43 protein-coding genes (1 of these 43 running past the window's edge) are annotated in these 57,671 nt (G+C 45.5%); 21 read left to right on the forward strand and 22 right to left on the reverse strand.

Going from position 1 to position 57,671, the window contains the following annotated elements:
* The first annotated feature begins 595 nt into the window (after positions 1–595).
* On the forward strand, positions 596–1,264 hold the full coding sequence (locus ACO0K1_RS07435; protein WP_423024277.1) for a response regulator: 669 nt from the start codon (positions 596–598) through the stop codon (positions 1,262–1,264).
* Complete coding sequence (locus ACO0K1_RS07440; protein ID WP_423024279.1) at positions 1,261–2,589, forward strand: ATP-binding protein; 1,329 nt, start codon at positions 1,261–1,263, stop codon at positions 2,587–2,589. Before ACO0K1_RS07435 ends, ACO0K1_RS07440 begins: the two co-directional genes overlap by 4 nt.
* Positions 2,590–2,771: 182 nt before the next feature.
* Here ACO0K1_RS07440 and ACO0K1_RS07445 read toward each other — a convergent pair whose 3' ends face one another.
* The 3 genes from ACO0K1_RS07445 to ACO0K1_RS07455 form a co-directional block, all read right to left on the reverse strand.
* Complete coding sequence (locus ACO0K1_RS07445; protein WP_423024281.1) at positions 2,772–3,317, reverse strand: GNAT family N-acetyltransferase; 546 nt, start codon at positions 3,315–3,317, stop codon at positions 2,772–2,774.
* Positions 3,318–3,559: 242 nt separating this feature from the next.
* Entirely contained in the window at positions 3,560–4,591 is a 1,032-nt protein-coding gene (locus ACO0K1_RS07450; protein ID WP_423024283.1) for a Leu/Phe/Val dehydrogenase, read from the reverse strand.
* 317 nt (positions 4,592–4,908) lie between these two features.
* Positions 4,909–5,532: a hypothetical protein gene (locus ACO0K1_RS07455; protein ID WP_423024285.1), complete on the reverse strand. Its 624-nt coding sequence runs from the start codon at positions 5,530–5,532 to the stop codon at positions 4,909–4,911.
* Positions 5,533–5,875: 343 nt separating this feature from the next.
* On the opposite strand from ACO0K1_RS07455, the gene ACO0K1_RS07460 reads away from it, so the two are divergent.
* The 6 genes from ACO0K1_RS07460 to ACO0K1_RS07485 all read left to right on the forward strand — a co-directional run bounded on the left by ACO0K1_RS07460 (position 5,876) and on the right by ACO0K1_RS07485 (position 16,347).
* Positions 5,876–7,060, forward strand: a complete 1,185-nt coding sequence (locus ACO0K1_RS07460) for an efflux RND transporter periplasmic adaptor subunit (RefSeq protein ID WP_423024287.1) — start codon at positions 5,876–5,878, stop codon at positions 7,058–7,060.
* Positions 7,061–7,063: 3 nt separating this feature from the next.
* The gene (locus ACO0K1_RS07465; protein WP_423024289.1) at positions 7,064–10,258 is read left to right on the forward strand and encodes an efflux RND transporter permease subunit; all 3,195 of its coding nucleotides are present in this window, start codon (positions 7,064–7,066) and stop codon (positions 10,256–10,258) included.
* A gap of 242 nt (positions 10,259–10,500) precedes the next feature.
* Positions 10,501–12,057, forward strand: a complete 1,557-nt coding sequence (locus tag ACO0K1_RS07470; protein ID WP_423024291.1) for an oligopeptide:H+ symporter — start codon at positions 10,501–10,503, stop codon at positions 12,055–12,057.
* A 411-nt stretch (positions 12,058–12,468) separates the two neighbouring features.
* A complete protein-coding gene (locus ACO0K1_RS07475; RefSeq protein WP_423024293.1) occupies positions 12,469–14,214 on the forward strand; it encodes a methyl-accepting chemotaxis protein in 1,746 nt (581 codons plus the stop codon).
* 616 nt (positions 14,215–14,830) lie between these two features.
* Positions 14,831–15,460, forward strand: a complete 630-nt coding sequence (locus ACO0K1_RS07480; RefSeq protein WP_423024295.1) for an MCP four helix bundle domain-containing protein — start codon at positions 14,831–14,833, stop codon at positions 15,458–15,460.
* A 509-nt stretch (positions 15,461–15,969) separates the two neighbouring features.
* A complete protein-coding gene (locus ACO0K1_RS07485; protein WP_423024297.1) occupies positions 15,970–16,347 on the forward strand; it encodes a TraR/DksA family transcriptional regulator in 378 nt (125 codons plus the stop codon).
* A 160-nt stretch (positions 16,348–16,507) separates the two neighbouring features.
* Here the strand turns inward: ACO0K1_RS07485 and ACO0K1_RS07490 are convergent, their stop codons facing one another.
* From ACO0K1_RS07490 to ACO0K1_RS07510, 5 genes are all read right to left on the reverse strand, one after another.
* Positions 16,508–17,659, reverse strand: a complete 1,152-nt coding sequence (locus ACO0K1_RS07490; RefSeq protein ID WP_423024299.1) for a DUF3667 domain-containing protein — start codon at positions 17,657–17,659, stop codon at positions 16,508–16,510.
* A 125-nt stretch (positions 17,660–17,784) separates the two neighbouring features.
* Entirely contained in the window at positions 17,785–19,206 is a 1,422-nt protein-coding gene (locus tag ACO0K1_RS07495) for a DHA2 family efflux MFS transporter permease subunit (protein WP_423024301.1), read from the reverse strand.
* Positions 19,207–19,358: 152 nt separating this feature from the next.
* Positions 19,359–22,190: an ATP-binding protein gene (locus ACO0K1_RS07500; protein WP_423024303.1), complete on the reverse strand. Its 2,832-nt coding sequence runs from the start codon at positions 22,188–22,190 to the stop codon at positions 19,359–19,361.
* Between the two features lie 54 nt (positions 22,191–22,244).
* Positions 22,245–22,943, reverse strand: coding sequence for a hypothetical protein (locus tag ACO0K1_RS07505; RefSeq protein ID WP_423024305.1), 699 nt, complete (start codon positions 22,941–22,943; stop codon positions 22,245–22,247).
* Complete coding sequence (locus ACO0K1_RS07510) at positions 22,940–24,292, reverse strand: hypothetical protein (protein WP_423024307.1); 1,353 nt, start codon at positions 24,290–24,292, stop codon at positions 22,940–22,942. Before ACO0K1_RS07510 ends, ACO0K1_RS07505 begins: the two co-directional genes overlap by 4 nt.
* A gap of 652 nt (positions 24,293–24,944) precedes the next feature.
* On the opposite strand from ACO0K1_RS07510, the gene ACO0K1_RS07515 reads away from it, so the two are divergent.
* Positions 24,945–25,670, forward strand: a complete 726-nt coding sequence (locus ACO0K1_RS07515; protein WP_423024309.1) for a hypothetical protein — start codon at positions 24,945–24,947, stop codon at positions 25,668–25,670.
* Between the two features lie 83 nt (positions 25,671–25,753).
* Here the strand turns inward: ACO0K1_RS07515 and ACO0K1_RS07520 are convergent, their stop codons facing one another.
* The 4 genes from ACO0K1_RS07520 to ACO0K1_RS07535 all read right to left on the reverse strand — a co-directional run bounded on the left by ACO0K1_RS07520 (position 25,754) and on the right by ACO0K1_RS07535 (position 28,996).
* Positions 25,754–26,203 carry a hypothetical protein gene (locus ACO0K1_RS07520; RefSeq protein WP_423024311.1) on the reverse strand — a complete coding sequence of 150 codons (450 nt, stop codon included), beginning with the start codon at positions 26,201–26,203 and terminating at the stop codon, positions 25,754–25,756.
* Positions 26,204–26,356: 153 nt separating this feature from the next.
* Positions 26,357–27,496: an MGDG synthase family glycosyltransferase gene (locus ACO0K1_RS07525; RefSeq protein WP_423024313.1), complete on the reverse strand. Its 1,140-nt coding sequence runs from the start codon at positions 27,494–27,496 to the stop codon at positions 26,357–26,359.
* Positions 27,497–27,703: 207 nt separating this feature from the next.
* Entirely contained in the window at positions 27,704–28,339 is a 636-nt protein-coding gene (gene pdxH, locus ACO0K1_RS07530) for a pyridoxamine 5'-phosphate oxidase (RefSeq protein ID WP_423024315.1), read from the reverse strand.
* Positions 28,340–28,462: 123 nt separating this feature from the next.
* A complete protein-coding gene (locus ACO0K1_RS07535) occupies positions 28,463–28,996 on the reverse strand; it encodes a hemerythrin domain-containing protein (RefSeq protein WP_423024317.1) in 534 nt (177 codons plus the stop codon).
* Between the two features lie 113 nt (positions 28,997–29,109).
* On the opposite strand from ACO0K1_RS07535, the gene ACO0K1_RS07540 reads away from it, so the two are divergent.
* Positions 29,110–29,961, forward strand: a complete 852-nt coding sequence (locus ACO0K1_RS07540) for a tRNA threonylcarbamoyladenosine dehydratase (RefSeq protein ID WP_423024319.1) — start codon at positions 29,110–29,112, stop codon at positions 29,959–29,961.
* Between the two features lie 227 nt (positions 29,962–30,188).
* Positions 30,189–30,695 carry a chemotaxis protein CheW gene (locus ACO0K1_RS07545; RefSeq protein WP_423024321.1) on the forward strand — a complete coding sequence of 169 codons (507 nt, stop codon included), beginning with the start codon at positions 30,189–30,191 and terminating at the stop codon, positions 30,693–30,695.
* A gap of 225 nt (positions 30,696–30,920) precedes the next feature.
* Here the strand turns inward: ACO0K1_RS07545 and ACO0K1_RS07550 are convergent, their stop codons facing one another.
* The 4 genes from ACO0K1_RS07550 to ACO0K1_RS07565 form a co-directional block, all read right to left on the reverse strand.
* Positions 30,921–31,721: a TonB family protein gene (locus tag ACO0K1_RS07550; RefSeq protein ID WP_423024323.1), complete on the reverse strand. Its 801-nt coding sequence runs from the start codon at positions 31,719–31,721 to the stop codon at positions 30,921–30,923.
* Between the two features lie 397 nt (positions 31,722–32,118).
* Entirely contained in the window at positions 32,119–33,159 is a 1,041-nt protein-coding gene (locus tag ACO0K1_RS07555; protein ID WP_423024325.1) for a GMP reductase, read from the reverse strand.
* Between the two features lie 397 nt (positions 33,160–33,556).
* Positions 33,557–34,492 carry a metallophosphoesterase family protein gene (locus ACO0K1_RS07560; protein ID WP_423024327.1) on the reverse strand — a complete coding sequence of 312 codons (936 nt, stop codon included), beginning with the start codon at positions 34,490–34,492 and terminating at the stop codon, positions 33,557–33,559.
* A 239-nt stretch (positions 34,493–34,731) separates the two neighbouring features.
* Positions 34,732–37,344 (reverse strand): heavy metal translocating P-type ATPase, encoded by a 2,613-nt coding sequence (locus tag ACO0K1_RS07565; protein WP_423024329.1) that lies wholly within the window; start codon positions 37,342–37,344, stop codon positions 34,732–34,734.
* Positions 37,345–37,412: 68 nt separating this feature from the next.
* On the opposite strand from ACO0K1_RS07565, the gene ACO0K1_RS07570 reads away from it, so the two are divergent.
* Positions 37,413–37,844, forward strand: a complete 432-nt coding sequence (locus ACO0K1_RS07570) for a MerR family transcriptional regulator (protein ID WP_423024331.1) — start codon at positions 37,413–37,415, stop codon at positions 37,842–37,844.
* Positions 37,845–38,026: 182 nt separating this feature from the next.
* Here the strand turns inward: ACO0K1_RS07570 and ACO0K1_RS07575 are convergent, their stop codons facing one another.
* Both ACO0K1_RS07575 and ACO0K1_RS07580 read right to left on the reverse strand, forming a co-directional pair.
* Positions 38,027–39,133 carry an alkene reductase gene (locus tag ACO0K1_RS07575; RefSeq protein ID WP_423024333.1) on the reverse strand — a complete coding sequence of 369 codons (1,107 nt, stop codon included), beginning with the start codon at positions 39,131–39,133 and terminating at the stop codon, positions 38,027–38,029.
* Positions 39,134–39,343: 210 nt separating this feature from the next.
* A complete protein-coding gene (locus ACO0K1_RS07580; protein ID WP_423024335.1) occupies positions 39,344–39,946 on the reverse strand; it encodes a TetR/AcrR family transcriptional regulator in 603 nt (200 codons plus the stop codon).
* Between the two features lie 251 nt (positions 39,947–40,197).
* On the opposite strand from ACO0K1_RS07580, the gene ACO0K1_RS07585 reads away from it, so the two are divergent.
* From ACO0K1_RS07585 to ACO0K1_RS07605, 5 genes are all read left to right on the forward strand, one after another.
* Entirely contained in the window at positions 40,198–42,495 is a 2,298-nt protein-coding gene (locus tag ACO0K1_RS07585; RefSeq protein ID WP_423024337.1) for a putative bifunctional diguanylate cyclase/phosphodiesterase, read from the forward strand.
* Positions 42,496–42,871: 376 nt separating this feature from the next.
* Entirely contained in the window at positions 42,872–44,794 is a 1,923-nt protein-coding gene (locus ACO0K1_RS07590) for a PrkA family serine protein kinase (protein WP_423024339.1), read from the forward strand.
* A 170-nt stretch (positions 44,795–44,964) separates the two neighbouring features.
* Entirely contained in the window at positions 44,965–46,236 is a 1,272-nt protein-coding gene (locus ACO0K1_RS07595; protein WP_423024433.1) for a YeaH/YhbH family protein, read from the forward strand.
* Between the two features lie 8 nt (positions 46,237–46,244).
* Positions 46,245–47,783 (forward strand): SpoVR family protein, encoded by a 1,539-nt coding sequence (locus ACO0K1_RS07600; protein ID WP_423024341.1) that lies wholly within the window; start codon positions 46,245–46,247, stop codon positions 47,781–47,783.
* Between the two features lie 49 nt (positions 47,784–47,832).
* A complete protein-coding gene (locus tag ACO0K1_RS07605; protein WP_423024343.1) occupies positions 47,833–48,153 on the forward strand; it encodes a hypothetical protein in 321 nt (106 codons plus the stop codon).
* On the opposite strand, the gene ACO0K1_RS07610 is transcribed toward ACO0K1_RS07605, so the two are convergent.
* Positions 48,123–50,603, reverse strand: coding sequence for a heavy metal translocating P-type ATPase (locus tag ACO0K1_RS07610; protein ID WP_423024345.1), 2,481 nt, complete (start codon positions 50,601–50,603; stop codon positions 48,123–48,125). The genes ACO0K1_RS07605 and ACO0K1_RS07610 overlap by 31 nt on opposite strands.
* A 239-nt stretch (positions 50,604–50,842) precedes the next feature.
* On the opposite strand from ACO0K1_RS07610, the gene cadR reads away from it, so the two are divergent.
* The gene (cadR, locus tag ACO0K1_RS07615; protein ID WP_423024435.1) at positions 50,843–51,274 is read left to right on the forward strand and encodes a Cd(II)/Pb(II)-responsive transcriptional regulator; all 432 of its coding nucleotides are present in this window, start codon (positions 50,843–50,845) and stop codon (positions 51,272–51,274) included.
* Between the two features lie 8 nt (positions 51,275–51,282).
* Here cadR and ACO0K1_RS07620 read toward each other — a convergent pair whose 3' ends face one another.
* Positions 51,283–51,966: a MarC family protein gene (locus tag ACO0K1_RS07620; protein ID WP_423024347.1), complete on the reverse strand. Its 684-nt coding sequence runs from the start codon at positions 51,964–51,966 to the stop codon at positions 51,283–51,285.
* Between the two features lie 75 nt (positions 51,967–52,041).
* On the opposite strand from ACO0K1_RS07620, the gene ACO0K1_RS07625 reads away from it, so the two are divergent.
* Both ACO0K1_RS07625 and ACO0K1_RS07630 read left to right on the forward strand, forming a co-directional pair.
* A complete protein-coding gene (locus ACO0K1_RS07625; RefSeq protein ID WP_423024349.1) occupies positions 52,042–52,596 on the forward strand; it encodes a GNAT family N-acetyltransferase in 555 nt (184 codons plus the stop codon).
* 169 nt (positions 52,597–52,765) lie between these two features.
* The gene (locus ACO0K1_RS07630; protein WP_423024351.1) at positions 52,766–53,848 is read left to right on the forward strand and encodes a calcium:proton antiporter; all 1,083 of its coding nucleotides are present in this window, start codon (positions 52,766–52,768) and stop codon (positions 53,846–53,848) included.
* A 113-nt stretch (positions 53,849–53,961) separates the two neighbouring features.
* On the opposite strand, the gene ACO0K1_RS07635 is transcribed toward ACO0K1_RS07630, so the two are convergent.
* A complete protein-coding gene (locus ACO0K1_RS07635) occupies positions 53,962–54,552 on the reverse strand; it encodes a response regulator transcription factor (protein ID WP_423024353.1) in 591 nt (196 codons plus the stop codon).
* A gap of 147 nt (positions 54,553–54,699) precedes the next feature.
* Positions 54,700–56,688 (reverse strand): ATP-binding protein, encoded by a 1,989-nt coding sequence (locus tag ACO0K1_RS07640; RefSeq protein WP_423024355.1) that lies wholly within the window; start codon positions 56,686–56,688, stop codon positions 54,700–54,702.
* A 152-nt stretch (positions 56,689–56,840) separates the two neighbouring features.
* On the opposite strand from ACO0K1_RS07640, the gene ACO0K1_RS07645 reads away from it, so the two are divergent.
* On the forward strand, positions 56,841–57,671 hold the 5' portion of the coding sequence (locus ACO0K1_RS07645) for a TRAP transporter substrate-binding protein (protein ID WP_423024357.1). Its footprint extends 183 nt past the window's final position; only the first 831 of its 1,014 coding nucleotides appear in the window; it begins with the start codon at positions 56,841–56,843; the stop codon falls past the right edge of the window.

Consider the following 57,671-nt stretch of genomic DNA (forward strand, 5'->3'; position numbering starts at 1 on the left):
AGAAACGGACAGTGCGTGGCTTAAATAGCGCTTAGGAAATGGAATTGCGTTAGACATAAATAATCCTGGGGTTGAAATAGATGAAAATGTAATAGCTGCAACAACAAATAAAAAATCGCCGGAGCGAGAAAAATGACGAAACTTAAAATCACATTCACCAAATTTAAAAATGGTTGATGTTCAATGGTTGATGTTCAATGGTTGATGTTCAATGTGACTTCCACATATGCACCAAACTCAAATAATCTGAAGTCGATGAATTAAGTTTTTAAATGATTTTTTTTCTTACGATGGCTCGCATCCTAAGAAAGATTTGTGACAAGAAAAAGACATTGAGAAATGGGGAATTTTCTTGTTGTATTTGGCTTTAATTAAGTTAATTTTAATTTTCGAGATAAAAAAATATGCCTCAATCGCGATGTAAAGTTTTTAAGCATTCTTTAAGTATTTCTTAATTTCTCTTTAAATATCATCAGAAAAATTTCTTAAAAGAAATTATTTTGCAATTGCGGCGAACTCTGAGATGATGGCAATCGACGTTTATAAATTTCTTGCTTAAAAAAACGACTATCTGAGAAAGAAAGAATCGAAGTACATGAAATTATTAGTGATTGAAGATGACTTAATGATCGGTGAGAGTCTGGTTGAGGGCTTGCAAAAAGAAGGATACCAAGTCAACTGGGTGACTGATGGACTGGCCGCAGAGGCGACGTTGGCAAATACAGATTATCAATTGGTACTGCTTGATCTTGGCTTGCCTAAGAAACAAGGCCTGGATGTATTGAGTAGATACCGACAAAACAAAGGTAGCGCTGCAATATTAATTATTACCGCGAGAGATGCTACTTTTGACCGCATAAAGGGTCTCGATACTGGCGCTGATGATTATCTGGTAAAACCGTTTGATCTCGATGAGTTGTACGCGAGAATACGAGCTTTGTTGAGGCGCTGCCATTTGTTACAAGAGACAGTGCTTAGTCACTGTGGATTAAGTTTGAATACGTCGACTCATGAAGCATTTTTTCAAGGGAATGAAATTCATTTATCACTCAACGAGTTTAATCTTATGTTGGCTTTATTAGATACACCGGGAAAGGTGATTTCGAAGGCAAAGTTAGAGCAGAAAATTTACGGATGGGATGAAGATATTGAGAGCAACACGATCGAAGTCTATATTCACATGTTGAGAAAAAAATTGGGCGCAGAATTTATTAAAAATGTTCGTGGCGTTGGATATAAATTAATGAATGACCTGGGAAAATGAGAACCATACGCCAGCAACTGTTGCTCGGACTAATGTCCGGAATGGTGATTACTATTATCGTCGTTTGCATCTGCAGTTATCTCAAAGTCAGACATGAAACCAATGAGTTATTTGATTATCAGCTAAAGCAAATTGTTCGCTCATTTCCCGCCAATATGAGTTTGCAGCAAAGTGAGACAACAGACAAACATCCAGGCAAGAAAATTGTCGTTCAAGTTTGGAATAAAGACCGCGTCATGGTGTTTACATCAAATCCTGCAAAAAATTTACCGTGCTATGAAAAAACTGGCTTTTTCGAGGTGATAGCAGGTGGTAATGCCTGGAGAATTTATAGTGAAGAAAGTAACCAGCAAGTAGTTCAGGTTGGTCAATTGATTTTGGACAGAGAAAAAATTGAGCTTAGTCTTGCATTGCGTTCTTTAATTCCCTTTCTGATATTGATACCGGTTTTGGCTTCGTTGATATGGTTTGTTGTTGGCCGTAGCTTGCAGCCGCTGACTAAATTGGCCAATGCATTAGGTGAGCGTTCCGCAGATTCATTGCAGGCGCTTGAAACGCAAGCTTATACGCCAGAAATGATGCCGATTGTGAATGCAATTAATGCCTTATTTTTACGCGTCGACAGTTCTATTCAATTACAAAAAATGTTTGTTGCAGATGCTGCACATGAACTGCGGACCCCCTTGGCAGCACTTAAACTGCAATTGCAGTTAGTGGAGCGCATGACTGATGAGGAAGAGCTTAAATCGGGAATAAAAAAATTACATGAGCGCTTGAATCGCGCTACCCATTTAGTTCAGCAATTACTCATTTTGGCGCGTCAAAGTGATGCGGATGAGCAAAAGATAGATCGGAAAATATCGTTGCCAAAATTAGCACGACAAGTTGTTGGCGATTTTTCTTTATTGGCTGAAAATAAAAATATCGATCTCGGTGTTGACGTCAGTGAGGAAGATATTTTTATCCAGGGCAATATTGATTCGTTACGCGTCATGTTAGGAAATGTTGTTGATAATGCGATTCGCTACACCGCGAACAATGGACGTGTTGACGTTAGTGTAAAAAATGATGGGAACAGGTTTTCAATTATCGTTAGTGATAACGGTATGGGAATCCCTGTCACCGATCGAGAGCGCATTTTTGATCGGTTTTATCGCGTTGAAGGTAGTGGTGAGTCAGGTAGCGGGTTGGGGCTGGCTATTGTTAAGAATGTCGCTGAGTTGCATGGTGCAACAATTCTTTTGTCTGATGCGCCGGGTGGTACAGGGTTAGTATTTACAATTTCATTTGAATTTTCCGATTTCAACAATGTTGAACAATGTTGAACAATGTTGAAAAAAGCGTAAATCTAAGACTCTATATCAGCAACCTCAGCAACCTCAGCGAGATGCACTCTTGCGTCAGTTGTTTCGCGTCTGCTGGCGGTGGTGGACGAACATATTGTTTTTAGCACCGACATGCGCCACACGTAGTGGGCGGCATTGGAAACTTATCCTATATGCCAATATCACTGGATAGAATTAGATGCGTTGAACGTATCGAACCATGTGGATTTTGTCATGGAGTAGACAGCGGTTTCTTCGTTGTACCAATGTTCTAAACCTTTATACGTCATGCCAAGTTTGATCATCACAATTGATGAATCAGTATTTTCTGGCATACAAACCGCGCAAAGTGTCTCTGCTTGTAGCTCCTCGAAAGCAAACCTTGCCATGCTTCTGGCTGCCTCGGATGCGTAGCCCTGATGCCATTTGTCAGGACGTAATCTCCATCCTATTTCAAGTGGGTTAGCGCGGTCACGTCCCAAGTGTTGGATGCAACCAGCGCCGATAATTTCATTGTTTTCAATGTCAATAAAACTCCACCAAGAGTAACCAAATTCCGCCCAACGTTCCTGCACACGCGAAATCATTGCTATCGTCTCTTCTCTGGTCTCGGCCTTACCGGAAATAAATCGCATCACTAATGGATCGCTGTTTAATTTGCACAGCCCTTCAAGATGGCTTTCATTGATAGGTTCTAGACGAAGGCGTTTTGTTATGAGTGTCGTCATCGCGGATGCCTTAGATTTTCTTGATAAATAAGAAAGTGATAGTAGCGTTGACGGCAAAATTCTTCAAGAGAAATGATGCCAAATAATGCCTGCAACGATGAATAAATAAGTGGGAGTATATTATTTTTCGTTTCTGGTTTGATGTAGATGTATTGGATTTTATGTTTCAAAAAATAAAAAAACCACCTGTATTGCACAGGTGGCTTCGTCTGATAAGTAAACCCGGTGAGATTGGTTTTAACTTAACGTTTGAATTTTAGCTCAGCGATGCGATCAGCGACGATACTGGTCGCCAGGCCTTCCGCGTCAGCACGGGCGAACACTTCTGCTAAAGTGTCGCCGATGCGGCGTACGTGAGCATCCATGCCGTCTTCAGGTGTGTTCAGGTATTCATAGCAAACCTTGATAATGCCACCAGCGTTGATGACAAAATCTGGCGCGTACAAAATTCCTTTTTGACGGCACGCGTCGCCGATTTCTGGCGAGGCTAACTGATTATTGGCGGCACCAGCGACAATGGTCGCTTTCAGACGCGATAAAGTGTCAGTGTTCAAGGTTGCACCCAACGCACAAGGTGCATAGATATCCGCTTGAACATCATAGATGGCGTCGATACCAACTACTTCGGCATTTAACTCTTCTTGTGCGCGCTTCAGCGCAGCCTGATCGATGTCAGCAACGATCAATTTCGCACCGGCTTCTTTCAAGCGACGTGCATAGTCGTAACCCACATGGCCCAGCCCTTGCAACGCAACGGTCAAACCTTCCATGGTGTCACGCTTCAACTGATGCTTGACAGCCGCTTGCGCGCCGACGAAGCAACCTAATGCTGTATAAGGTGATGGATCGCCACGATCACCAAGACCGGCCACAAATTTAGTTTTACTGGCAACACTTGCCATGTCAGAAGGGCTAGTGCCAACATCTTCTGCCGTAACATAGCGACCACCCAGGCGTTCTAAGGCTTCACCAAGTGCTTCAAACAAAGCAGGTGTTTTGTCAGTTTTCGGGTTGCCGATAATGACACTTTTACCGCCGCCGATAGGCAGTCCGGCAACCGCATTTTTATAGGTCATACCGCGGGACAGGCGCAATACATCGCGTACGGCTTCAGCTTCGCTTGCATAGTTCCACATCCGGCAACCACCCATTGCTGGGCCAAGGTTGGTGTTGTGAACGGCGATAATGGCTTTGAGTCCGGATTTAGCTTCAGAGGCAAAAACGACTTGTTCGTGATTGTCAAAATTGATTTCGTTAAATACAAAAGCGGTCATGCTTATGGCTCCGCGCGGAAGGGAGATTCTTTGTGCCGGATATGGCTGAATCATTTTCCGCAAAAAATGTGAATAAAATGATAAAAATAAGTAAAAAACTGACGAACGTGCGATTGCTTACGGGTTGTTGTAATCAATGCAACTAGCTGGTGATTGTGTCACGCGCGCCGAAGTATAAAGGAGGAGTGGGTATTAACTCAAATTAAATTGCTTTTTAGGCAATTTAAGGATTGAGATTCTCTCGCGATGTTTCTTGACGATACGGATGAGTTTTGCTGACAAAAGTCTGCTGATACGTGAAAGTGAGCAATGTGTTTTTATGCTGCTTCCTTATCAGCGTTTGCATGGATTAGTGCGATGATCTCCGCTAAGTAACGCGTTTGAGATTTAACACAGCTGCCACGCGAATAGGAATTCATAAACCCGTGCTTCGTACCTTTTGCCATTTCAGCTGACTGACCATGGCGATTCAAATCATCGACCAAAGCAGAGGGATCAAATGCTGCTTCTTCCTCAGCAAAAATGAGACGCATCGGACAAACTGGCTTAATTTCCCGAAAATCCCGAATGCGAGAGCCATAAAATAAAACCGCGTGTTCGACGGATTTCATACACTCCTGGGCACTATTGATCCACAGAGCACTGGCGCCAGCACTAAATCCGATAACAAATCGCAATGCCGATTGGTCCTGCAGAATACCAAGCAGCTTATTCGTATAACGTGCTATACCTCCTTCAACAATAAAGGCTTGGTAAGCGTCGTGTTCGGTACGGAACTCTGTTTCATTATCGTCCCAAGGGCTGACAACGAGGGCATTGATACCAAGTTGGCGTACTAAACCGGATACTGCGGGTGTATGTCCAAATACATCAGTTGCAATTAAAACTGTCGCAGGTGGTCGGGGCGTGGTGGAGGGGGTGCTGGAAACGATGACTGACACAAAGAATGAGGGAAAAGCAAAGGAGGCCGGAGACTACCGGAGTTGTAGTGAAATTGCAAGGAAAAAAGCCGTGGAATGGCGCGCGATTAGCTGCTCGGTGAGCGCAAATAACGACGTAAATAGCAAGAAATGCATTTTATATTTGAATATCTCAATGCCTGATTGACAAGAACTTTAACTCTCATAGATACTGCTTAGCTAACAAGAAATACGCGAAGAATTTATCCTGAAACAAGCGATACCAGCTGGCAGCAAATGCGTCAAAAACGATATTAGTCGCCCTGGGTCTGAATCAGAAAATACCCTACTCGCGTTTACCACTTCTGAAATCCGGAGACTCACCATGTTACGACCTCATCTATTCGTGTTGGCTATCACTCTCGCATTGGCAGGTTGTAGTAAAGAAAAACCCGACGATAAAAAAGTGAGTGCTTCAGCAACGGTTTCTGATCAGACTTTAAAGGTCACGCAGGAAGATCTGCTACTCATCCACAGCAATGCCTTATCCTCGGGGCCGGTCATTACAGGTTCGGTTCAGCCAGAGCGCAAAGCAGATTTGCGGGCAGAAATTTCCTCCGTCGTTTTGCAAGTGCTCAAAGAAAACGGTGAAACAGTCAAGCGTGGAGATTTATTAGTGCGCCTGGACGATACATCGATTAAAGACGGTCTGCATTCCGCTGAAGAGGCAGAACGGGCTGCGGTTCAGACTTTTGATCAGGCTGAACGCCAATTCCAACGTTTGAAAACACTGCGCGCATCAGGCATGACCTCAACGCAACAGTTAGAAGATGCAGAGATTCGTCGCAATAATACCCAAAGTGACCTGGTCGCCGCCAAAGCACGGACTGTGCAAGCGCGACAACAGTTACAGCGCACGGAAGTACGAGCTCCATTTGATGGCGTTGTCAGCGAACGCAAAGTGTCGTCGGGCGATACGGCACAGTTGGGTAAAGAGTTAGTAAAAGTCATCGATCCTACCAGTCTGAGATTTGAAGGCTTAGTTTCCGCGGACAAAGTGAATCAGCTAAAGGTCGGCCAATCGGTGAGTTTTCACATCAATGGCTATGGTGATCAGGAGTTTAACGGAAAGATCAAACGTATTGATCTGGCTGCAAATCCGACCACCCGCCAGGTAGAGGTGTTGGTGACATTTAATGACAGCGTACAACCGCGTGTTTCCGGTTTATATGCAGAGGGTGTCGTCGAGGCAAGCGCAACGCAATCATTGACGTTGCCGAGCTCTGCAATTGTACGTGAAGGAGACAAAGCTTTTGCGTGGGTGCTCAAAGATGGAAAGATCCATAAGACTGCTTTAACTATGGGAGAGCGCGACGCTCGCCATGGTGACTATGCGATACAAGTAGGATTGAAAGACGGAGATCGCGTCATCCGCAACCCAATTTCCATCTTAAAAGATGGGCAACCAGTCCAGCTGGTCGCTTCCGCCACCACGCAACTGCCCCTTGCTTTGCCCGGTTCAGTTACCACGCCGGCAGGCCAGTCAGCCGCTAATTCGTCGGGGAAATAAGCCATGTTTTTATCCGATTTCAGTATCAAACGCCCAATAGCGATGATTGTTATCATCATCGCTTTAATGGCGCTCGGCTTGTTGGCACTTAAAAAGCTGAAGGTCAATCAAATTCCAGATGTACAACAGCCTGTGTTAGTCGTCAGTATTCCCTATCCAGGGGCGTCACCGGATACAGTGGAGCGCGAGATCATTAATCGTGTCGAAAAGGCGATGCAAAGTATTACCGGTGTCTATCAATTGCGTTCAACAGCGAACGAAGGTTCGGCGACGATCGTTTTGATTTTCAATTTTGGTAAAAACATGGTGGAAGCCTCGGATGAAGTGCGTAATTCGATTGCTTCTGTTCGTTATAAATTGCCGGTAGAAATGCGCGAGCCCGTTTTGGAAAGGCGAGATCCATCCGCCGAGCCCATTATGCAATTGGCGTTGTCATCGGATAGTCTGAGTCACGCCGAAATTTCGCGCAAGGCGGAAGACGAATTGGCGGATAAGTTTCGTGCTATCGATGGTGTCGCCACTGTCAATGTCGATGGTGCATTGAGACGCGAACTAAGCGTGTTGCTTCACGCACAAAAGTTACGTGAATATAATGTGTCCGTTTCGGAAGTCGTCACTGCACTGAGGAATCAGAATACAACGGCCCCTGTGGGTAAAGTGACCGGGCATTTGACCGAGCAAAGTATCCGCTTGATTGGTCGTATTGAGTCTCCACAAGACTTTCAGGCCATTGTTGTTAAACACCGCGGCAACGAAGTAATACGGCTGGCGCAGGTTGCAGAGATTAAAGACGGTTTCGCGGAACTCAATGGTCTTAGTATGCATAACGGCCATCCGAACGTGGGGTTGTCAATTACACGCTCGCGAGATGCCAGCACGGTGTCTGTAGCGAATCGGGTTCGTGAATTGGTCACGGAAATTAATAAGTCACTGCCTAAGGGGACATTACTGGAAATCACCCAGGATGGTGGTAAAGATGCCGAGAGCAGTTTGGACAATGTGATTGAATCACTGATGTTTGGCGCCGTCTTGACCATCTTTGTGGTCTATGTATTTTTGAATTCCTGGCGTTCAACATTAATTACAGCCTTGAGTTTGCCAACCTCTGTGATTGCTGCTTTCATCGCTATCTGGCTCTGTGGATTTACGCTCAATTTCATGACCCTACTGGGATTGTCATTAGCTATTGGCGTCTTGATTGATGATGCCATTGTGGTGCGCGAAAATATTGTTCGCCACATGGAGATGGGAGTAGACCGACGTACCGCTGCGAGCAACGGCACGAAAGAAATTGGCTTAGCGGTAGCATCAACAACGTTTTCGATTATCGCCGTATTTATTCCAGTCGCATTTATGCCGGGCATTTCAGGTGAATGGTTTCGCCCGTTTGCATTGACGGTCGCCAGTTCAGTGCTGGTCAGTTTGTTTATTTCATTTACCCTTGATCCCATGTTATCAGCGTATTGGGGTGATCCGGTCGGCCATCACCTGGCGCCCAAGAAAGGGATCAGTCTTGTCCTCGCACGGTTTAATGATTGGTTTGATCACCAGGCTGATCGTTACGGTCATGTGATTGCCTGGGCCTTACATCATCGGGCATGGATGGCAGTGATTGCCGGTGCGTCATTTGTTGGTGCAATTGCCTTACATGTGACCTTTGGCGGTTCCAGTTTTTTACCAAGTGCTGATAATGGCACGATTTTCATTGATATCCGTACCCCATCGAGCTCCAGTCTTGAATATTCGCGCCTCAAAGTGGAGCAGGCTGCAGGCCTGGCGCGCAGTATGAAAGTCACTAAAGCCACCAATAGTACGGTTAATAGTGGTGGTGGAAGGGTTTATGTCGATATTGGTAAAAGTACCGAACGTCAACAATCCGCCGCGGAGGTCGCAGGCGATTTACGTAAGTTGCTGGTTCAAATCATTGGCGCTGAATATGTGGTGCAGGATGATCTTGGAAATGGCGGCGGCAAACCGGTACAGATTAATTTCTCAGGTCCGGATGCTCGTAAGTTATTGATTATTGCCAATGAGTTTATGGATCAGCTGCGCAAGGTCAAAGGCGCAGTGGATGTCGGTTTGTCGCAGCAAGATCCGAAAGATGAATTGCAGATAGAGCTCAATCGGGGGTTGGCAAATTCATTAGGAATTTCCGTTAATGATGCCGCGCAAGCATTACGAGTTGCCTTTGCCGGTGTCGAGGTGGGTGATTGGGTCGATCCGACAGGTGAAGCACGCGATGTCGCTGTGCGACTACATCCGGACGACAGGATCAACGCCGAAAACATCGAACGCCTGCCTATCGCCGTCAATAATAGTGACACCATGGTACCGCTAGAGCAGATCGCCAAAATTACAATGGGTAAAGGACCATCACAAATTAAGCACACCGATGGTCGGCGCATGATGGCGGTATCTGCCAATACGCAAGGCAGATCACCGGGCGAAGTGACTGCTGATGCATTGAAAATCGCTAAGGCAATGAGTTTCCCGCCGGGATACACGCTTGACCTTGGCGGTGCTGCGCGAGATCAGAAGGAATTATTCACTGAAATGACCATTGCGCTCGTCATGGGTATCGGTTTGATGTATCTGATCCTGGTAATGCAGTTTGGTTCGTTTACTGCACCGATTCCTGTCATGTTGTCATTACCGCTGAGTTTGATTGGCGTCGTGCTGGCTTTACTGCTGACAAACGGCACATTGAATCTGATGAGTTTCATTGGCATCATTATGCTGATGGGGCTAGTGGCGAAAAACGCGATTCTGTTGCTCGACTGCGCCCGGACCCGTGAGCAAGAGGGTTTCGATCGTGAAGAAGCCTTAATGTATGCCGGACGCAAACGCTTACGCCCGATTTTAATGACGACGTTTGCCTTGATTGCAGGTATGTTGCCAGTAGCAATTGGCTTGGGCGAGGGAGGAGAATTTTATCGTCCACTGGCAATTGCAATTATTGGTGGCACCATTACGTCGACATTGCTGACACTATTGGTTGTGCCGACCTTTTACGACAGCATAGAAATTAATCGTGATCTCATGATGACGAAATATCGTTCTCGTGCTGAGCGTTGGAATCCATTGTTTGCAGTGGTGATGACAATATTGGAAGTGCTTTTGACGGTGTTCTTGATTGGTTTTATTGTCCGTCTTCCTATGCGGACTTTCAGGAAAGTGAAGCCAGCAAATATTATTTAAAGACGTTAAAGCCATGCGAAAGAAGAAGAGTATTTCCTGATTCAGGTGCTGAAAATAGGCTAAAAATTGACCAAATTTTGGCTTGACTTGCTGCTTTTAAATCAGGATACTGCGTCGCTAATATATTTGGGGTAAGTTTCACCTAAGCCTGTTATTCACTGATGACAGGCACCTATTATTTAAAAGCGGCCTTTATCCGGGCCGCTTCTTTATTCTTCAAAAAAAATGAACTGGAGAGACACATGAGTCAAACAGCAGCGACCGCTGTGACAGCGAAGATGCCGTCGCAGATACCATACATCATTGCCAACGAGGGTTGTGAACGCTTTAGTTTTTATGGCATGCGCAATATTCTCACCTCGTTCCTGATAAGTAGTCTGCTGCTGTCGATGCCAGAAAATATGCGTGCTGGTATGGCAAAAGAGATTTTTCACACCTTTGTCATCGGCGTGTATTTCTTTCCTTTGCTCGGTGGCTGGTTAGCGGATCGTTTTTTTGGTAAATACAATACGGTGTTCTGGCTCAGTTTGGTGTACTGCGCAGGTCATGCTTGCCTGGCGATGTACGACGATAATCCACGTGGATTTTATGTTGGCTTGTTTTTAATTGCATTAGGGTCGGGCGGAATTAAACCTTTGGTCTCGTCGTTTGTCGGCGATCAGTTTGATCAAAGTAACCGTAATCTCGCACAAAAGGTATTTGATGCGTTTTATTGGATCATTAATTTCGGTTCTTTCTTCGCTTCATTGTTAATGCCTATTTTCTTGAAACAATATGGCGCCAGCATCGCCTTTGGTATTCCGGGTGTTTTGATGCTGATCGCAACGATTATTTTTTGGTCGGGACGTAAAAAATATGTGCACGTTGCACCGGTTGCCAAAGATCCACATTCGTTTTTGAATGTCGTACGCACCGCTTTATTGACTGAAGTTGCCGGGAAACCCCGTACAGGCTTATTTGTCGCGGTATTTGGTGTCGCAGCAGCAGTTGGTGCATTAGCAACGACACCAAGTTTGGGACTGGTTCCGGCTTTTTGTCTTGCTTTAGTCTTGCTGCTGGGGTTTGGCGGTATTGGCGCATGGATACAATTAGATCGCGCCTACGGTATTCATCCTGATGCGACGGTGGATGGTGTTCGTTCTGTCTTGCGTGTACTGGTTATTTTTGCTTTGGTCACACCTTTCTGGTCGTTGTTTGACCAAAAAGCATCCACCTGGGTGGTACAGGCCAATTCCATGACCAAGCCTTCTTGGTTTCAATCATCGCAGATGCAAGCGTTGAATCCAATGCTGGTAATGCTGCTGATCCCGTTCAACAATTTGGTCCTGTATCCACTGTGCAAGCGCCTGGGTTTAGAACTTACGGCATTGCGTCGTATGGGCTTAGGCATTGCTTTCTCAGGCATCGCATGGATTGTGGTGGGTTTCATGCAAATTGCAATAGACGGCGGCAACGCGTTGTCGATTACATGGCAGGTCTTGCCATATGCTTTGCTCACAATGGGTGAAGTACTGGTTTCTACAACAGGTCTCGAATTCGCTTATGGTCAGGCACCTTTGGCGATGAAAGGCGTAATTATGAGTTTTTGGAGCCTGTCAGTGACCATCGGTAATCTATGGGTCTTGTTAGCCGATGCCAGTGTTAAAAGTGCGCCGGTATTGGAACAAATTAAGACGACAGGGATCAGTAGCACGGCTTTCTTGATGTTCTTCTTTGCCGGTTTTGCATTGTTGGCAGCCCTAACATTTGCTGTTTACGCAAGAAGTTATAAAATGCTCAACAACTATCGACAAGCATGAGTTGAATTTCCAAGTCCATTGAACATTGTTCATCGCGACGTAAAAGTTTAGGTATTTTTTCAAGTACCCAAAAACGAGATTGTGATTATTCCAATCTCGTTTTTACTTTTTTATCCGCAAATATAGGAATAATCTACTTAATTCTTTGTATTTATTGCTTTTTATTCCTACATTGAAGAGCTCATTTTGTAAGTTTAAAAATGCAAATAACATTTGAAAATATTGATATTTTAGAAAGTGATCTTAAACAACACATTGTTAATTAAGTTTAAAAGATAGGTATCTAGGGCAAAGTTGGATGCAAGTTGCTTTAAGGTAGAATTTTCCTGAATGAAATAATTAATGAGAATTAAAAATTTTTTTTATCAGGCCGCGAACTTTAAAAAAGTACTAGTCATTTAGGGAGATGAAATGTCTATCGCAAAACGTCTTTATTTGCTTATTTTATTTGTCAGTATTGCCATGTTGATGGCGACGGGTATTGGTTTATATCAAATTAATCGGGTATTTAATGCCGCTAATTTTGCTAACGTTAATGTGGTGCCGAGTTTGCTTGAGTTAGATCGGGCTGCCGACGCAATTGCAAATATACGGGTCAAAACCTGGCAAAGTTTGGCAACCAACGACGAAGAAAAAAAGAAAGCTTTACACGATAGTATTGGTCCAGAAAAAGTAAAAGTAGAACAGGCATTAAGTAAGTATGAAAAAGAGGATATTGCCGATGATAAAGACAAAAACCTGTTGATCGACGAAAAAAGTAAGATCGCTGCTTACTTTTCGCTCATAGAAAAAGTAATGGCTCAGGATGCAGAAGGCAAACATGACGAGGCAATGCAATACATTTTCAGCAATCAAGAAACAATTGCAAAAATGTCAGCCGCTATTGCCGCCCATCGTGAATATAACATGCAGGTCGGTGCGGCTGCTTCAGAGGAGGCTAAACAAATATTAAATCACGCTGATTGGCTTGCGGGTCTGATCGGCATTATTTCTATTGCCGTGGTCGCATTGATGGGTATTACTCTTGCGCGGAAATTGGTTAGTTCCTTGCATCAAGCAATGGCAGTCGCTAAGGCCGTCGCTGAAGGCGATTTAACACAACGTATTGATGTTTCCGGAACGGATGAGGTTGCACAGTTAATGGGATCCATGAAGGAAATGGCATCTAGTCTCGAGGCTATTTGCACGCAGATCCGACATGGAACCGATGCAATTGCCACGGCGTCAGCGGAAATTGCGACAGGAAATATGGATTTGTCTTCTCGCACTGAGCAGCAAGCGGGAGCACTAGAAGAAACTGCTTCGTCCATGGAAGAATTAACCAGTACGGTTAAACAAAACTCTGACAATGCCCGTCAGGCCAATACCTTGGCAAATGCAGCGTCTAATGTGGCGGTCGACGGTGGCGTAGTCGTGTCGCAAGTGGTCGAAACGATGGCGGCAATCAATGACTCCTCGAGAAAAATTGTAGATATCATCAGCGTCATTGACGGCATCGCGTTCCAGACCAATATTCTGGCCTTAAATGCGGCGGTAGAGGCAGCGCGAGCCGGTGAACAAGGTCGTGGTTTTGCCGTCGTCGCGGCAGAGGTCCGTAACCTTGCACAACGTTCTGCATCCGCTGCAAAAGAAATCAAAACACTGATTGATAATTCCGTCGAAAAAGTTGATTCAGGAACCAAGTTAGTAGATCAAGCTGGTGTCGCTATGAATAACATCGTGACGAGCATCCAAAAGGTGAATGATGTTGTCAGTGAAATCAGCAATGCGAGCCATGAACAAAGTTCAGGTATCGATCAGATCAATCAAGCAGTCATGCACATGGATGAAAGCACGCAGCAAAATGCCGCATTGGTTGAACAGGCCGCTGCAGCCGCTTCTTCTTTGCAAGATCAGGCCACACGTTTGACTCAGGTTGTTTCTGTATTTAAGTTAAGTAACGTCGTGAATAGTGCTAGCGGCGTACATTCTGCGTTACCCTCAGTATCGCGTACCAAAACCCCTAAATCGACTACAAGTCCCGCGTTGACCACTACAGCGGCAAAGCGTCAAATTATACCTGCTGCTAAACCTGCACCCAAGGCACGCAATGACGCTTCCTCAGCCAAAGGAAATAACGCTGGTGTTTCCGAAACTGAAGATTGGGAAGAATTTTAATGTGTCACTAAAGCCCTGAAAATTTTTGTTGAGTTTGCATGCCAAGTGACAGGCTTTCAATATTTTTTCAGGGCACTATCGTACTTGCCAATGAGTACAGATTTCATGTCACTTAAAATGTTATTTTTGGTATTCGTATTTCTCGCATGTTTCAAAGCAAGGCTCCCCTTTACGATGTATCTGTCCCTGGCCTTCGTGCGATCACAAAGTAAGATTGTCGCCAAATAATTAATTCCTGCAGCAAGAGTTTGAATTTATCTATCCAGTAAAAGCGGCGTCTGATATTTCACGACTCTTCAGTCCTTTTCTATTAATCGCCAATGCTAGCGATATCCTGGACTTGTCCGGTTTGGTAACCTAAAAATGCGAATCCAGTTACGACGCCGACCAGAAATGTAGGGCAGGATTTGCATTCGTTCATTCACAAATAATTGTCGCAATTAATAGAAATTTTGCGTTGCCTGCTTTATTTCTGAACCATTAGTTATATGACGTTACTGAAGGCACTCATGTTTTTTTCGTGACAGTAATTTGTCTATAAATAATCGATTCTTCTTCGTTCCTTTTGAGTCTAAGGTTCTCCGGTTTTATGAAGATAACTGAAGCGGGGTGCTAAATGACGTTAGTTAAACGAGTTTATTTACTGATTTTATTTGCCACTATTGTTATGTTGATAGCGACAGGTCTTGGTTTATATCAGATTAATCGAGTATTTAATGCCGCCAATTATGTTAACGTTAATAATGCGCTGAGTTTGCTTGAGTTAGATCGGGCTGCCGACGCACTTTCAAATATACGAGTCAACACCTGGCAAAGTTTGGCAACCAACGACGAAGAAAAAAAGAAAGCTTTACACGATAGTATTGGTCCAGAAAAAGCTAAAGTGGAACATGCATTAAGTAAGTATGAAAAAGATGATATTGCCGATGATAAAGATAAAAATCTGTTGATCGACGAAAAAAGTAAGATCGATGCTTACTTTTCGCTCATAGAAAAAGTAATGGCTCAGGATGCAGAAGGTAAACATGACGAGGCAATGCAATACATTTTCAGTAATCAAGAAACAATTGCAAAAATGTCAGCTGCTGTTGCCGCCCACCGTGAATACAATAAGAAAATTTGTGACTCGGGTTCGGTCGAGGCTAAACAGATATTAAATCTGGCTGATTGGTTTGAAGGGATGATCGGTATTATTTCTCTTCTCGTGGTTGCACTGATGGGTATTATCTTTACGGAATATAGTTAGTTCCTTTTACCAAGCAATGGAAGTTGCTACGGCAGTCGTGGAAGGTGATTTGACACAACGTAATGATGTTTCTGGCGCGGACTAGATTGCACAATTTTTGGGATCCATTAGGGATTTTGATTTATGTTTGATCTAAATTTGTCGCTCTGAATGTGAATGTGAATCTGAATGGATCACGACATAGCCAGATAAGGCGCATAACATGCCGAATTTCATGAATGACTTCAGATTTGGTAGTCACATGATTTAAAAACTTGGTATTACGTGCGGCATAGATATTGCGGTGTATCAAAGTTGTTTAACCTGAGCAGAGTAATCTGGTTTCATATTCATTCGACTTGCCTACTTCAATCATGAAGTTCATTGCTTACAAAAAATTGAACTAGTCTGATGCAAGACGGTAATGAATGAAATCTTTTTTGACGTAACTAAGCAGTTTCATCAGTGGATCTCCGCCGACTGATGATTTTTTGCCTGGGTCCGTTATTACGATATTTGCCGGGGAAAATATGAGCCTTAACCATGAACAGCAATTAATACTTAAATCAAAACTCGACAACTCAAAGCAAGCAATTCAAGCGGAGTTACGACTGCATAATCCTAGTCATGAGCAGCAACAAGGTGGCGAAGGTGATGGTGTGATTACGGATGTGCTTAACCATGATGCGATGGCACAATTTTTACATCAGCACGCTGAGTGGCGAGCATTACAAAAAGCGCAGGCTCGTTTAAGTGAAAACATTATCGACGTTTGTTGCACGTGTGGTGCATTGATTCCATTTGCCAGACTGGAAGCAGAACCAACAGTGGAGCGTTGTATTCAATGTCAGGCGGCGCTAGAAGCTGATGACCAACGCTTGCATTTGCATCTACATCCAAGCATGTAGAGTCACGAAAATTCGACTATACGTGTTACAGCGTAGCGTTACATATACACGTTTGGATTAAATCATCTCGGAAAAAACAATGCGTTTTGACACTTGGACGCAGTTACATGGCTAAGAAATAAAAAAGGGCACACAGTGCCCTTTTTTATAATAGAAGTCTTTATGCGCTCAAACGAATGACCAGAAGTGCGTAGATGATGAGAGAGATCAGCGCAATAAATAGCAACGAAATAGTCCGCCACAATGCTTCCCATTTATTCAGGGCATAGGTACCTCGTAACTGTGCAAACATGTGAATTGGTGGTGCAAAGACGGCGAATGCACCGGCACTTGCACTAAAATCAAATCGGCCGAGAATCGTAATCAACATAATCAACAGTGCCATAAATGACAAAGAGTAGAGCGAAAAAACTGCATGATCAAACATGACGTATTGGCGCTTGAAGGCAAACATCAGCCATAAAAAGGGCAAAGAAATCGGCATCAATAAAAAAGCAAATTTAGATGCGGCACTCTTCATTTTATAAAGAATTAAGTCGGGATTTTCTTTTGCATGTTGAATGGCAGCTTTGATCCAGGGACTGACAGTAATATCTTTATCGTCAAGTGTCAGATTTAAAGCATCTTTTAGTTCATCAGCGCTGTCTGTTTTGATATCACTATTTACTTTGAGAATGCTTTTATCATCAGTTTTTGAAGTATTTTTTATGTCTGTCTTGGTTGATTTTAAGGCCACCTCAAGTAAGGAGATTTCAGTGCGGGTACTGGCTATTTCTTCATCCAATTCTTCGATTTTTGCGTCACCTTTGGCAAGGCTTGCTCGCGTTGCGACCAACTTGGCGAGGTCTGCTTTTGCTGTATCGAGATCTTTGTTGATACTCACATGGGCATTTTGTGATTTCTTATCGATATTTTCGGTGTAGTGGGTACTCGTTATTGAAAACACAAAAAACATTAAAAAAATGAGAAATAGAAACAGCGCCAGTGGCGACACGTAACGAGTTCGTTGACCAGCGATATAGTTGCGGGTGAGCTTGCCCGGTGAAAAGATTAATGCTGGAATCGTGCGCCAGGCCTTGGTTTCAAAGTGAAAAATGCCATGTAATAATTCTTCCAGCATATGCAACAAAGAACGATGAATATGCGCCGATTGTCCGCATGCGTGACAGTAGCGACCTGTTAGTACAGTATCGCAATTGGCACAGACACCGTGTTCTTCTGGCGCATAATGTGGATCACGGTTATCGCCTGTTTCATTGACGATGATCGCTTGTGCCAGCGCGTCTGATCCTACTCCTGCATCAACATTCATAGTTTTATCCAAAAAAATTCTAGTCTGGATTGTGCCTGATCCAGCTTGAGTTCTCAAGAAATTGACTGCTTGCTATCAGAGTTTGTTGTTCTTTGATATATCAAAACATCGACGTCTTGTAAAATTTACACGCTACCTTTGCTGACACTTTCGCCATCCTCCGGTTTTAAAGTCCAGAACGTAAGCGATGACACCAAGGTCATCACACCGAGAGTAAGAAAGGCGTGATGGAGTGCGGATGTCACAGCAATCTTGTCCGATTGGGGTAATCCGCTCAGATACCATGCTGTGACTAAAGAGCCGCAAGCTAAACCAAAACTCATGGACATTTGTTGTAAGGTACTGGCGATGGTACTCGCCATACTTGTGTCGTTAGGTTTGATATCGGCATATGCCATCGAATTCATACTGGTGAATTGCAGCGAATTGAAAAAACCTTGCGTCAAACTAAGCAGAACGATCAGGTGCCACGGCGTTTCCGGAGTGATAAGTGAAAATGTACAGATTGTGACCCCTATCATAAGAGTATTGACAATCAATACCTGGCGATAGCCGAAACGACGTAATACGTGACTCGCGATGAGTTTCATAAACATCGCAGCCGCTGCTGCTGGCATCATCAATAAGCCCGATTGCCATGCTGGCAGATTTAATCCCAATTGGTATAGTAAAGGTAATAAAAATGGCAAACCACCAAGGCCAAGACGCGTGATGAAGCCACCGACTACTGAGACACGGAAGGTACGAACTGCGAATAGTTGTAATTTTAAGAGCGGCATGTCGGTATGTTGCGAGTGCCATCCATACCAGGCAAGTAATCCCAGCGACAATATAAATAAGGTCAACGTCAATGTTTGTGAAATTGAATGTTCACCAAAAATTTCCAGCAACCACGATAGCAAAGCGGCACCCGTGCCAAATAGGATTAATCCTTTCACATCCAATGGCCGCGCCTCTTCGCCATAATAATCTGGCATGTGACGGTGAATCAAATATTGCGCCGCCAGACCGACCGGAACATTGACGAAGAAAATGACTCTCCAAGAGAGCCAGTGGACAATCAGCCCGCCAACGGTTGGTCCTAAGAGTGGCCCGATTAATGCGGGAATAATCACAAAATTCATTGCCGACAACAATTCAGACTTTGGAAATGTGCGCACGATAGTGAGTCTTCCAACTGGCATCATCATCGCTGCCCCCATCCCTTGCATAATGCGGGCAGCGACCAGCATCGGTAGATTGAGCGACAAGCCACATAACACTGAAGATAACGTGAAAATGGCTACCGCCAGACTAAATACCTTACGGGTTCCGAACTTATCTGCAATCCAGCCACTCACTGGTATACCGACTGCCAGGCTCAGGATATAACTGGTCACGACCGCTTTTAAGCTCAACGGACTGACCTGCAAGCTAGCCGCCATTGCTGGCACTGCGGTATTGATAATCGTCGAATCCAATTGCTCCATAAACAAGGCAATGGCAACGACCCAGGGAAGATATTTCTTGACGGTAGCAGTTTGCTCAGTAGCGGCGGGGATAGACATAGATGCAGAGGAGAACTATGTAAAGCAAGCATGATAACACCGCCGCGGCATGCTTTTCTAAAGTCGTTTTAGTTTGGTTGGGCAGGAGCAACCCACGTGGTGACAGCGTACGCACGGCGTTGGCGGGTTGCATTCGGCCTGAGAGACTTTCTTTATGTTGATGCGCGTTCTTTTACTTTTTCGGTTTTGCGTTGCAAGACAAAAATCGGCTGCGCCCATTCGGTGTCTTTTTTCTTTTTGCTGGTGATTAGCGTCAATTCGGATGGGTCGTAGACGTCGGTGTTATGCGTCAATGGCGTCGTCATCAGATATTGTGCATCGGTATTTTTGAGGAATTCGCCGACTAACTGAATATTACGAATATCCAAATGGGCAAATGGTTCATCGATAAACACGAAACCGCCCGAGCCATCTTCTGATTTCAACAAGCCAATCAAGAGAATCAGCGACTTCATGACCTGCTGACCACCGGATGCTTCACCGTCATTCATGCCGATAGGGCCTTTGCCATCAAACTTAAACCGGACATGCAAGCCTGCTTGTGCAAGTTGGATGTCATCGTTTTCCAGCTTAACCGGATCGGTGTGAACTTCAATCCCTGCCAATTCACCGAGTTGTTTGATATTTTTGCTGTACGATTTGATCGTAAAGCGTAAGCGGTCCATATACGCAGCACGCGCATTAACGGTGGCTTCAATAGCACGGTTGTTTTGATAGCGGCGCTCGTCGGTTTCCGCTTGACGACCTTGTAGCAGAGCGTTTAAACGGGTGTACTGATCCACTACCGTTGAGTCTGTCTCCCAATCATCACGAGCCAGATTATTCGTCAAACTACGGATGCGGAGTTCGATCTGATGCACGTTTTCATGTTCAGCAACCAAATCCTTACGGTGCGAACTACGTTTCCAATTCGGTGGGAGTGTGTGCCAGGTTGTACGCATCGCACGCAAGGTTTCGAATTGGGCTTTGCGTTCTTCAGCGTGGCGTTTTTCAGATGTGCGTAACTGGGTTTCAGCATCAGCAATCGCAGCCTTCGCTTGCTCCCATTTTAAATGGGCAATTGAACGTTGTTCGGTTGCAGCTTTGAGTAAAGGTGCGAGTTCGCCCAGGCGACTACCGACTTCGATACGTTGCTGTTTGAGCGGTTGCGTATTGCGGCTTGCTTCTTCAAATTCTGCGTGGCGAGCACTCAGCTCTTTTGCTGCGTCAACACCGGCCAGACGCGCTTTATAAGCGCTGATTTCACCTGCCAGTTTGCTGATATTCATCGTCAGCACGTCTTCTTGCGATTGCAGGCGCGGCAATGATTTGAGTAACGCTTCCAGACGTTGGCTACGACCTGCATTACCAAAGCGATAGCGCGAAGCATCGACAAATAAAGAGCGTCCACCACGGCGTTCAAAATGATAAGCGTCGGGGGTAATCCATTCCTGGGAGCGTGGCAGTTTCATGCCTGCTTCAATCGACGCAACCGTGTCGATGCGTTGTAATTGCTCGATCAGCCAGGCCGGTGCTTGTGCCGTGAAGTTCACAACAGACATCAGGCTGCGATCTTTGACGATGGGCGCACTGACACGATCGGGAACGATGAAGTGACTGTACTTTTGTTTTTCACCGATACGATAAGCGGCAGCCGCGTCGCTCGCTTTGTCGAGCAAAATCACCGATGTATAACCGCGTAACACGCCTTCGACGGCGCCTTGCCATTGCGGGTCTGTGACCTCGACAATATCCGGCAACATGCAATGATTGATATTCGCATCATTCAAAGCACGACGCATTTGACGTACATTTTCCGGGTCAGGCAAACTGGATTTACCTTGCAGCGCCGCAATCGTATCCATCTCAGAAGCGATACGTTGACTCAGGCTGTCGCGTTCGGATTTTTGACGTGAAAGCTCGGCTTCTTTCTTTTCCAGATCATCAGCGATGTTAGCAACATCGGCATCGGCTTCGGCGGCTAGTTTTTGTAAGCGTGCTTTTTGCTCCAGCAAACTTTCTTGCGGTTTTAATTTAGCATTGATATGCGAGAGCTTCTCACGCAGCGATGACTCTTCGGATTCTAGTGCGGCTTCTGCTTGCTTGGATTCTGATACCTGTTGGGCTTGTTGTGCCAAATGCTGGCGACGCTCTGTCAAAGCGTCATCCTGGGTCTTCAGGAAACGGCGTGAAGCACGTAAAGACTGGCTGGTCGCGTTGGCTTTTTCCAAGTCTTCGTGATATTGCAGCGTCGGTAAAATTTCTTCTTGCAGATCGCGCTTTTCTTTGCTCAGACTTTCGTATTGGTGGTAATTCGCGACTTTCAGGCGCAAACCTTCGAGGTTGGCTTTTGCGCCTTCGAGTTCGGTTTCAAAACGTTGTAACTCGGTTTCCGTGTCACGCTGATGGCGCTTCGCATCGTCATAGGCATCCAGCACTTCTTTATCGCCGAATACCTGGAACACCAGATCCAGCAATTGGCGCGGTGCATATTCACATAGCTTGTCAGTTTCACCTTGTTCCAGCGCCAGTACTTTTCCCATCGCATTCGATAAACCTGCATGGGATAAGCGTTTACGATAGCTCTCTACGCCAAGCCAATCATTCGCTTCAGTGACTTCTTCGATTTCAACTTTACCACCGCGCATTAAATACTGACGCTTCCAGTCACCGCCATTTTTTTCTATCTTGCAAAACAGAGTGACTTCATCATCGTATAAACCAGACATACGAAATGGACGATTGGAAATCTGTGGCCCCACCGCGCTATTATCGACGACCGAACGTATCCATGCCGTTTGCTGACCAGAGTGACGTGCATAATGTTTGTACGAACGCCCCATCGAACATTCAAGACCGAACAAAGTACGCAAAGCATCCAGCAAAGTGGTTTTGCCTGAGCCGTTTTGCCCGGCAATAGTAATAATCTTGGCATCAAGTGGAATATTTTTGATCCGCTGCCAATAATCCCAATGAACCAACTCTAACGATTTAATATGAAACATGGTGTGTATTCTTTTGTCTGGTGAAGGTAGATTAACGCTGAGCTTGCTTGCTTATCACTCGTTATCTGGCGTAGGTTCTTCATCAATGTTGTCGGCAGAATCTGCCGCGATTACTGCGGGCGTGCGAGGCACGGGAATGTGAAAAATATCCGATAACGCACCATTGATGATGCGGTCTTTTAACGTGTCCGTATCCATCAATAAATCCAACAGTGGGCCTTCTAAAATCAGATCGCCTTTGCGTTCTACAAAACCAACTCTGGCAAGCTGTCCCAAGTTCATATCCATGCGTGTTTTCTTACCTAACTTGTCACCAAAATCTGCCAGCAAAGCGCGATATGAAATACCGATGGAAGTGTCTTCTGCGCGTGGCAAAGGCTTTTCTTTACCAAACATATCGTTCTGGTCTTCTTCGGCGAGTTGATGCGCTTCTTGTCGCTCGCGTTTAGGTAAAATGATCAACGACCAGAGAACAACTAACAGTGCGACACCATCGCGTGCCAGACCAAAATTATTGTTCTGCCAGGTTTCTTTTGTGCCAAATACTTTGGATTCGCTATCGCGGGTGAGTGCCAGCGTGACGTAATCGGCATACACGTTATCCATGAATTTCATACCGCAGGCTTTGAGACGTGTATCCAATTCTGTGCGGAAAATTTCATCTGATAATGCACGTTTCACGAGTTTGTCTTCACGGCGCAAGGTTTGGTGCGCTAGCAAGCGTGCAATCAGAATTTGTGCATCTTCGGTCATGGTGTTTCTCTATTCGGTACAGGTGTGCTGGTTGACTCAGGTGCTGTTTCGCTTCGTTCTAAGAAGCTCAGACTAGCAATCGACATCGCCGCAATATGCGGATCATGTAGCTTTTGCATTTTGTCTTTGGAGTTGAAAACCAAAGGTAACCGCGCTAAGGTTGCCGTTGCGCCTTGCAACGCGGATTCATTGGCATCGCCAAGTAGTGGCAACATCGATGCACGATACGAGGCGATGGCAAAATTGGCAGGTAACAAAATATCCTGAAGCGCTACGGGTTTATCTTGTGCCTTGGTCGTATGCAATAAATTTAACCAATGATCGAGTTCATGCAAGGCATCGCTATCATCGTTAGCAACAGAGATTGCGTTTTCTCCTACCGGTAAAGCGCCAGCGATGGCCGATACGCGATGACTGAGTAATTCACTTTCAGCCACGTCGATCATTTCTGACGGCGTGATAAAAAGCGGTGTTACTGGTTGTGCTAAGGCTTCATCGGCAAGCGCCGCCAGATCGTCTTTTTGCAGCAACCAGGTTTTAATATCAGTGGTCGATAGACCAGATTGGCCAAGATGAACCCGTTGCCGTTCGATTTGGTTCAGTGCCCTTGAAAACATGCCTTGCATATTCAATAAGGCACTTTGTGCGCGTCCGATTGCCTGCGCTGCCCTGTGGGTGGCGGCATCTGCGCGCTCATCATGCGTGATCGCATGAATGATTTGCGAGCCTTTTTCTACCCAATCGCAAGCCGTATGCCATTTTTGCTGTGCAGCACGCAACTGAAATTCTGAGCCCGAAGCGATTGCATCAGAAAACTCCTCCGTCAGTTCAATCAGGCGACCTAACAAATGATGTAATTGTTCGACAGAGACACCGCCAACCGCTTGCGCACCGGCGACTTGCGTCAGCATGTAGCTCATTTCTGCCTGATCATTGTTTTCTTCGACTTGCAACAAGGATTCAATGGCAGACAACACGTTACGAGCAGTGGGTGCGATTCGGTAGACTGACTGACTTGCATCCCAGATTAACAACCCTGTCGAGCGCAAACGCGCTAATACCGTCTCTAGCGCTTCAGGCTCCAGATAACCGAGTTTGGTATTGATATCAGCGCGGCTTAACGAAGGTGAGTTGACATCCGCAGTCAACTCGCGCAGCACCAACAGCCGTAACAAGACCCCGTTAAATCCACCATGAAATAAGGCCGTAAACGCCTGCAGTACAGGCTGGCCGCGTCTCAAAGGGAAAACGGCAGAAACGTCGTCAGGAGAAATACCAGTTTTGAAATACGTCTGCAGAGCGAGGTCATCCTCATTCTGGACGTGGGTGTCTTCACTAAAATTTTGCATGCCGCATTTTACCTTCTTGCGGGCTGCTTGAGTATTGTCTAAAAAATAATTTTAGACGGTTTTAACGGCGTCAAAAAGTGGACCAAATCATCGGTAGCTAAAACCATACAAATTTTTGTAATAAAAGTAACGAACTGTTTAGTTTTTGATACTATTTAAGGCATGAATGCGCAGCGGATTTGGCAGTAATTTGATATTGAAATAATAAAGACGATAAAATTTCGCAAAAAAGCCTGGTGCTCAATAAAATTAATGTGGAATCAAGCTCACTGCAACAAAATGCCCATTTTGGTGAATGCCTGAACGGAGGGACAAAACATGAGACACCTGGCGAGCTTTAGATTATTTAGTTTAATGACTTTAATCTATCTGCTTATTTCTTTGAGTACATCAGTATTCGGACAGACTTCACCCTCACCTTCACCTTCACCTTCACCTCCAAGTGCAGTGAAGGTACCAATTTCTATACATGTTGATCAGTCTTTTAACATTAATTTTGCTGGCATTTGTTCTAAAGCATCGTCTGAGCAGTTAGCTCAGCTTAATTTACGTATCAATGGGTTGTTGACGCCACTCAAAGCGCTTGATTGCAATCCTGCGGAGGGGGAAATATGGCTTGTATTATTTTTTACCCCAAACTGACGGCGCGGACATGGATAAGCTACGTGAAGTCTTATCTGGGTCACCCTGGCGCGACGCTAAACATGGTTTTCAGCGTGATCTCGCCTATACGGTCAGTTTTAATGATGGAAGTGGTGAACGTGTGATCGCGTCAGGAAAATTGCGCTATCAAATAGTCCAAGTCCCGTATTTGTTATTGGGGTTTGCCTTTATTGCTTTGGCGACTGTCGTTTTACTTCGACTAGGACAGGCTTCTGCTTTATTGCGGGATATGCCCCCTGGTGAGACAAAAATTCCCGTGCAATCACGTACATTTAGCATGGCACGTGTACAAATGGCATGGTGGTTTTTGATTGTGCTGATTTCTTATGTCTGGTTGTGGATTGTTTCTGAAGGCATTCCAGGATTGTCGACCGGTGCTTTAGGTTTAATGGGGATAGGGAGCGCAACTTATTTGGCCGCCGCTGGCGTTGATGCGAGTAAACAAAACGAATTATTTGAAAGTCACGGATTTTGGAATGATATTTTAAGTGATGCTCAAGGATTAACTTTATATCGATTTCAATTGCTGGTATTTAATGCCTTGTTCGGTATTTTGTTTTTGATTTACGTCGTGCAGAACGTCGTTATGCCAGATTTTGACTCGCATATTTTAACGCTTCTGGGTATGAGTGCTGGTACGTATGCTGGATTTAAAATTCCGGAAAAGCAAACGGGATCATCGGCATCCGTGACGCCACCAAGTAATGGTGCATAAAAAGAGCGAGGCGTTTAATTTGTGCCGTGCCAACTCTGAAATTCGTTGCTGTCTGCTGAATGAAAATTCTTTAGCAGACATTTTTATTTATAGGCATTAAGCGAATTTCGATGTAAATCGCGAAACGAGTACACAAATAAAAATACCGCGACGGCGCCCCCGATCCAATAATCGATTGGTGTTCCCAACATCCAGTTGTGATGCCATTTCACGATATCAGGATTGAACCTTTCAATGCCATAAGCCGGATTCAGTACAAACCACAAAAAATCTTCCAAAATCCAGAATTCGATAATGCAGGCAATCACGCGTGCTTGTAGTTTGAGTGTCCACGTTTCTCCAAAAAAGAACGGAAAGTGGAAAAACATCGCGATGAATGGGAATACCCAGGCGTGATAACCCGTCATTGCGCGTCCACCCCAAAACAAATCCAATAACCAGTGCTTTTCGATACGCCAAGTTGGCAGATTGGCTCCCCATCCTGCGGCGCCTTCAATCTGAATTTCAACCTCAGAGAAAAAAATGGCCAGCATTCCTACCCATATGAAGGTAAGCAAAAACGCCTTGACTGATGTAGGTATCGACATATCGTTGAGCTGTATGTTTTAAATTTGGTTTAAATTCGGGTTAAATTCGCGCTAAATTCTGGTTAAATTCAGTTTAGGGATATTTTTAAAAAGGCATACTTAATGATTTTTTTGTGTATGGCTCAACACGATTGAAATCACATCGGACGCTGCGTTCGGTTTTCCGAGAGAGGTTGCGGCAGCGCGCATTGTGTGAAGTTTGTCTGGGCTGGATAGCAACAGTTCCAAACGGTAGGCCAGGCTGAGATCATCGTAGGCTTTCAATGCGGCACCTTGTTCAAGTAAAAAATCGGCATTCCGCTCTTCTTGGCCGGGAATAGGCGCGTTGACGATCATCGGTAAGCCCATTGCCAGACACTCTGAGGTGGTTAATCCACCGGGTTTAGTAATCACCAGATCAGAACATGCCATTAAACGTTCTACTTTATCTGTAAAGCCCAGCGCTACTAATCTGCCTTGCTGTTGTTCAGCAATCACTTGTAAAGATTTAAGGGCTGCCACATTTTTTCCAGCAAGCACAATCAACTGAAAATCTACTTCTAAGGCCAAAAGACGTTGCGCTACCTGATCTAAACCGCCGAGCCCAGCGCCGCCTCCCATTAATAACACGGTTGGTTTCGCAGGATTCAGACCAAGCGCCGCTGCGCATTCTGCGCGTTCCGGGTGCAACATAAAGCCGGGCATGACTGGAATGCCGGTAATATGAATATGGTCGGGGGCAATGCCATTTTGACGCATACGCTCAGCGATTTCATCGTTGGCGGCAAAATAGCCTGCCATATTTTCGTGGATCCACATCCGGTGTAGATCGAAATCAGTGACTTGAACCCATACCGGGCAATGCAGTCGTCCTTTGACAATGAGACATGACAGCAGCTCTGCCGGTAAAAAATGGGTACAGACAATCGCATCAGGAGCAAAATCGGCAATAGTTTTTAATAAGGAGCGCGCATTCAGACGTTCGAGGCTACGTCTCAGGCGTTCCATCGTGCTGTCCGCTTGCACCTCATTGGTGGCGTTATAGAGGTAGCCCCATAAAGTTGGCGCTTTATTGACTAGTTTGATATAAAAATCTGTATAAATTTTGCGAAAACCAGCCGTCACAAAATCCATCACATCAAGATGGCAAACCTCAAGATGTTGCGCGTGTTGCAAGGCATTGACATGTATTGCTTCTGCCGCGCGCTTATGTCCGGCACCCGCCGAGACACTTAACAATAAGATTCTCTTTTTACTCATGAATGATTGGCGTATTCATAAAGCGCAGAGATTAACATGGATGAGGGTAGCAATCGATAGCTTGTTTCGTAACAAGGCGTTTCTGTTTGATGACCGTTGTGTGACGTAGGCGACAGTTGAAGGTGCGATCGCAGATGAAAAATGCCACAGATGTCTGACCGACAATCTGTGGCATCAATTCATTGGCGTTATGCTGATTGCTTTTTGTTACGGTTGTAAGCGAGTAATTGTCCAACTATTGTCGGCGTCGCGAGTGTAGACAATGCGATCATGCAAGCGAGAGCTGCGTCCTTGCCAAAATTCAATTCTCTCAGGAACCAGGCGATAACCACCCCAATGTTCAGGGCGCGGCGGCTGATCACCAAATTTTTCAATGACAGCAGCCAGTTGCTGCTCTAATGCTTCGCGGTTTGGAATCGGTTGACTTTGGTGAGATGCATGCGCACCTTGTCTGCTTCCCAGTGGACGGCTATGGAAATAAGCATCATTTTCTTGGGCAGTGATCTTTTCGATACGTCCCTCTATGCGCACCTGGCGTTCCAGCGCAGTCCAGAAAAATAATAATGCGCCATACGGATTTTGTGCCAGATCATTGCCTTTTGCGCTGTCGTAATTAGTGAACCAACAAAAGCCGCGTTGATCAAATTCTTTAATCAGAACAATCCGTGACGATGGACGACCGTTCGCATTAACGGTCGCCAGGCTCATCGCATTCGCTTCGGCTACATCGGCATTGAGCGCCTGTTCGAACCACGTGCCAAACTGTTGAATCGGATCATTTGTCACATCCGTTTCTGACAGACTAGCTTGTTGATAATCTTTGCGGATATCAGCGATTGACATAGGTTTCCTTTATAAAAACTGAGCTAAAAATTAAGCCGAAAAAACTAAAAAATAAAAAATCAGCACATTAATTTATCTGGGCATCAGCTTTTAGGAACGTCATGTTATTCAAATTGCTGCAAGTTAAGCAGTAATACCACGTCGTGCCTGCATCGCTGCGCCCAGTTTTTTCATTTGTTCGTCATTGAACAAACGCGATGCCATTGGTGCAATGTGACTTTCTTCGATGTCCAGATGTTCGCCGTATAGTGCGGCAAATTCTTCCACGTCTGATGCCGATAGGTCTGCACCTTCACCATCTTCAATTTCTTGCAGTTGTACTTCTAACACTTTCCACAATTGCTCCATTTCTTGGTGCTGCCGCAGAATTTGCGTTGTCAAATCTTTCAAAAGTGTTGCATCCGCGCCAGTTGCCGTCGCCGCCAGCTCGGGTAATAAATCAATTTCCTCGTCCGCATGGTGTTGAGGAGCCGCTTTTCTAAAATACCTTAACACTGCTTTAGCTGCATGCTGGGCGTCTTCATCGATGCCAATATCGTTCAGATGGTTGACGAGTTTTTCTAAGGTCGCCAACTGCTTACGAATACGATCATGACAATGTTTTAACACTGCTAAAGGCTGATCAAAGCCAGGCGCACTGTCGAATAAGGTATTCATGCTGACTCCCTTTGGAGAGGTTGATCACATTATGCTATACGCATTTTAACGCTACTTGCGACACATCAATCGCGGTCTTGTAAAATGGCGGATAATTTCTTACTAAGCTTATTATGCAACAAATTTCAGATATCGATTTCGAACGCCGATTTGGCGGCATTGCCCGTCTTTACGGCGCTGCTGGATTGGAAAATTTTAAAAACGCCCATGTTTGTGTTATTGGCGTCGGTGGTGTTGGCTCCTGGGTTGTAGAGGCCTTAGCCCGTAGTGCAATCGGCCATATAACAATGATCGATTTGGATAATGTGGCTGAATCCAATATTAACAGACAGATACAGGCAAACAGCGATACCTTAGGTAAAGCCAAAGTAACTGCGTTGTCAGAGCGCATCGCCTTGATTAACCCGTTTTGTCAGGTAACAGAAATTGAGGATTTTGTTACGCCTGATAATCTGGAAGCATTGTTCGCGCAAACAAAGTTTGACTACATTGTTGATGCAATTGACAACGTAAAAGCGAAAACTGCGTTAATTGCCTATTGTCGTGAACACGCGATGCCTTTGATCACCATTGGCGCTGCAGGCGGACAGACCGACCCTGCGAAAATTGAGATTCGGGACTTGTCGAGAACGGAGCAAGAGCCTTTGTTGGCGCTGGTGAGAAAACGGCTGCGACAGAATCATGGATTTCCACGAGGTGCGAAGAGTAAATTCGGCATTGACGCGGTGTTTTCCATGGAGGCACTGACGATGCCAGAAACGGCTGAGGTTTGCGTCGTGAACCTTGCGGATGCGGGGGGGGCTGCAACTGATTTGGATGTTCTTAATGTAACAAAAACAACAACCAATGCGTCCGGCGTCACTGGTCTTAATTGTGCGGGTTTTGGTTCATCGATCGTTGTTACTGCGTCATTTGGCTTAATGGCAGCTGCGCATGTTTTACGTCGTTTGGCTGGCATCAAGTGAAAAGCCGGTGACGAGTTAGAAAAAGAGCGTAAGCAGAATACCGTCTGACAACGCGGACGAGAATTGAACTAATTGTTAGCTTATGTTTCCTGTAGAACATCAAAATAGGGCTTTGTGGTACATTGTGATTCATTCTTGCATGGCTTGTCGCATCAAATATTTGGGCTGAGATAGTTCATTGTCTAAAGTGAAGTACAGATGCATTTCATTTTTTTTAGGGGAATTCCATGAGTGAATTTGATCTCGCAAATCAAGTAGCTGACCATCAAAATCAAACGGAACATCAGATTGATCAAGAGTTTCTGGCATTCAGACTAGGGACTGAGGAATATGGCATCCACATTTTGCAAACCCAGGAAATTCGTAACTTTGAAACCCTGACCCGCATTGCGAATGCGCCTGATTACCTCAAAGGTGTGATGAATTTGCGCGGCGTGATCGTGCCGGTAATTGATATGCGGTTGCGATTTAACACTGGTGCAGACAATTTTGATGATTCTACTGTCGTCATTGTGCTTAATATCAGGGGGAAGGTCATCGGAATGATCGTTGACAGCGTCTCTGACGTTGTCACGCTGTCTGCAGGCACGATCAAACCAGCACCAGAATTAGGTACGACATTTTCTACTGATTACCTCATCGGTCTCGGCGATATCGATGGCCGAATGATTATTTTGTTGGATATTGAGAAAGTGATGTCTGGACCAGAATTGGGCTTGATTCCTAACACCTGACCCCTGACCCCTGACCCCAAGTCATCGGCACAATATTGACAACGTGAATTTGCACTGTGAGTAAACCAAACCGCGAGATTAGTCGCGGTTTGCACAGACTTGGTGCGCGATTAAATTTCAGTTACTCTTCATTTGATCAGAAAACGGCAAACCGCCAGCGCTTTAATGCATCCATGAATTGGCGCTCGCTCTCGTGGTTACTGCTTGCCCGGCGAACGGGCGCTTTTATTGTTCCGATTTAAAACTGAATTCAAGAATTGCAGTCTGCGGTTTTGTAATGGGTGCGTATTTCCATTGAGAAAGTGATGCGATCACTTCTTTTTCAAAAACCTTGGATGGACGTGCTTTTAAAATATCAACTTGAGAAACTTTTCCATCCGTATCGATATGAATTCGTGCGCTGACTGTTCCTTCAGTAATGCCAGCTCTCACTGCGCTGACCGGATACTTGGGTTGTACATTATTAACTAATTTAAGTGCAATACGCTCTGCTTCTGGAGCGGGCTTCGTTGTCGCAGATGCAGATGCAATATTTTGTGCCGGTGCGCTCGCGACGATAACTGGTGCCGGTGCGCCAGCAACGACGACTGGTGCTGGTTCGACTGCTTTTGCTTCTGGCACTTTAATTGGCGTAGTAGCAGGGACTTGTGAATTCGTAATTACGGCATCATTTTTGGCAACGAGCGCTTTGTTTTCAGGCGGACGTTTTGCTTCAAATAATTGTTTATCCCTGAGCTCTTTTTGTTCTCTGGCGAGCTTTTCAGCCTGTGCAATTTGCGTTGCTGTTTTTGTTGAAGCTTGGTCCATCCATTGTGTGACATCCGCTACTTTATTCTGGCTGACTGGATTTTTGACCAAGCCGGTTGGTGGTGCAGTTGGTACTTGTGGGCTTTCGATGGAAGCCGTTTGTTTCGCTTCTTCTGTCGGAGGATTTTTAGAGCAGGCGGTGAGGATAAGGCCTGTGCAAACGATACTAAATAGGGATCCATAAACGCTAAGCCAATTATTCTTAACTACCTTATTCATATCTCTCCACATATAAATCGGTTGCTACTAAAATTTCCAACGCTTTTCTAAAACAAAGTTGACAGAAAAGTGTAGATTTTCATCACGAAAATCTAGCGCCGTCGACATGGTGTAAAACAGCGTTCTATCGTGCCACGGATATTTTGCCATCGCAATATATTAAGTGGCAATCCGTTCAACGATGCGCTGTTTTGTTGTGTTTGAATAGCAGGAATCATGCCAATGTTGTCAGAGGGAAAGTGACATGGTGTGGTGCGAAGAATTGCTACTTGTTTTGCGACAAGTTTATGGGCAGAGTACAACGATGACTTTATGCTCGACAAATAAAGAGCCGCGTGTCAACAACCCACGCGGCTTCGCACTGTCAATGAAAAGAATTCAAAGAAAATTCAAAGCATCAAGATTTTCCAAATACTTCATTTAACTGCTGAGTGACACGGATAAAGGTAGTCCGTTTTGTCAACTCTTTGAGTTTGTGTGCGCCCACATAGGTGCATGCGGAGCGTACGCCGCCGAGTATGTCTTGCATACTTGCATCGACAGGGCCGCGATAAGGTATTAAAACTTCTTTACCTTCAGACGCGCGGTATTTAGCCACACCACCAGCATATTTATCCATTGCGGCACGACTGCTCATACCGTAGAAACGTTTGAATTTTTCACCGTTTCGCTCCACCAGATCACCAGCGCATTCGTCGTGGCCGGCCAACATACCGCCGAGCATAATAAAATCGGCGCCACCGCCAAATGCCTTTGCTAAGTCTCCAGGCACAACACAACCACCATCTGCACAAATCTGGCCTCCGAGGCCATGCGCAGCATCGGCACACTCAATGATTGCCGATAACTGTGGATAACCAACACCTGTCATTTTGCGCGTCGTGCAGACCGATCCCGGACCAATACCAACTTTCACAATATCAGCACCCGCTAAAATTAATTCTTCGGTGATGTCACCAGTGACGACGTTGCCGGCCATGATGGTCAGATGTGGATAGCTACCTCGGACTTTTTTGACAAAATTGATAAAGCCTTCGGTATAGCCGTTCGCAACGTCGATGCAAACGTACTCGATGGCGTTATGCGCGCGGGCCATAACGGCAGAAAACTTCTCAAAATCCGTTTGCGTGATACCCATAGAGTAAAACGCAGTCGATTTTTTTTGTAAGCCGGAGAAATAATTGACCAGCGTATCTTCATCGTAATGCTTGTGCAGAGCGACAGAAAGCTGATGTCCTTCTAAGGCGGTCGCCATCTCTATGGTACCGGTAGAGTCCATATTCGCAGCGATGATAGGAATCCCGCGGTAGGTTTTACGCGAATGGTGAAAAACAAATTCACGCTCTAAATCAACTTGGGAACGGGAGGTAAGAGTGGAGCGCTTTGGACGGATCAACACGTCTTTAAAATCAAGCCTCAGGGTTTCTTCAATATGCATAACGACTCCGTAATGCGCCTGGCGGACGCGGGAAAGAACAACTTAGACGAGAAGACGCACTAAGCTGTTGAGCCGTAGTTGATTATAGTCCTAAAAAAACCTTATTCTTTATTTGAATTTTGAATGATGAATATCATTAGAATTGTATGTTGAGTGGCCGAATCACAAGCCGATTTTCATAGCACTTGGACGTCAAGTGGGCACAACACATATTGTGATCGTGTTTGCTCGGTTTTTTGCCAGTGTGTCCAGCTCTACACGACTGCGGCAAAAATAAGGTGGCTGCAATCCGCGCCGGTATTAGGTGTACCTTGCTTTGGCAAGTCGCGATTGACACGGTTTGCGACTTTTATTTTACTTGCCTCGATCTCATCGGATGCGTTAATGATGTCACCACTTAGTGGCAAACTCCCTGACCTTTATCGGTAAACGTCGCACCAGGAACGGGAATAAATTCCCATTCGTAAGACTTGTCATGCAAACTCAGTTTAAGCACGCCGTTGCTAGAGTTGCTGCGAATTTCAGTCGTCAGTTTTGGTAAAAACATCGGTGTTAATTTGGCACCACCAGTACCCACGACAAAATTCCGGATACCGTTCTTTTCGTCTTTGTCGCCGTTTTCGTTCATCGGTGTAAAGCGTTCATAATCGTGGTCGTGACCGCTCAAGACGATGTCTGCTTTGGCTTGCACTAACATCTTCCAGGCCGCTTGCATATTTTCATTATTTCCGTGACCGCCCGAGCTATACGCAGGATGATGCCAGAAAGCCAAGGTACAGGACGATTTGCTACTTGTGATCGTTGTCTGTAACCAAGCAAGCTGCTTTTGCATATCCTGTGGGTTTAAGTTACTGTTGAGCGAAATAATGTGCCAACTACCCAGCATCGTTGAGTAATAGCCACGGCGCTCAGGGCCCGCAATATCACCAAAGTAATTGTAGTAGCCGATCGCTTTTGGCATTGCATAATCGTGATTTCCAGGAGAGGGCAAGGTTCGTTCTTTAAAACGCCCCCAGGTTGGATCATAGCAATTACTAAACTCTTCAGGTTTGCCAACCGGATAGGTGTTGTCGCCAAGCGTGACAGCAACAGCGTTTTTGTCAGCCTCTAAGCCACTAGCGATAATGTCGGCAGTGCGTGCGGCCATACTCTGTGTGGCTGGACTTTTTTTGCAGTCGGCAATATCGCCCGCTGCATAAATTGTATGGGTTACCATTTTTTGATTTGATTTTTTTCCGCTATTTTGGGTGCCAGAATTATTTTCGGCACTATGGCTGAATGGCGCAAGAGTCAATGCAGCAGATGCAAAAAATACAGCGAGGTGAGGGCGCATAAAAATCTTACCAAAAAGAGAAAAACTATCCACAAGTTCAAATCTGAACAGCCAGAGAGTGTTCAGTCAAACGCGTATTTTACAGGGTTCGATAAAATTGTGCGCTGCGATAAAATGCTTGCTCCATAAATAATACAATTCAATATCAAACGTTACCCGATAGTGTGCAAATCTTAAATTTGCTCTCTCTCGAGAAGCAGACTTTTTCGGCGTACACCACAGCAGACGATCATACAGAGTCAAATTGTTGCCGAACGCAGTCGTAGCGCATTACTAATCACTGAAACCGAACTCAAACTCATCGCGGCGCTGGCAATCATCGGACTGAGTAAAATGCCACACCATGGATAAAGAATACCGGCAGCAATGGGTACTCCGATCAAGTTATAAGCAAAAGCAAAGAACAAGTTTTGTCGGATATTTTTCATTGTGGCGACACTTAATTGGCGTGCTTTCGCAATGCTGCGTAAATCTCCTTTTACGAGCACGACGTGAGCGCTGTGCATAGCGACGTCGGTTCCCGTGCCCATTGCAATACCGACATTGGCCTGGGCTAATGCGGGTGCATCATTGATGCCATCGCCTGCCATGGCGACCAGATCACCTTGTTCTTGTAAAGATTTGATCAAACGGAATTTATCTTCTGGTAATACGTTGGCGTGTATTTCTTTGATGTTAAGTTGTTTTGCCACCATTTCAGCAGCATGTAAATTGTCGCCAGTCATTAAAATGATCCGTATCCCTTGTTGCTGCAACTGCTGTACCGCTGACTGACTGCTCACTTTGATTCTATCGGCGATACTAAACAGCGCGACTAATCGATGATTCAATGCCATCACGATTACCGTTTCGCCACGAGCTTCTGATTGTGCGATGTGAACTTCAAAATCGCTCAAGTCAATTTGAGCATTAACTAAGAATGCAGGCTTACCAAGCAAAACTGGCATACGGTTGATCTCAGCCTGTACACCAAGGCCAGTGATTGCTGTAAAGTTGCTGATCGTTTCGTGGGATGGTTGAAGAATTGGATATTTACTGCGAACGAAATCAATGACCGAAGTCGCGAGCGGATGTTCGCTTTGTTGTTCGATCAGTTGAGCAATCGCCAGTATGTGTTCTTCATTCTCGCCGGTGGCAATCAGATAATTCTGAACTGATGGTTTACCCTCGGTTAAGGTACCAGTTTTGTCGATAACCAAGGTATCGATTTTTTCTAGTAATTCTAAGGCTTCGGCATTTTTTATGAGTACGCCTTCAATGGCACCTCGACCGATGCCAACCGTAATCGACATTGGCGTCGCTAAACCTAACGCACAAGGGCAGGCGATGATGAGCACTGAAACAGCAGCCATCAAGCCATTCGCCATTGCTGGTGCCGGGCCAAAAAATGCCCATCCTGCGAACGCCAACAACGCAGCGCCGATGACCGTTGGTACAAACCAGCCCGCCACGCGATCAGCCAAGCCTTGTATTGGTGCGCGCGATCGACTGGCTTGATTTACCATATCAATGATTTTGGCAAGCAAGGTATCTTTGCCGATTTTTTCGGCGCGCATTTTCATGCTGCCTTGCTGATTCATCGTTCCCGCATGCAGTTGATCATGGGGATTTTTTACGACGGCGACGGATTCACCGGTCAACATTGACTCATCGACATACGAGTGGCCGTCGATAACCTTGCCATCAACGGGAACATGCGTGCCGGGCTTTACGCGCAGCACGTCACCCACCGCAATGTCAGCTACAGCGATGTCGCTTTCCGATCCATCTTCAGCGACTCTGGTTGTCGTTGACGGCGTTAATCCTAGTAATGATTTCAATGCCATATTAGTTCTTGAACGAGCCCCAAGTTCTAACACTTGCCCTAGCAACACGAGAGTAATAATCACCGCGGACGCTTCAAAATAAAGAGGCACCATGCCGTTCATTTTGAATGCTGCCGGCAGAACATTGGGCAACAGTAAAGCAAATGAGCTAAACAAATATGCACTCGCAGTTCCGATGCCAATCAAGCTAAACATATTCAGATGTCCGCTTCTGAATGAAGCCATAGCACGTTCGAAAAATGGCTTACCTAACCAGAGAACGACCGGTGTTGCCAATGCCCATTGCAACCAGTTAAATAAAGTCATGCCCAGTAAATTGTGGAATGAAACGCCTGGCAACATATCACTCATACTAAGCACTAGCAGTGGCAGGCTGAACCATACGCTCAACTTGAAGCGCTTTCGCATGTCGTCAAGTTCGCCGGTGTCTTCTTCCGCACTCGCTTCTTTAGGTTCTAATGCCATGCCGCAAATCGGACAAATCCCTGGCCCGATTTGTTCAATTTCCGGATCCATAGGACACATATAGAGTGCGTCTTTTGCACCTGCTTTTGGTATGGGGCGTAATGTGGGATTCAGCCAGGAGGCAGGATCTGATTCGAATTTTTTCAGGCAGGATGCACAGCAAAAATAATAGCGAATCCCATCATTCGTTGTTTGGTGAGGTGTGCTATCGTTGACGCTCATGCCGCATACTGGGTCTTTATGCGCGCCGTTGAGGTCTTGCTGCATGGTTTCGGTCGTCACAGCATTGCGAGTCACTGAAGGAATTTTACCTAGACCAATGACCTTTTTGGCTTTGACATAATTTTCTGGCGCAGCATCAAATTGACGTTGACATGACTGACTGCAAAAATAGTAAGCAACGCCTTGAAAACGCGCTGTCTTTTCAGAATCTTTAGCGACTTGCATTCCGCAGACTGGATCAGTATATTTTTTGTTCGAATCTGCTGAATTTGCGCCATCAGGTAGTTGTTTGCCGCAACAATCACCTTGCTGTTGATGATCTGTATGTTCTTTAGTCAAGACTATTCTCCTTCTTCTTCATTCCACATATCATAGACTCTGTACCTAAGAACAGAGTCAAGGACTATATGCAAAAGCCAGACCCAATCACTGATCTACCTCAATATACGATAGGACAGCTCGCACAAGCGGCGGGAGTGGGGGTGGAAACCATACGTTACTATCAAAAACGTGAATTATTACCTTTACCTGCGGCTGGCGCTGGTTTTCGTAAGTATTCTGCGACTTTGGCAGATCGTATTCGCTTTATCAAGCGGGCACAGGAGCTTGGATTTTCGCTTGATGAAATTGCCCATCTTCTACAATTGGAAGATAGGAATGATAGAGATTCTATACGCGAGATCGCCAGCGAGCGCTTGGCACAGGTACGTGCCAAGCTGCAGGATTTGCAACGCATGGAAACGACTTTGGCGCAGTTAATTAATGAATGCAGCGCTTGCACGACCGAGATGCAATGTCCGATTATTCACGCACTCAATGTGCCTGTGATGACAACATAGCAAATCACTGCCATCTAAGGCAAAAAAGGTGCAATCCTTTGAACTTTCTCAATCTCATGTTCATCTGGATCGCACCCAACCAGTTTACCGATAAGTGCGATTTAAAGTTGCTATAAATTTATAGTTGCTATTAATTTATAGTTGCTATTACCTAGGCGTAATCAGCGCACTTTTTAATATTATTATGCGACTTGCGCCAAGGTAGGATAGTCCGTATAACCTTTTTCATCACCACCGTAGAAGGTCGTACGATCAGGTTTATTGAGTTCAGCGCCTGCCGCGAAACGCTCCACCAAATCTGGATTGGCGATATAGGGGCGGCCAAACGCGACGGCATCCGCCAGACCACTGACGATTAACGGGTCTGCTTCAGCAGCCGAATAGCCGCCACAACAGATAATTGGACCTGGGAAAGCGTCGCGCAGTTGCTGACGGAAACTGCTGGTCAACTCAGCACCGCCAGCCCAATCAGGCTCAGCAATATGCAGGTAAGCAATACCTCGTGCAGTGAATTCTTTTGCCAGATAAAGCGCAATTGCTTCTGCTTCTAAATCATGAATGCCGTGCGCCACAAAATTAGGCGACATACGTACGCCAACGCGATCAGCGCCAATAACAGCAATTGCTGCATCGACGGCTTCAAGCGTTAAGCGTGCGCGATTTTCTAAGCTGCCACCGTACGCATCGGTGCGAATATTGCTATTGGTCGACATAAATTGTTGCAATAAATAACCATTTGCAGCATGTACTTCGACCAGATCAAATCCAGCATTCTTTGCGCGTAGCGTTGCTTGGCGGTATTGATCTACGATGCCTGGTATTTCTTCTAAGCTCAATGCACGCGGTTCCGACGTTTGCACGTTGGCTGGCGTGCCATCCTTTTGAATGACGAAGCATTGGCTGTTTGCTGCAGTAATCGCAGAGGCAGAAACGGGTGCGGCCTCATTTTCTTGCAGTAATGTATGGGAGATACGGCCTACATGCCACAGTTGTAGAGCAATTTTTCCACCTTTAGCATGAACCGCATCGACCACCGTTTTCCATCCTGCTTGCTGCGCATCGGTGTAGATACCAGGTGTCCACGCATAGCCTTGGCCTTGGCGTGAGATTTGGCTTGCTTCAGTGACGATCAGACCAGCGCTGGCGCGCTGGGCGTAGTATTCCACGTTCATTGCACGCGGCACATCGCCAGGTTGACCCGCACGGGATCGAGTTAATGGCGCCATGATTACGCGATTTTTCAATTGCACGCTACCTACCTGTAAAGGGGAGAGTAATTTGTTATACATCGTATGTCCTTTTAAATTAGACCGGTCGTCTAGTGGTTGTGTCAAAAAAATGGGCGCATGCCCATCTACTTTAATTTTTTATCAAACTTACTGATTGACGGTGATACTTGCAACTGAATCACAATAGTGACTCAAAATGGTGAATCCCAATAATGAAGTCCACATTGAAACTCAACAATAAAACTTAACAATAAAACTTAACAATAAAATTCAAGACTGTAAAAGAACTTCAGTCTGCCTTAGCGCCAGTTGTAATGGACGCAATTGACGGTTTACTTTGGTCAGTAAGGACGCTCCGACCCACATTCCATACAAAGATTCCGCAATTTCAATCGCATTCAGTTTATTCGAGACGCTGCCTTCATTCTGTGCGGTACGCACCGCTTGGGCGATTTGTTCTGTAATGCCGCTCATACCTATCGATAAAGCCGCACGCATAGGTTCCGACAAATCCGATACCTCTGCAGCCAATTTAACGGCAAGGCAAAGCTTATGGCATTCAGTGCTTTCAGCCATTGCCTGCCAATTGCTGAAGTAGGTCATTAAGCGTTGCAAGGAAGTCATTTCGGAATTGTCAAACAACACTTGCAAACGCTGTTGGTAGTCAGCGAAGTAGCGTTCCAGCATTGCTACCCCAAAACCTTCTTTGGACTGAAAATAATGGTAGAAAGAACCTTTCGGAACGGCCGCCGCTGCCAGGATCTCACTGAGCCCCAGTGCGCTGAAGCCTCGACCAGAGATGAGCTCTTCACCCGTCGCAAGTATGCGTTCGCGAGTATCTTGGTGCAGAGATCGTATTGAAGATAGCGTCATAATGTCAGCTATATTAGTAGACCAGTCGTCTAGTGTCAAGTGTAATTCTGTGTTTCGTATGTCACATTCACAAGTATTGTGCTGCATAATGTGGAAAAAAATGTAACAATAAATAGGTAAAGAGTTACGCAAAACAACGCGGATTGTGTTGATGCGGACGAAATTATTTTTTTGCATTAAAAAATGGATGTTCTCAACAGATCTGCATTTTTCTTTTGTCCACGCTTACCTACTATCGATAATTAAAATCTATGTTTCGCTGGCTTTTCCTGAATGAGAGTGCTCTCACGCCTGCCGAACATGCTGCCTGGAAAATTAGCGCCCTTCGTATTATTTTGCTGTCGAGCTTTATACTCGAAGGCTGGATAGCAATCCATAGTTCAATCACTGCAGCAGTGCAAGGCGCTTATCGGCTTCTGTGGGTGGTCAGTTTTTTTTATGCTGTAAAAATGCTGGCATTGTATTTTTCTAGCCGCTCCGTGAAAGTAGGCGCTGGTTTATTGATTGCCAACGTCTACGGCAGCGCAATATTTATCGTTTGTACTGTCCAGGATCCGGCGTTAGCAAAGCTAGGCTATGTGTTTGCCTATGTCAGCCCGATCCTTGCCCGCGTTTTTTTTGGTACGCGCCTGGCCTTGTGTTTAATGTTCGTCAATACTTTGACATTCTTGTTCTTTCTCTTTGGCGTGCCGGTACCACACCTTGTCAACCTGCAAGTGACGTTAGCGTATGCTCCGCAATACATACATGCACTTTTGTTCCTGTTTCTTAATATCTGTCTGCCGCTCGCCGTGTTCCGCGTGTTGTATGCGTTTGATGTCTCATTGGGACGTTTTCGAGATGCTAGTGACGCGCTCACTGTGAGTTACACGCAATATCAGGAAATATTTGAAAATGCGGGGACGGCGTTGTTGCTGACAGATGCATTTGGTCAGATTCTACAAGCTAATCATCAAGCAAATATGTTGTTGGGACGGGATCCTAAGAATGATCCTGAATTGGCTTTGTTTAACTGGTTATCGATTGAAGACAGTGTCCGGTTTAAGTCGTCAGAGTCGGATGATAATGGGAATTTACGTCTATCGGCATATCGAACGCGCGATGGAAAAATGGTGGCGTTAGACAATATTTCGCAGACTTCCTCGGACCATTATATTGTTGCATTGAGGGACGTATCTAATTTGCACAACATGCATCATGCATTGCAATTAAGTCAAGAACGTGAAGATTACCTTAGCAATCACGATGCACTGACGGATTTGCCCAATCGCGGCATGCTCCGTCAATATTTACAAGCCTTATTAGTTAATCCGGACCCTGCACAATTAAATGTAACGGCGGTCGTATCGTTTAGACTGAATAGTATTCGTCATGCGAATCAGCAATATGGCGCACAAACTGGCGATGTTTTATTACGCCGGTTTGCCGATGAATTAACCCAAGTGTTACCAAAAAATTGTTTTTGCGCCCGCTTGCGTAGCATTGTGTTTTCATTTGTTGTCGATCATTTGCGTAGTCCGCAGGATGTGATTCAATTTGTGGATCAAGTACGGCAGAGTATGCCAAATGAAGTTGAGCTGAACGATGAAAAACTACTAATCCAGTTTTCAGCCGGTATTGCAATTATCCGATCCGAAGATAGCGATCCTGATGACGTTATACGCCGCAGTGAAGTCGCACTTGATTCGGCACGTCGTTCGAATGATCAGCGGGTAACTTTATTTGATGAAGACGATGCCCAGCAAATATTGCGCCATGTGGAAATTGAAGTTGGTATTGTGAACGGACTCAGACAACACGAATTTTATCTCTTGTACCAACCTAAAGTCGCTCACGATGGCAGTATCGCAGGTGTCGAAGCCTTGTTAAGGTGGAAGTCACAAAATCTGGGCAAAGTCTCACCTGCAGAGTTTGTTCCGATTGCAGAGCGCTCAGGTTTGATACACCAAGTCAGTCACTTTGTACTCGATCAGGCGTGTCAGCAAATACGAAGTTGGCTCGACGAATTTGGTGAGAGTCCTGTTATTGCCCTCAACCTTGCTGCCAGCGATATTGCACAACCTGGCTTATTAGAGTTGATTGATAAGACATGTCAACGGTACCAGGTTAAGCCCGAGTATTTAGAATTTGAAATCACCGAGACCGGATTAAGTGCTAATGAAGCGCTGTCTATCCAGCATTTACATTCTTTAAAAAATCATGGTTATCGGATTGCAATTGATGACTTTGGTACAGGTTATTCGTCATTATCAAAATTGAGTCATTTTCCGGCGCACACAGTGAAGATTGATCGTTCATTTGTTGCGCAAATCAGTTACAACCGCAAGAGTGAAATGATTATTAAGGCGATCGTTTCCCTGGCGAAAATTCTTGCTTGCACGACCGTTGCCGAGGGTGTCGAAAATGAAAGTCAGGAATTGTTTTTGAAAGAGGTTGGTTGCGACTTATTTCAAGGGTTTTACTATCATCGCCCACTAGACACGCATAACATGACTACTTTATTGCGTGCATCCTATCCAAAGTCTAAACAATTACGACGAGTGTCTTAATTGTCTTAATTGTCTTAATTGTCGTAATTGTCGTTCTTGTCGCAATTTCGTCAATGTGCTTATTGAAGAAATTCTGAATCGAACTCTGCCACTGTCTGTTGTCGTTTGCCGTAAAAATTTCAACGTAGCATAGACAGCTTTTAAAAACATTTTCAGCGTGTTTTTGATATCCATTGTGTTTTAGCACATCTTCTTATTATCATGGATTTTTGTCATTTTTAGTGATTTTGAGAAAAGAATTATTTTAACCAACATAATTCTCAAAATTCATCTACACTAAACTCGTAGTGTGCTGGCAGGCATACCAAATTAAGTGCATATGTGTCGCCAGTACCATTCGGTATTTGCATGTGATTGCTTAACCATGGAGGTCAGGATGAACATCTTTGACAACTACGCTGCAAGGTATGAACGGACTCGTGAAGAAGAATATTCCATGCAGGAATATCTTGAGCTCTGTAAAAAAGACAAGCTTGCCTATGCCAGTGCTTCTGAACGTTTATTAGCTGCAATCGGCGAACCGGAATTAGTTGATACCCGCCACGACCCGCGCCTATCACGCATCTTCTCGAATAAAATTATCAAGATCTACCCGGCATTTCGTGAGTTTTATGGCATGGAAGAAGTCATAGAACAAGTGGTATCGTATTTCCGTCACGCCGCGCAAGGGTTGGAAGAGCGCAAACAAATTATTTACTTGCTAGGTCCCGTTGGCGGTGGTAAATCCTCAATTGCCGAAAAGCTCAAGGTATTGATGGAAAAAATCCCTTTTTATTGCATTAAAGGGTCGCCTGTGAATGAATCTCCGCTTGGGCTATTTAGCGAAGATGAAGACGGTGCTTTGCTGGAAGAAGATTTTGGTATTCCGCGTCGTTATCTCAAGGGTATTCCTAGCCCTTGGGCGGTAAAACGTCTGCATGAGTTTAATGGCGATATCAATCAATTCAGGGTGGTTCGACGATATCCATCTGTTCTTAAGCAAATTGCCGTATCAAAGACCGAACCTGGCGATGAAAACAATCAGGATATTTCTTCTTTAGTAGGCAAAGTTGATATCCGCAAACTGGAAGAGTATGCGCAGGATGATCCTGATGCCTATAGCTATTCCGGTGGTTTGTGTCTGGCAAACCAAGGTCTGATGGAATTTGTCGAGATGTTTAAGGCTCCAATTAAAGTCCTGCACCCATTATTGACGGCGACACAAGAAGGTAATTTCAAAGGTACCGAGGGCTTTGGTGCAATACCATTTGAAGGTGTGATTTTGGCGCACTCAAATGAGTCAGAATGGAAAACCTTTAGAAATAACAAAAACAACGAAGCATTTTTAGATCGCATATACATCGTTAAAGTACCGTATTGCCTGCGCATCAGCGACGAAATTAAGATTTACGAAAAACTCGTTCGCACTTCATCATTGACCGCCGCACCGTGTGCGCCGGGTACCTTAAAAATGATGGCGCAGTTTGCGGTTTTATCGCGTTTAAAAGAACCAGAAAATTCCAGTATATTTAGCAAAATGCTTGTCTATGATGGTGAAAACCTTAAAGACACGGATCCTAAAGCTAAATCACATCAAGAGTACGCCGATTACGCTGGCGTTGACGAGGGAATGAATGGCCTCTCCACGCGTTTTGCTTTTAAGATTCTGTCCAAGGTCTTTAACTTTGATAATACAGAAGTTGCGGCGAATCCAGTGCATTTGTTATATGTGCTTGAGCAACAAATCGAACGCGAACAATTTGCTCCGGAAATAGAACAGAAATACGTGTCCTATATTAAAGAATACCTGGCGCAGCGCTATGCTGAATTTATTGGAAAGGAGATTCAGACAGCGTATCTGGAAAGCTATTCCGAATACGGACAAAACATTTTTGATCGTTATGTAACCTTCGCCGATTTCTGGATACAGGATCAGGAGTTCCGTGATCCCGATACCGGTGAAAGTTTTGATCGGGATGCTCTCAATAATGAGTTGGAGAAAATCGAGAAGCCTGCAGGGATCTCTAATCCGAAAGATTTCCGTAACGAAATCGTGAATTTTGTACTTCGGGCCAGAGCGCAAAATGCAGGAAAAAATCCTGCTTGGACTAGTTATGAAAAATTGCGCACAGTAATTGAGAAGAAAATGTTCTCGAATACGGAAGAGCTATTGCCAGTGATTTCATTTAATGCCAAAGCAAGTGCTGATGACGCGAACAAGCATCAAGAATTTGTTGATCGAATGGTGAGTAAGGGTTACACCGCCAAACAAGTTCGCTTGCTGTGCGAATGGTATCTACGCGTCAGGAAATCATCGTAGATAGGTTGAAAATTCGGAGCGTAGATCTATTGATATTGGATTGGCAACGGGCGTACCCTTGACTCGATAATATTGACTGAAAGTGAGTCATTGCGCCCGCTAATCTCTCAGAAAACTGAGGTTTGATGAGATCGTTTTCTACGCGGGTTAAGGGCAAACGGGAGAGCATTTTGGTTCATCTGATTGACCGACGTATTCAAGGAAAAAATAAATCTGCCCCAAATCGCGAACGTTTTTTACGTCGTTATAAAGGCCAGATTAAAGACGCGGTTGCGCGTGCAGTAAAAGGGCGATCGATTACCGATATCGAGAGTGGCGAAAGTATTTCTATTCCAGTCAAGGATGTCAACGAACCGAACTTTGGTCATGCGCATGGCGGTGTGTGGGAGGGCGTGCAACCTGGTAACGAAGAGTACCAAAAAGGTGATCAGATCGCGCGCCCCAAAGGTGGCGGCGGGGGGAATGGCAAAGGGCAGGGTGGAAATAGTGAAGATCCGGCTGAGGATGATTTCGTTTTTCAGTTGAGTCGCGAAGAATTCATGAATTACTTCTTCGAAGATCTTGAACTCCCCAACATGGTCAAAACTCAATTGACGTCGACGACCGACTTCAAAAGCCAGAGGGCAGGTTATAAAACTACAGGTACTTCATCGAGCTTACATGTATTGAGGTCGTTGCGGGGAGCGATGGGACGGAGGATTGCCGTTGGTGGGAAATCATCACGCCGCTTAAAAGAAGCGGAAACAGAATTGTCCGCTTTGCTGGAAACTGGCGTGCCGATGACGGATGAGCGTGTCGTTGTACTCAAACATGAAATTCATCATCTGCGTACCCGATTGTTAGCAATTCCCTTTCTCGATCCTTTTGATTTGCGATATAGCAATCGTATCAAAGTACCCAAACCAGCGAGCCAGTGCGTGATGTTTTGTCTGTTAGACGTGTCCGGGTCAATGGATGAGAAAAAAAAGGACACGGCAAAGCGGTTTTTCATTTTGCTTTATTTATTTTTAACCCGCGCTTACGAAAAAATTGAAGTCGTCTTTATCCGCCACCACACAACGGCACAGGAAGTCGATGAAGATGCATTTTTTCATTCGCGAGAATCAGGTGGAACGATCGTCTCCTCTGCATTAAATTTGTTGACGCAAACGATACAAGATCGCTACGCTGCGGGTGATTGGAATGTCTATGTTGCACAAGCGTCTGATGGCGATAACTGGGACAACGATTCAGCGATGTGCCGCGAATTGTTGATCAATAAAGTGATGCCGTTGGTGCAATACTATGCGTATGTTGAGATTACCGAAGGTGAACCACAAAATTTATGGCTGGAATATGAGCAGGTCGCCGCGCGCCATGCACATTTTGCAATGCAGAAAATAGAATCTCCGGCCGACATTTATCCGGTGTTCAGAGAACTATTCAAAAAACAGCCGAATTGAGGTTCATCATGGAAACCGTACATGACACGCCCAAATTAAAACATCCCAATGCCTTACCCGAGCAATCGGAGTGGACGTTTGAGCTGATCGAAAAAGCGCATGAAGAAATTCGTCGCGTCGCTGAGAATTTTGGCCTGGATACGTATCCCAATCAATTAGAAATTATTACTGCTGAACAAATGATGGATGCGTATGCTTCCGTCGGAATGCCCGTCTCGTATAACCATTGGTCCTTCGGTAAACATTTTTTATCGACAGAAAAAAATTATAAGCGCGGCCACATGGGGTTAGCCTATGAGATTGTGATTAACTCCAATCCTTGTATTTCCTATTTGATGGAAGAGAATAGCCTGACCATGCAGGCGCTGGTGATTGCGCATGCTGCCTATGGGCATAATTCTTTTTTTAAAGGGAATTATCTGTTTCGGACCTGGACCGATGCCGACGCTATCATTGATTACATGGTCTTTGCCAAAAATTATATTGCTCAGTGTGAGCAACGCTATGGCGCAGAAGCAGTTGAACTGATAATTGATTCCTGCCATGCGCTGCAAAATTATGGTGTTGATCGCTACAAACGACCAGCGCGGATTTCTTTGCAGGAAGAACGCGAACGTCAGGCCGAACGAGAAAGCTATATGCAATCGCAGGTCAATGACTTGTGGCGGACGATTCCACGACGTCCAGAAGTGTTAGAAAATTTACAGGAACGTCGCTTCCCACAAGAGCCTCAAGAAAATTTACTGTACTTTATAGAAAAATATTCGCCTCTGTTGGAGCCGTGGCAACGCGAAATTGTCCGCATAATTCGTAAAATTTCGCAGTATTTTTATCCGCAAAGACAAACGCAAGTCATGAATGAGGGCTGGGCGACGTTCTGGCACTATACGATACTGAATCAACTTTATGACGAAGGCGTTGTCGGCGAAGGCTTTATGATGGAATTTTTACAGAGCCATACCAACGTGGTTTATCAGCCTCCTGTATCTAGCCGCTATTTTACTGGGATTAATCCCTATGCATTGGGCTTTGCCATGATGCGTGATATTCGCCGTATCTGTGAAAACCCGACAGCGGAAGATCGCGAATGGTTTCCCGATATAGCCGGTAGCGATTGGCAAAAGACATTGCAGTTTGCGATGCGTAATTTTAAAGATGAAAGCTTCATTTCTCAGTATCTTTCTCCTAAGCTGATTCGAGAATTTCACTTTTTTTCCATTTTGGATGACGACAGTAAAGACAAGCTGCAAATCTCAGCGATTCATGATGAAAATGGCTATCGCTACATTCGCCAGCAGTTGGCCGGGCAATATAACCTGGGAAATCGCGAACCCAATATTCAGGTCTGGTCGGTAGATATGCAGGGCGATCGCGCATTAACCTTGCGTCATTCGCAATATTTGCGTCGACCACTTAATGCACACACTGGAGAAATGTTGAAACATGTAGCACGCCTCTGGGGTTTTGATATTTACCTGGAAACGGTAGATCAGCAAAACAAAGTGTTGGCAAGGCAAGAATGCAAATGGGAAAAACGTAGCCGTTAGCAATTGCTTCGGATAGAATAAAGCACACCCACACGATGGAGATAGCATTATGTTTTTGGATTACCCGAAGATTTCCGCCACTAATAGCGAAACGGAACCGGATCGCCTTGACCGCCTGAGCCGCGTGTATGGATATGCTGCAGGATTAGCTGACCTTGACCACAATACTGAATGCATAGAAAAACTGGCAAAACTGCACGATCACAAGGGCACCTTGATGGTCATCTGGCATGTTGCGCCGACGTCAGCAGAAATCGGTTATTTTCTGCGCGCCTGGCAAAGCCGCATGGGTGATGGATCTAGCCAGGTTGAGCACGCATTAATGATCAACGAAACACCTCAGCGAGCAGCTGATAACGAGTCCGAATAAGTCAGTAGCCGCACACCATTGAGCACCACCAGCAGGCTGGTGCCGGTGTCGGCGAAAACTGCCATCCACAAACTTGCGTGACCGCTCAGGGCTAATGCAAAGAAGACAAATTTCACTGCCAGTGCAAAAATAATGTTTTGCCAGAGAATTGTGCTGGTTTTTTGTGAGATACGAATAAATTCCGGTAATTTACGAAGATCGTTTTGCATTAACGCTACATCCGCTGTTTCCAGTGCCGTATCGCTACCAGTCGCCATCGCAAAACCAATATGGGCTCGTGCCAACGCTGGGGCGTCATTGATGCCATCCCCAGTCATCCCCGTTACTCCTTGATCTGCAAGTTGTTTTATCGCTTCAAGTTTGTCTTGCGGCAATAATTGGCTGCGTACATCGGTAATGCCGGTTTGCGCGGCGATTGCTTGTGCAGTGTGGTCGTTATCACCTGTCAGCATCAGGGTAGAAATACCAAGCGCGTGCAATTCGGCGATCGCCTGTTTGCCAGAGGCTCTGACCTGATCAGCGATCGCTAATAATCCCAGCACAGTTTTATCAGCGCATAAGAAAATCACGGTATTACCGCTTTTTTCTAATTCTTGCGTTTGTTGGTTTAATTGTTGCAGCTTGTCATCAGGTAAAACGATGTTAAGTGCATCGATCATGGCACGATTCCCTAATTGAAACTCTACACCCTGGATGCGACCCGTAACGCCGCGACCACGACCAATTTCTAACAAGCCGATATCGTCTGCTGGCGACAAGGTGTCTGTGCAAGCGTCGACCAGTGCGTGCGCGAGCGGATGGCTGGAATGGGCATCAATGCTGGCAGCCAGTCTTAAAATCTCGCTATCTTTGTACTTGCTCACGCTGATTGTGCGGTTCAGGCGGGGTTTGCCTTCTGTCAGGGTGCCAGTTTTATCGAAAGCCAGTGTTTTTAGTTGGCGACCATGCTCCAGAAATAAACCACCTTTGACGACGATACCGCGCCGCGCCGCCAGCGCTAAACCACTAACGATCGTTACCGGTGTTGAAATCAACAGTGCACAAGGACAAGCGATGACCAGTAATACTAAGGCTCGATACAGACTTTCATGCCAGGCATGCTGGAAGAATAATGGCGGTACAATCGCCATCAATAATGCGAACGCAAACACAACGGGTGTATAAATGGCAGCGAATTTATCGACAAAGCCCTGCATCGGTGCGCGTTGACTTTGGGCTTCTTGAACTGATTGGGCAATTCTTGCCAGCATGGTTGAGTCAGCTGCTGCAGATACGCGAATCTGGATTGCGCCAGATTGATTTAACGTACCTGCATAAACGATGTCGCCCGGACGTTTTTCGACGGGAATACTCTCGCCGGTAATCGCTGCTTGATTGACATGTGATTGACCCGTTTCCAATATGCCATCTAATGCAATGCGATCGCCAGGACGACATTGTACTAAAGCGCCAACGTCAATTTCAGTGGTCGCGATCGCTTTCCAGCTCTGATCAATTTGCTGCACTAAGGCGGTTTCTGGTGCTTGCGCGAGCAAACCACTGATGGCGTCACGGGCCCGCAATAAGCTGGCTGCCTCAATCATTTCAGCCACTGCGAATAAGCAAATGACCATCGCCGCTTCTGGCCATTGACCAATCGCTAACGCACCGGTCACTGCGGCCGTCATCAGCAAGTGAATATTTAACGTGAAGTGACGTAAAGCAATCCAACCTTTTTTGAGTGTGGGAATGCCGCAGGCTAGAATTGCAACAATTGATAAAAAGGCAATTACAATTGAAGCGTCGGTGCCAGTGATCAAGGCAGTGATTTCGGCCGCTGCCGCCGCCAGGATGCCAAAGCCGACTTTCCAGTAACGGCTTTTACTTGGCGCTGCTGGTGCGCTGGCTGTTTCTCCCGCAGCCAATTCGGTACCGGACATGCCCAGATCTTTTAATTTTTCATGAATTTCAACCGGGTCTTGCTGGTAGTGGTGGACGGTGAGGATACGATTTAATAAATCGAAATCCAAACCCAAAACCTTCGGCATCCCTGTCAAAGAGCGACGGATCAAAGCTTCTTCAGTTGGACAATCCATATCTGCAATATGCAGACGCATCCGTTTGGCGTCCGCAGGCACGACTGCTTTCTGTGAGACTGAGGCGGCGCCGTGGGCATGATCGTGGCGACAGGCATGAGCATGTTGATGGTCGTGCTTGTGGGTGTGCCCGTGATCATGCCCGTGATCATGCCCGTGATCATGTATCTTTGCATGATCGTGATGGGCATCACCGCGGTGTTGTTCTACCGGCTGTTGGTTGTTGTGTTGATGCTCGTGCTCGTGTTCGTGCTCGTCCTCGTCCTCATGATCGTCCTCATGATCATGCCCAGACGCGTGCGGCGCCTTAGAACGGCTGAGTGGATGCGAATTAATGTCGTGATCGTGGTCGCAGCAGGCGCTATTTTGGGTCATGGTCGTTCCAAATCTGAGAATTTAAAACTAGTGTAGACTCTGGAGTTACTACAGGGTCAAGTGGAAATTAGAAATAAGATTTAAATGCGATTTGTGGGGTGGGAGAAAGTCGCCATCTCTGATCGGTAACGCTACCGCGCGGGTTTTACCCTGCCTACAATGCAGATGCAGGATGGTGATTACATGCTTCTCCTAAGTTGATGAAAAGCAATTTTTAGGTGTTTTGATTGGAGTCGATGATGCGTATCAGTGAACTTGCCAGTGCCACGGGCGTCGATTTGGAAACGATCCGTTACTACGAAAAGCAGAATTTATTACCGGCGCCAGCACGAGAGGATAATGGCTACCGAAGCTATACGGCGGAGCACTTAGAGCGATTATCGTTTATTCGTCATTGTCGTGCCTTAGATATTCCTTTAGCGGATATCCGACGCTTGGTTGCATTTATACAAAGTCCGATTGAGGACTGTGGTGATATCAATACGCTGATTGACCAGCAGATTACGCGCGTCAAAGCACGCTTGAAAAGTATGAAAGCTCTAGAAAAGCAATTGAGCCAATTGCGAGCACGGTGTGATGACAGGCATCATGGCAAAGAGTGCGGCATTTTGCATGAGTTAGTGTCCGCTGCGCACGGCGAGGCATGTGCCTGCCATGCGGACGGAAAATAAAGAGACGATTATTGTGCGGCGAGTTCGGCAAGCAAGTCGGAAATACCAGCCCAGCCAATAGCAATACCGATACATAACAAGATAAATGCCGACAAGCGCATTAACACGGTCGCTCCCACTTCACCGAGGAATTTTTCCATGTTTCGAGCAAAGCGATAGCATAAATAGATTACTAGGGTTGTCAGCAACACACCTAACGCAGAAGCAATACTGGTGACCAAAAAATCAACTGGTTTGTGCGGCAATTGTGCACCCAAAGTGATCGAGGCGGCAATGGTGCCTGGTCCTACTGTGAGCGGAAAACTGAATGGATAAAAGCTGCGACGACGCAATTCGTCGCGACTCCAGTTTCCACCATGTGTTGCTGCGACGGAATTGAGTAATTTATCCTGACTTTGATCATTGAGTAGTTTCCATCCAGTCATTCCAACTACTATCCCTCCTGCAACACGCACAATTGGAATTGAAATACCAAAAAATTCGAGCACATAAGAACCGATAAAAAGTGCGCCCATTAATAGAAAGAAGCAATTCAAAGCAATTCGTTTTGCCAGACGGTTAGAGAGCGCCGGATCGATCGGCCCCGTCATGGATAGAAAAATCGGTGCAACGGCGATTGGATTTAAAATAGGCAATACCGTCACCGGCACGACAATCAATGCTTTTAAGAATGCGTTTATCGCAATACTCATGAAGAACTCCAGTAAAAACTTAGCACGTGATTATAAAGTCCCTGACCTGAATCGTGTTCATGTTTGGAACGCCTTATGCATGTAAACACGGTATTTCCAAATCTGAACACGCAACGCTTGCATTTGCGAAGGATTACAGATGCCGATAAAGGGCAAATCTTTAAAGCGATGTCTGATGAATACGTTGTGAAGCATCTCGGCTGCTCCTATGAAACTCTTGCCGAAGCACAGACATTGCTAGACTGGTATGAACTTATCTTTCATCATGAAGTGGGCATCTGGTGGGGTATTTGTCTATATGACGCACCAGCGCAATTGATCGGTGCTTGCGGCATCCATGACTGGGATCGACAACAGCATAGTGCAGAGTTGGCATTTTGGCTTCTTCCCGAACATTGGCGAAAAGGCTATATGAAAGAAAGTTTGTACGCCGTAATGACTCATTGTTTCTCGACATTGTTACTACATCGTTTGCAGGCACGCGTCGACGCCGGAAATTCCGCCAGTCAAACGTTACTATTGCAATGTGGCTTTCAACAAGAAGGTATTTTGCGTGACGCTGAATTCAGGGGCAACGAGTATTTCGATGTGTTTTTGTATGCGCGATTGGCAACGGATCCTAGGGTTTAAGCTGATTTATTGAACAATATGCAATCAAAGAAGTCTTATATTTTATGAACCCAGCTAAAATTGCTTTCGGCGATTGGAATCTGGTAGCAATCTAAAGCAAGCTGTAATGACGTATCGATGATGCAGCAAGTGCACTTTTCACCTACGTTCTATAAAAAAGAAAGTGAATATGATTATCACCCCTATTTTACCGCGTTGGTCCCTTTTTATTCCCGCTTTTGCCTGGCTGGCGCTTGGTGGGGCACTGTTGCATTTGGGTAGCCTTTACGCCATCGTTTTGACGGTCGCTTTGTTTGGTGGCGTATTAACTGCGGTTTATCATGCCGAAGTCGTCGCTCATAAAATTGGAGAGCCTTTTGGTACCTTGTTGTTGGCGTTGGCGGTTACTTTGATTGAGGTCGCTTTAATTGTTTCATTGATGTTGTCAGGTGGTGAAACGACGGCTGGCTTGGCGCGTGACACGGTATTCGCCGCAATTATGGTGATTTTGACTGGCATCATCGGCTTGTGTTTATTATTCGGTGGCATACGCCATGGTGAACAGAGTTTTGGCTTGCAAGGAGCACGGACCTCTTTAGCGACGCTGGCAGCATTGGCCGTATTGACGCTGGTCTTGCCAAATTTTACGTCCACGATTGAGGGGCCGTTTTATAGTTCGAGCCAATTAGCGTTTATTGCGGTCGTTTCATTGGTACTGTACGGAACCTTTGTATTGGTACAAACAGTACGTCATCGCGACTATTTTTTGCCTGAAACGGCGGTCAGCGATGAGGATGTCCATGCACCTAAACCGTCAAACAAAGTTGCCTGGTCTAGCGCGGTTTTATTGATTGTCTGTCTGATTGCTGTCGTGCTGCTAGCCAAATCCCTGGCACCGAGCCTGGAATCCGCTGTGGCGGCAGTGGGTGCGCCGAAAGCTTTGGTGGGTATTATTATTGCCATCATCGTCCTTTTACCCGAAGGAATTGCCGCACTCAGCGCCGCACGTGCTAATCGCTTGCAAACCAGTATCAACCTCGCATTGGGTTCCGCTTTAGCGAGTATTGGTTTAACGATTCCAGCGGTAGCCGTGATTTCACTGGTCACGGGCTGGCAATTGAGTTTGGGAATTGATGCCAAATCGACCGTGTTATTGCTGTTGTCGCTGATAATTAGCACGATTTCATTGGGATCAGGCAGAACGACGATTATGCAAGGCACGATTCATCTGGTGATCTTTGCGGTATATCTATTCACGACCATTATCCCGTAGTCATCTGACTGGCTTTATTTTTTGCGGTGGCGCCAAGGCGAACACCGCATTTTTTATGTCATTCAAATAAAAGGATGTCGCTATAGAGTCGTAGCGGCAGCCTTTGTTGGTCGTTATTTCAGGATGCCAGCTAATTCGACTGCAGTTTTTACCTGCATTTTGTCAAAAATATGCGCTCTGTGCACCTCGACAGTGCGCATACTGATACCAAGATGGTCGGCAATAACTTTATTCATTTTGCCTTGCAATATCAAATCCAGGACTTCTTTTTCCCTTACCGACAAGCTGGCCAGCCTGTCATGTACCGCCGCAGCGAGACCAGCTTCACGCGATAACGCGAGTGCTTCTTGCACCCGATCCATCAGTTTATTGTCGTTGAATGGTTTTTCAAAGAAATCGAACGCGCCACGTTTCAGGCTATCTACGGCCATTGGCACATCACCGTGGCCCGTCAAAAAAATCACCGGCAATCGCTTAGTAAGTTTTTTTTCCGACAGCAAATCAAATAAGCCAATACCACTCAATTGTGGCATCCGCACATCCAACAAAATGCAGTCACCGGCCTGATCAAAACGGAGCGGTTGTGCCAGCGCAGCTAAAAATTGTTCACCGCTGCTATAGCCAACCGCAGCGATTTGGCGTGATCGTGCCAGCCATGACAGCGAATCACGGATGACATCTTCATCGTCGATTATATGTAGCATTGTGTCTCCAAAATCTTATAGGACTAACGCAAGGCCATCCCAGCTTCTTTAAGGCTCTTGATCGTTCAATTGTGTTGCCTGATTCATCGGTGTATTGTCAGGAGGGTAAGGTGAAATAGGGACTACTTGATCAAATGCAATGCCACGTTAAGTCTCATGAAATACAGGTAAAACGAAGCGGAAGATAGTACCACCAGCAGGATTATTGCTGTGCGTAAGTTTACCACCATGAAACTCAATCGCGGTACGACAGATATTCAGACCCATGCCCATCCCAGACGCCTTAGTGGAAAAAAATGGGGAAAAGAGTTGTTCTGCAATCGCTTCCGAGATCCCGGTGCCGCGATCGGCGACTTCGACTACAACGTGATCATTGTCTTTATCCAGGCTGGCCTGTATCCGCAAATTGCGCTGACCAGACGGCGTTTCTTGCATGGCCTCAATGGCATTGCGGGTGAGATTTAATAATACTTGCTCAATTAGAACTTTATCGGCCAGCACCTTGGGCAGTTTTTTGCCAGGGAGCCATTGCAAGAAAGTATGGGATGCCTGACCTTGCAATTCTATGAGGGGCATGGTGTTTTGTATCAATTCAACAATATCCACTTGTTCTCGCGTCGCTTCGCGTTTTTTGACGAATTCATGCACGCTGCGAATAATCTGACCGGCACGTTGCGCTTGTGTATTGACCTTGGCTAATGCACCCAGCAAGAGATTTTTGTCCGCACTATCCGCCTCCAGAATATTCATCGCGCCAGTGGTATAGCTAGAAATGGCAGCCAGTGGTTGATTTAGTTCATGTGCCAGCATGGAGGCGATTTCACCCATGGTGGCCAAGCGTGCACTCGCATGCAATTTTTCCTCTTGCTGACGGGTTAATTCTTGCGCATGTTTGAGTTCAGAAATATCAAGAATCGAGCTCATCCAGCCAGTTTGCTGACCGGTTTCATCGATCAGCGCTGATTCATAAATCAGCACCGATATCTTGGTGCCGTTGGCGTGCTGGTATATCGTTTCGAAACCGTGTGATGGAACGGATCCGGCTAACAGCTCTGTAAAACGTTGTTTATATTCAGCAAACGCTTCAGGCGCCCAATAGGGCATTGGCGGTAAGCGCCCGATAATTTGTTCAGCAGGAAAGCCAACCATATTGCAGAAGGCTGGATTGACATAAGTGAGCCGGCCTTGCATATCGCGGGCGCGCAAACCTGTCACCAATGAATTCTCCATCGCCGTTCTGAAAATCACCTGTTGCCGCAAGGCGCCTTCCGTGGCCAGCCGCCGATTGATATCGCGCCACAGGGCGGCAAGACTCCAGATTAAGCCTAATGATAAAAGAATCACGACCGACACCAATAAGTTAGCCATTAATTTCGGCTCACTCTTATTGCTATTTGTGTGTAATACAAGCGGTAAGTCAGGCAAATCTAACGTTCGGTTATGCGTATAGACATTTTTACCCAGACCCGCAGACGCCCTTGTGGCGTAGATCTTATCGTCGATATCAACCAGCGAAATCTGATTGTCTTGTGCAAACCACCACGGCACCAATTCTTCTAAAATGCCATTCGCTCTATAGGTAATGATAATGCGCCCAAAATGCCTGCTGCCTTTAATTAGAGGAATCTGGCAATTGATGACATAGGAATTTTTTTCCGCCTTTGGAAACTCGTCATCGAGCGTAGGCGTAAAGCAGCGGGTCCGGATGTCAAATTCTAAAGCACCTGATTCCTGGTAAGGTAGGTCGGGCACATGCTTGCCAGAGGGGCCGTCATCCGTGCTCGCGGTGACTAGCTCATTTTTGTGATTAAACCAGGCGAGGCTGGAAATTTCGCGATTGCTATTACGTAGACGGTCGAAGCGTTCCATCACTGCTGCCGGCTTTAAACCTAAACCGATAATGTCTGCACCAATCTGGCGCAGCATTTCATCATTTCTATCGATTTGAAATTGAATCGCGTGCTCAACCCACAAAGTATCCGCGATCAGTTGTTCTTGATGATCGTTGGCTTCCATCCTTTTTGCTTGCAATGGTAGCCAGATGAGCGTGGCAAGAAATAAAGAAAGTAACAGGATCGGGATGATCCAGCGCCACTTTTCTTTTGACCAGGCTCGCGATTTATCAAAAATTTTCATGCCCTACAGTTTAATGTACAAGTGCTTTGTACACTAGTTGTAAAAACATGACGGCGAATCGCAATGCTTGTGGTTTTCCACACTTGATGGTTAAACTTTAAATCTGAATAATGAATCAGCCAATGTAATTGGCAATTACATTGGAGACAGTTGTGAAAATAAAAAACGCCTTACTTTGTTTCATCGCTACATGTGCCGTCACGACAGTGCCTCTTCAGGTACGTGCACAATCTCCCATCGTTATCAAATTTAGTCACGTCGTTGCGAGTGACACGCCAAAAGGTGAAGCAGCTCAACGTTTTAAAGAGTTGGCTGAAAAGGCGACTCAAGGTCGCGTCAAAATTGAGCTTTACCCGAACAGCAGTCTGTATAAAGATAAAGAAGAATTAGAGGCTTTACAATTGGGTGCAGTTCAAATGTTGGCGCCATCACTTGCCAAATTTGGGCCACTTGGCATTAAAGAATTTGAAGTTTTCGATGTGCCTTATATTTTTCCATCAAAGGAAGTGCTGTATAGCGTCACACAGGGTCCGATCGGTAGGGATTTACTCAAAAAACTAGAACCGAAAGGTATTATTGGTCTGGCATTTTGGGATAATGGTTTTAAAGATATGTCGGCAAATAAGCCTATTCACTTGCCTTCCGATATGAAGGGATTGAAGGTGCGTATTCAGTCCTCCAAAGTTCTCGATACACAAATGCGGACACTTGGCGCGATACCGCAAGTTTTGGCATTTTCGGAGGCGTATCCAGCGCTGCACAGCGGATTTGTTGACGGCACTGAAAATCCGCCATCTAACCTATATACGCAAAAAATGCATGAGGTGCAAAAGCATTTGACCCTAACTGGTCATGGTTACCTCGGCTACGCAGTCATCGTCAATAAAAAATTCTGGGATGGCTTGCCAGGAGATGTTCGTGGACAACTCACTCAGGCAATGGCGGAAGCCACCATTTATGCGAACACGATAGCGCAGCAAGAA

Source organism: Undibacterium sp. SXout20W, assembly GCF_049340285.1.
Lineage (GTDB): Bacteria > Pseudomonadota > Gammaproteobacteria > Burkholderiales > Burkholderiaceae_D > Undibacterium.

Excerpts from the sequence above, each read along its gene's own strand:
- ACO0K1_RS07540 (WP_423024319.1), top strand. The coding sequence starts at position 29,110 with ATGCAACAAATTTCAGATATCGATTTCGAACGCCGATTTGGCGGCATT.
- ACO0K1_RS07640 (WP_423024355.1), bottom strand. The coding sequence starts at position 56,688 with ATGAAAATTTTTGATAAATCGCGAGCCTGGTCAAAAGAAAAGTGGCGC.
- ACO0K1_RS07610 (WP_423024345.1), bottom strand. The coding sequence starts at position 50,603 with ATGACCCAAAATAGCGCCTGCTGCGACCACGATCACGACATTAATTCG.
- ACO0K1_RS07490 (WP_423024299.1), bottom strand. The coding sequence starts at position 17,659 with ATGAATGTTGATGCAGGAGTAGGATCAGACGCGCTGGCACAAGCGATC.
- ACO0K1_RS07550 (WP_423024323.1), bottom strand. The coding sequence starts at position 31,721 with ATGAATAAGGTAGTTAAGAATAATTGGCTTAGCGTTTATGGATCCCTA.
- ACO0K1_RS07630 (WP_423024351.1), top strand. The coding sequence starts at position 52,766 with ATGATTATCACCCCTATTTTACCGCGTTGGTCCCTTTTTATTCCCGCT.
- cadR (WP_423024435.1), top strand. The coding sequence starts at position 50,843 with ATGCGTATCAGTGAACTTGCCAGTGCCACGGGCGTCGATTTGGAAACG.
- ACO0K1_RS07460 (WP_423024287.1), top strand. The coding sequence starts at position 5,876 with ATGTTACGACCTCATCTATTCGTGTTGGCTATCACTCTCGCATTGGCA.
- ACO0K1_RS07480 (WP_423024295.1), top strand. The coding sequence starts at position 14,831 with ATGACGTTAGTTAAACGAGTTTATTTACTGATTTTATTTGCCACTATT.
- ACO0K1_RS07600 (WP_423024341.1), top strand. The coding sequence starts at position 46,245 with ATGGAAACCGTACATGACACGCCCAAATTAAAACATCCCAATGCCTTA.
- ACO0K1_RS07535 (WP_423024317.1), bottom strand. The coding sequence starts at position 28,996 with ATGAATACCTTATTCGACAGTGCGCCTGGCTTTGATCAGCCTTTAGCA.
- ACO0K1_RS07505 (WP_423024305.1), bottom strand. The coding sequence starts at position 22,943 with ATGACCGAAGATGCACAAATTCTGATTGCACGCTTGCTAGCGCACCAA.
- ACO0K1_RS07590 (WP_423024339.1), top strand. The coding sequence starts at position 42,872 with ATGAACATCTTTGACAACTACGCTGCAAGGTATGAACGGACTCGTGAA.
- ACO0K1_RS07475 (WP_423024293.1), top strand. The coding sequence starts at position 12,469 with ATGTCTATCGCAAAACGTCTTTATTTGCTTATTTTATTTGTCAGTATT.
- ACO0K1_RS07510 (WP_423024307.1), bottom strand. The coding sequence starts at position 24,292 with ATGCAAAATTTTAGTGAAGACACCCACGTCCAGAATGAGGATGACCTC.
- ACO0K1_RS07435 (WP_423024277.1), top strand. The coding sequence starts at position 596 with ATGAAATTATTAGTGATTGAAGATGACTTAATGATCGGTGAGAGTCTG.
- ACO0K1_RS07465 (WP_423024289.1), top strand. The coding sequence starts at position 7,064 with ATGTTTTTATCCGATTTCAGTATCAAACGCCCAATAGCGATGATTGTT.
- ACO0K1_RS07560 (WP_423024327.1), bottom strand. The coding sequence starts at position 34,492 with ATGCGCCCTCACCTCGCTGTATTTTTTGCATCTGCTGCATTGACTCTT.
- ACO0K1_RS07445 (WP_423024281.1), bottom strand. The coding sequence starts at position 3,317 with ATGACGACACTCATAACAAAACGCCTTCGTCTAGAACCTATCAATGAA.
- ACO0K1_RS07440 (WP_423024279.1), top strand. The coding sequence starts at position 1,261 with ATGAGAACCATACGCCAGCAACTGTTGCTCGGACTAATGTCCGGAATG.
- ACO0K1_RS07605 (WP_423024343.1), top strand. The coding sequence starts at position 47,833 with ATGTTTTTGGATTACCCGAAGATTTCCGCCACTAATAGCGAAACGGAA.
- ACO0K1_RS07485 (WP_423024297.1), top strand. The coding sequence starts at position 15,970 with ATGAGCCTTAACCATGAACAGCAATTAATACTTAAATCAAAACTCGAC.
- ACO0K1_RS07470 (WP_423024291.1), top strand. The coding sequence starts at position 10,501 with ATGAGTCAAACAGCAGCGACCGCTGTGACAGCGAAGATGCCGTCGCAG.
- ACO0K1_RS07525 (WP_423024313.1), bottom strand. The coding sequence starts at position 27,496 with ATGAGTAAAAAGAGAATCTTATTGTTAAGTGTCTCGGCGGGTGCCGGA.
- ACO0K1_RS07635 (WP_423024353.1), bottom strand. The coding sequence starts at position 54,552 with ATGCTACATATAATCGACGATGAAGATGTCATCCGTGATTCGCTGTCA.
- ACO0K1_RS07500 (WP_423024303.1), bottom strand. The coding sequence starts at position 22,190 with ATGTTTCATATTAAATCGTTAGAGTTGGTTCATTGGGATTATTGGCAG.
- ACO0K1_RS07515 (WP_423024309.1), top strand. The coding sequence starts at position 24,945 with ATGGATAAGCTACGTGAAGTCTTATCTGGGTCACCCTGGCGCGACGCT.
- ACO0K1_RS07585 (WP_423024337.1), top strand. The coding sequence starts at position 40,198 with ATGTTTCGCTGGCTTTTCCTGAATGAGAGTGCTCTCACGCCTGCCGAA.
- ACO0K1_RS07555 (WP_423024325.1), bottom strand. The coding sequence starts at position 33,159 with ATGCATATTGAAGAAACCCTGAGGCTTGATTTTAAAGACGTGTTGATC.
- ACO0K1_RS07575 (WP_423024333.1), bottom strand. The coding sequence starts at position 39,133 with ATGTATAACAAATTACTCTCCCCTTTACAGGTAGGTAGCGTGCAATTG.
- ACO0K1_RS07450 (WP_423024283.1), bottom strand. The coding sequence starts at position 4,591 with ATGACCGCTTTTGTATTTAACGAAATCAATTTTGACAATCACGAACAA.
- ACO0K1_RS07545 (WP_423024321.1), top strand. The coding sequence starts at position 30,189 with ATGAGTGAATTTGATCTCGCAAATCAAGTAGCTGACCATCAAAATCAA.
- ACO0K1_RS07495 (WP_423024301.1), bottom strand. The coding sequence starts at position 19,206 with ATGTCTATCCCCGCCGCTACTGAGCAAACTGCTACCGTCAAGAAATAT.
- ACO0K1_RS07570 (WP_423024331.1), top strand. The coding sequence starts at position 37,413 with ATGCAAAAGCCAGACCCAATCACTGATCTACCTCAATATACGATAGGA.
- ACO0K1_RS07580 (WP_423024335.1), bottom strand. The coding sequence starts at position 39,946 with ATGACGCTATCTTCAATACGATCTCTGCACCAAGATACTCGCGAACGC.
- pdxH (WP_423024315.1), bottom strand. The coding sequence starts at position 28,339 with ATGTCAATCGCTGATATCCGCAAAGATTATCAACAAGCTAGTCTGTCA.
- ACO0K1_RS07625 (WP_423024349.1), top strand. The coding sequence starts at position 52,042 with ATGCATGTAAACACGGTATTTCCAAATCTGAACACGCAACGCTTGCAT.
- ACO0K1_RS07520 (WP_423024311.1), bottom strand. The coding sequence starts at position 26,203 with ATGCTGGCCATTTTTTTCTCTGAGGTTGAAATTCAGATTGAAGGCGCC.
- ACO0K1_RS07620 (WP_423024347.1), bottom strand. The coding sequence starts at position 51,966 with ATGAGTATTGCGATAAACGCATTCTTAAAAGCATTGATTGTCGTGCCG.